Origin of the sequence: Microlunatus sp. GCM10028923 (assembly GCF_042666975.1) — a bacterium.
Classification (GTDB): Bacteria; Actinomycetota; Actinomycetes; order Propionibacteriales; family Propionibacteriaceae; genus Microlunatus.
The window spans coordinates 561,246-618,916 of record NZ_JBHTFF010000003.1 but is presented as its reverse complement, the minus strand read 5'-3'; the positions used below and the strand labels follow the sequence as shown (position 1 = coordinate 618,916).

Genomic DNA, 57,671 nt, shown 5'->3' with positions numbered 1-57,671 from the left:
AGCAACCGCGAACGCGGTGTTTTTGCCGAGGCAGAAGGCGCACCAAACGCCACCAGCCAGGCACTTGTCAATGCAGTCAGCAACGGCTGTGGCGTTGAGCCAGGCCGCCTCGAGCAGAATGCAGTCGGCGAACTCCTGACGCCCCACAGGCTGAGTGACGACCGGTTCGTCACCCCACGAGCCAAGTTGGAACGCCGTGGCAACGGTCGTCGGAGGTGACGATTGGGGAGGTGTCGCCTTGACCGCACGCGGGTTGGTATCGAGGTCGACAAAATCGATCAGGTGCTCGCCTGTATGAAGCGTCAGGCTCACCGTTTTGCCCTGGTCCTTCACAGAGATGGTAGTTCCGACCTCAGGTGCGCTCATCAAGACGACCGAGAACGTCTGGGTACTGTGCTGGATCGCGAAGATGGTCTCTTCCCCGTCGACGATCGTGCCGTACTCCACAGCACCCAACCGGTCGACGATGTCTCGCGCGGCAGGCGAGGCAGCCAACAGGTCAGCTGCCTTCGCAGTGTCGATGGGCCGGTACTGATCCGGTTCGGATCTGGGGTCAGCCGCGGCGAGCTGTGTCGACGAGGCGGCCGTGATGACCCCAGCCAACGCCCCCAGCACGACCGTCCGCCGCGACACACCCTGCCCCACCCGCATATCGCGGGCCCGGTACTCAGCATGCAGCAACCGGAGCCAGTGCTTAGCCCGGCGCACACCAAGCAGTCGGGCCAGGCGTAGCCGCATGCCCCACCCGTACCAGCGGGCCATCGGCACATCGCCTTGGATTTGGACTAGGAACGGCCCAGCCTGGCTCGGCTTGCCGGCCAGATCAGTCCAGCCCAGCGACTTGGCGCGAGCGGTCGAGATCACGTCGAGGTCGGCCAGCCCGGCAACTTCACGCCCCAGCGAGCTACATGGGCCGCATCCGCCGTCGGCCACCAGCACGAACCGGGCAGCATCCGCCACAGAATCCACAGTCATCCCGCAGTACCTCATTCCAGAGAAGGCCCAGGGAATCCTTGCTTGCAATGCCCCCGAGGCACCAACGATTGTGAGGCGAACCTAACAATCCCATGCGGAAACGGGTAGCCCGTCAGCAATGGATTACCTAGGTACGCAAACTTATCGAGTTCCGGTGAGTCGGCGGCACTCGTCAGGTGCCGGCAGTATCGACTGCGACGCCATTCCCGTCGCCGGCCTCGACGAGGAGATCCTCGTCAAAGAGCCCACCCAACCAGCCCCGGGCGTCACGACATCAGCAACGCAGACCACCCGGCAGTGCCCCAAGACCGGCTGACCTGTCACCGATGATGTCCAGCCCGCGGAACTGGCGGCGTTGGCGGAACTGGCTGGAGCATATGGGGGATCGCGAGCCCCGTATGCTCCAGCCGTCAGGCCGGGGGACACACAGGCGGCACACACGGGCGAGTTTGGCGCAGCTCAGTGGCGCTCGTTCACGCTCAGGCGAGGGTGAGGGCGTGCCTCTGAATCAGGATCAGCGAGGAAGGTTCGACTCCTTCCCGGGGAGCAAGAAATTGTTCCTGACTAGGTGGACCATCCACCTCTATAGGTCAACGGCGTCCCGGTGGCACACGGCAATGGCACACAGCGGCCCAGAAACGGTCCCAAATCGCAGTTGCTGACCGCCCGGGCGGGTTGTTCCAGTCCCAACCGAAGCTCGCCAGTCCGAGCGAAGTCCCCGAAACGACCGAGCGCAGGGCTGCCCAGGCCTCGGTCGTCGTCGAGGCCGCGCACCGGAGGAAACTTCTTTACGCTGACGAAACGTAGCCCAGTGTCCAATTTGGCACGGGACGCGGTCGTGCGCACGGCTAGCCCCTCTGGAACCTGCAGATAGTTCGATCAGATATCTACGTATTTGAGCCCCAAGAAAACCCAACAGGAGGCCAACGAATAATGCGGAAATTATTCGCCACCCTTGTCGCGACTGTCGCACTAGCGGCGCCGTTCTCCATCGCGACGGCTACAGTTTCAAGCGCAACTGTCGTCAGTCCAGCAGATTTCGCTCCGACCGACAATGATATCTGCGGTTCTTGCGGTGGTGCGATTGGGCCCGGCGGGCATTGCGGGTGTTCGTAAGTCGAACACAGCGGAGTGAGGCCTGGCGCTCATTGGCGGGCTTGCCGGGCCTCACTTACGTCGAGTTACGCTTATCGGAATGCTCCAACCTGAACTCGCATCATCCCATCTCGCTCAACCGAATACTCGTTACGCTGACTGAGTTGCACCATCCGTTGTACCGATTCTGGTTGAGTAACCTTCTGTGAGAACTCTCCAAAGAACGTGCCGCCTGGGCGCAACGCATTACGGACTAGACACCCGAACCAAGACTCTTCCTCGGCTGATGGCATCCGTACGTAGGACATGGACACGGCATCCCATGCGGAGTTTTCGACGCCCTCCAGCCATCGGATCGAATCTGCACACCTAACAGACAGCAGTCGCCCAAGTGCGTACGCACGAGCCCTCGCGGTTTCGCAGCCAGCAGCCGTCAACTCTACCATCGTGACCACGTGGCGATGCGCGGCCCAAATTGCGTTTCGCCCCTCGCCCTCGCCGAGAAAGAGGATGCGGGACGCGTTAGGCAGTCGCTCAAGTTCTCCTCGCACGAAGTCGTTCGGATCTCTAAGGGGAACGCGCCCTGGAGTCGAGTACCGCTCGTTCCAATGAGTGGCTTCGGAAAGTAACTCCTGATGATCGTGTGTTGACCGGAAATAGAGGCTGTCCGCATCTTCAATATCGCAGTTCTCGAACCGTGCTACGATCGGAGGTGTAGGTGCAATCGGCGGAACGACGGGAAGGTTCCCCAAGGGCCAGACCGTGACGAGTGAACGATTTCTGGCTAAGGGTTCGGCTCCAGACACGCGATACGGAATCGGTGCACGATCTGCTTCGGTGTACAGGAACAGCAGCTCACATCCAAGCAACCGCTTCCATCCGAGCGGCACGCAGAGTGTGTTGCCGTCTCGCCGAGTCCAAGGCCGGGATCGGACGACCGCGCAGCGAATTGGCCTAAATGTGGACATTCTCCAATATTAGTCATCTAGTTGCCGCTTCAGTGAACTGTTTGATGCTACTGCGTTCCAGAATCTCGGTGGTCCCGGATCCGCTCGACACAGAACAGGCCTGCCTCCGACGCGAGATCAAGAAGGAAAGGCCAAACCTTGAGCCGTTCGCTTCCGTGCGCAACTTGCTAGGCGGCATCCGCGAACAGCGGGCGCATCCGTTCCTCGGCCCCTCACGCGTACTCCCTCTCCCGTTGAGGGGTAGCGCTGTAGATGCGTCGCCAGCGAGTGGCCGAGGGCGGACGCCCCTTCGATCGGCTTGAAGTTCGCCTCACGCTTGCATGAAGGCCACCGGATAAGCCCAGGTACCGGCATGGGATCCCATCGGGCGGCCGGGCAGCGTGGCGGCGTGCCAGAGGCGCGCCTAGCCCGACGGCGCCTGCGGAGCCGACGCCCCTTGATCTAAGAGAGGCCAATTCGACAGAGGAAGGTGAGCCCGGATGCTTGGATAAACAGTATGTAAAGGGATTCCTTGACACTGGCGTAACACCGCCGCATATCTAATTGGGCCATTGGTGGAAGCCCGACGCGGATTCCGACGTTAGTTACGTGGAAGGCGGATTTCCTGTGGTTATCGACTACGTACGCAAGGTGGTGCTTGCGCTCGTCCTGACTCTCTCAATTGCGGGCGGCACAGCGAGCCTCGCGAGTGCAGCAGAGCCTTGGCCTTGGCGAGTGGAGCACACGTGGTACAAATCGAAGGTTTCATGCGAGTCCCGTGGAATCGCGCTCGTGCTGACTCGACAGTATGAGGAAACTCGCTGTCGGCAGGATGATACATCAGACCCAGGGCATTACACTCTGTGGGTGCTCCCCAAGGGTGATGGCGGTGGTGGTGGTCGTGGCGGTGGTGGCGGTGGTGGCTGGTAGGAATAGTCCATGAAGATTCCGCAACCACTCGACGAATCCTTGCCCGTAGTCAGTCGCGGATGGATCGTTCACCATGGCAAGCGAGACGTCTTGATCCACACGCCGGGCGAACATCCGGATGGCGCGGGTGTTCCGGTCGTACTGTCGAGCTCGGTCATGCGAAATCTTCGGTACGACCTAGGAGGAAAACTCGCTGATGGCGAACTCCGGGCTAGCTCTGTAATACCGTCACGGCTTCAGCAGCAACCTGATGTGCGCAGGGGACACATGCGGGAACTTAGATGTCAGTCGGGCATTCCTGTTGTGCGATGGCGCGAATTGATAGAGGCCTGGGGTGAGCAATCTCCGATAAGTCGGTTGGCGGTATCTACGTGGACTTGTGTCGAAGATTCCGAGGATTCTCTGTCTTCAGAAATTTTGCTCGTCGGCCAGGTGGTAGTTGTGCGTTGGATGACCGTTGAACTCCGCGACTGGCTCGACACTGTCCCGCCGCCAAACACGATCTACGTCGCACCAATGGTTGCGAACAACTATGAGGATCTTCTGCCCTGGTAGGTAGCCGTTAGCGTTCGTGACACTTTCGCCAGGCATGGGGCTTGCCAACAAGGGCGTGGCGATTCGGGTGACGGCCAATGTCCAATCTGTGTAGCTCACTCACAACAGCCGGAGAGGAGGCGAAGATCAAATGACCATCGAAACTCATCCGCGCTTACTGCGATTCCATTGGCATGGCTCGCTGGTCACGCTTACGTCGAATGGAGATCTAGAGATGTCGCCGCCCCTCGATGACCGGGTCGCACCCTGGTCCGTGATCGCTGACCAATACGACACTATCAACGACTCATTGTTTCCAGCAGACTTGGATCGTCTGGACGAGCTGTTGGCCGACCGGCAGTCCGTGTGTGAGTTGGCTTCCGGAACGGGGCGTGCGGCGCTCCGGCTCGCGCGCCCGGGAAGGCGTGTTGTCGCGGTTGATTTCTCCTCGAAAATGTTGAATCAGCTGAGACAGAAGGACATTCAGGGAAGTGTTCAAACCGTGTGTCAGCCGATGGAAGATTACGTCCTTCAGTCAGCTGACAGGTTCAGTGCCGTAGTGTGCATAAACAATGGAATAACGTATCTAACGTCCGCCGATGAACAGCTAGCGCTCCTGAGATCACTCCCGAATATTCTCTTGCCCGGTGGAATCGTCGTAATCGAGTGTGCCGACCCCTCGACCATTCTCTTCAACTGGGCGCCGTCCCCGAAGACGATGCCGGTGGTGATTCGTCACGACATGTTTCTTTCGATGTCTGTTTCCCTCAATTTCCACGATCAATTGGCCCGTATTAGCTACGCGTACGAAGGCTCTGGAAAACAGACGCGGCGGACCACTACCGTCTCTCGTTACATCTGGCCTAATGAGTTCAGGCTTATGTGTGAGCTATCAGGATTGAGTATTCTCAATTGGTGGGGAACATGGAACGGGGAGGACTACACATCGGGTTCCCCCAAGATGATTGCTGTCTTGTGCAGTATCGAGGATACAGATGAAGGAGGTCCTTTGATCATCTAGTAGCCGTCGAACGCGAACGTTCAACCTTGGTCGCCAGTATGTTCCGGCGCGAGGCCTTGGATCGTCCGGGCCTGCCCCTCCCAGTCCGCCCGGGTTCGGGCCGTCGAAGCCCGGCGTTCTGAGATCGTCCAGGTGGGTCCGGGTCCAGGATCGAGCCGATCCGATCAACTCGCCCAGCGAATCAACATCGGTCGGCGTGGCATCCTGGCGATCCCACTCGGCATACTCATCATCGGTGCTCAATAGGCTTGTGTACGCCGACCAGGCCCGGCCCACGGCGGCGTGGGCGTCGCGATGCGCCCCCCGAGGCTATGCCCGCCCTCGATGACGCTGTAAGCGGATACGCCGAGACATCCGTCTTGTGTTCGAACTGACATCAATCCGTACCCGTCCCGGCTCTACCAGGGGTCTCCCTTCCAACAAGCTAGGGACCCCTTTGCCTAGCAGGCTGTGGTCGGTCGTACGACGTCACCTCAGCACCCGGTTGTTCTCCCCGCCAGCAAGGCAAGCCTTTGCTCAGCTCAGTTCGATTCCCACCCATCGCGCGAAACCGGCAAGTGAATCGGTGGCACGCCTGTCGGCTTCGGCGATCGCGAGTACAGTCTCGCGCACAGCTGGGTGGCGACGGGTGTGGTACGGATCGACCCGGCGGGCTGCGTTGAGATCGGTGACCGCGGCCCGGCGATCGCCGGCCAGGAAGTGGGCACGGGCCATGTCGATGTGGTGATGGCCGACACGCTCGGGACGGTCAGGATCGACCAACTTGACGCTGTTGGCGCGACGAACGGCCTCTGCGCCGTCGCCGATCTCCACGGGTGCGGCGCACCAGTGTGCAAAGAGGTTGATTGGGCTGGCGTCGAGCCCGTGGAACGGTTCGGCCGGCACGCTCCCCGTCGTGATGAGAGCGCGAGCCTCCCGGATCCATCCATCGGCCTCCGGGAGATCACCGGAACGTGCGGCCAGGACCCCAGCCCGCAGTGCCAGCTGAGCGCCTAGACCGCGGCCGATGTCGCTGTCGTCCAAGTTCTGCCGGGCGCGGTCCAACAGACGTAGGCCGGCACGGTAGTCGCCGTTTTGCAGGGCACGGGTCGAGCGGTGGAAGGTCGAGACCGCGACCCGCAACGGATCCCCCGTGTTCGGAGCCAAGATGATGTGGCGTTCCGACGCGATCGCGGCGAGGTCGAGCGCACGAAACTGACCCGCCACGCTCGCTGCCAACCGGTAGGCGTCATGGAGCAGTACCCGCGCTCGGACACCTTCCGCCCCGGGCGCGTCAGCGAGCGCGTGCAGATGATGGAGCAGCCGTGGGAGTTCCCCGACCGCGTCGGCGAAGCGGACCATGCGGGTCCGCCGGCTGAGTTCGGTCAAGCGGGCGTAGATGTACGGCAGCGACAGCGGCTCGTCATCTGGCTGCGGGTCGTCGAACGCGTCAAGGGCCTGGCGCAGTTCAGTGATTCCGGCGATCTCGGCCTGCGGTTGCTCGGCAACGTCACGTTCCTCGGTGCCGTACAGGAACGACATCTTCACCCCGAGGGCGCGAGCGCAGCCGGCCACGAACGCTGCAGACGGCGGGACGGTGCCCTGTTCGACCTTGCGCACGAGCGAGGCCGAGAAATGAGCCCGTGCTGCGAGTGCCTCCTGCGTGAGACCGCGGAGGCGCCGTAGCCGGCGCATCCGGCCACCCACGCTGTCGTCCGCCATACGGCCGCTCCCCTCCTGGGCGAGGGTTGTCATTTCGTTGTCAGTCTAGGTCCGCGCCCGCCACAACGCTGTCTGAGGTGGACAGCAACCAGACGACGCCGAAGAGACGTGTGCGGGTGTGGTTCGGCGAACACCTCGTAGCCAGCTACTGCGCCGACGCCAGGATCGCCGACCGATACGCCGAGGAAGTCGGCCGGCGGTTCGGCGGACTCGAGATCACCGTCGACGACGTGCTCAGTGGCGACGAACGGCCAGTGCCAGCCGAGCAGCTCTGGGAATTCACACCGCACTGACTGCTACGAGTCACCAAGCACTGCCGAGGCGGCGCGGCTCTTCGCCTGACACCTGGCCTTCTGCCTTCGAATCGCCCTGATCAGCGAACTGGGCGCGCCGGAGCAGGACCACGCTGACCGGACCGTTCCACACGAACTTCAAGGCGTTCCACACGCAGGTAACGACGAGAAGATGGACCCAGCCGGGTGCACCGTTGTCGATCATGACCGTGATGAGATACGCCGCGGCCAGGTAGGGCACAGCCAACAACATGGCGGGGATGCCCCATCTCAGGCCGCTGCTGGTGCGCAAGTGGTCAAGCAGGATGTTGGTGGGCATGAAGCGGCGTAGGTAGGAGCGAACAAAACTGGCGAATGCCCAAAGGAAGCTGATCATTGACAGGGTCCTCTCGTCGATCTGAGCGACAAGAAACTCTGAGAGGACCATCCCATGTCGATGGGAGAGGTCGTGCTACCGCTTCCGGCGGTGGCCACGGGTGGAATGTCGCCGCCTTTCAGCGTAGCCGCCTCGCCCGGCAACGGAAAGGTCTCACCCATATCTCCCGCGACGGTTCGGCCGTGATGTGCTTTGCGCACCTGGCCGGTGTCTACCGGAGGGGTTCTGATCATGGATGAGATCGGTCAGTTCGCAAGGGATGAACGGACTGCGCGGATGGTGTTGGCGTTGGTCTCGGCCCCCGCCGATGTGCTGACTGGCCGGCTGGTTGCCGCGGTTGGCGCGGTCGAGACGCTCCGGCTCAGTCGAGAGGATGGTGCTGCCGGGGTTCTTTCGGAGGTTGAGGCGGAGGTGTGGCGGGGTCGGCTCGCTCCCCTGCCTGATCCTGCGGCTGCGCGTTCCATGCTCGATCAGGCCTTGGCGCAGGGGTTCGGCACGGTGATCCCCGGTGATCAGCACTTCCCGGTTGGGCTGCAGGATTTGGGGGATCGGGTTCCGTTGGTGTTGTGGACGCGCGGAGCGCCATCCTTCCTGTCCCGTCCGCTGAGTGAGCTGGTTGTCGTGACGGGTGCTCGGGCTTCGTCTGCCTATGGCAATTATGTCGCTGCCGATTTCGCTGCCGATTTGGGCAACGCCGAGCGCTTGATCGTTGCTGGGGGCGGTTACGGGGTGGAGGCGGCCGCGCACCAGGCTGTGCTCTCCGTCGGCGGCTCCACGATCGCTGTCCTGCCCTGCGGTTTGGATCGGCCTTACCCGGCCGGTCACCGTGACCTCCTCGGCAACATCGGCGATGTCGGGCTGCTGGTCAGCGAGCTGCCGCCGGGGACGCCGCCGTCGCGGCGCTGGTTCCAGGCCCGGAACCGGATCATCGCCGCGCTCGCTGGCGCCACGGTGATCACCGAAGCCAGCTCTCGTTCCTTGGCCATGCTGACTGCGATGTATGCCCATGATCTTGGACGGGGCGTCGGGATCGTTCCTGGTCCGATCACCAGCGGGACCAGCGTTGGCTCGAACGAGTTGATCAAGCGTGGCGTCGGGCGGGTGGTGACCACCGCGGCCGACGTGACCAACCTCCTTGACCACCCCACAACGGCCACCCGACGAAACTTGGACCGGGACCTTCACCAGCGCGCTCGGCCGACCCGAATCCCGCCCGAGATCACTCGCTGACAGCCGACCGGCGGGAGAACAACGTGCACGAGGTCAAGGTCCGGACTGCTCCAGCATGATCATGATCCGCGCTCGTCGCCACGGTACGGTTTGCTGTCTACCTTCGCGCTCGTCCAGTGAAGGTGAACCAATCATAATTCTGGTCCTCGCCGGTCCACTCTTGATGCCGGTGGGCTGAAGTGGTCGGTGGAAGCGAGTGTGCGGGCGGTGTCGTGAGCGATCTTCGCGCGAGCGGCGTCGATCTTTTGCGCCATCGTTTCGGCCGGTGCGCCGAGTGGACTTTGGGTGGCGATCTTGTAGCGGTCCCGGTAGGCGGCCACAACACGCGCGTGCTGCCGCCACGTTCGCCACCGACGCGGGTCGGCCGGTGGGGTGCCAAGATCAACCAGCCACGCTTCCCGGACGGTCAGGGCGGCGTCGATCACGGCGTCGGCGCGTGCCTCGATCAAAGCGCGCCGCTCCTCAAGCGCCTGACGCATGTCCGCTTCCATCGGCCCGACCGCTTCAGGCACGAGCCCGGCAATCAGCCGTGGGGGCATGCCCACGTTCCGGCCGGTCCGGGCTAGGCGAGCGGTCGCGCCGGCCACACGGAGGTGCAGGACCGCGGCAGGGTCCTCGGCATCGGTGAGCGGCCTGGCCCGTACGAGGCGAGGTAGCAGCCGGTCCAGGTTGTGACGGTTGGCCTCGGCGCGCCGCAGCTCGGCGGTCAGGGCACCGAACACGTCGGAATCGATGACCTGTTGGGCTTGATCAGCGCTGAGTCCGCAAGTTCGGATCAGGGTTGTCCAGCGGTCATGCTGGGCCGCGGCAGCGATGGTCTCGTACTCGGCGGCGAGTTGGGCGATCGAACCCCACACTTCCTGCTCCGCGGTGATCGTCTGGTGGGCGGACAGTTCGGCGCCGATGTGTTGAAGCACCCCATACAAGACGCTGCGGGCGGTGACGTCCGGATTGTCGCCCGGGTGTCGCTGGGCGTGGCTGTCGTCGGGCCGGTCTAGGACGACGTAGGCGGTGTTGGACCGGCTGCCGCGCGTCAGCGCGACGTACAGGTTCTCCCGGGTCGTCGTCGGATCCACCAGTACGTGCGCGGTGTCGGTGGTGATGCCCTGGGCCCGGTGCGCGGTCACTGCATAACCAAGGTCGACATGCTCGGCCACGTAGCCCGCGGGCAACAGTACGGTTCCGCCACGTGCAACGCCGGTCCGTCGGACGGTTATGGAGCCGTCGTCGCGGACCGCGGTGATGGTCCAAGTGTCGCCGTTGCGGACCCACCCGCTCCGCTGGCGAAGTCGGCGATCGTTGCGGCGCGTGATGATCAGGTCACCCTGACCGGCGGCGGTCCCGTCGCCCAGGGTGACCTCGCGGCCTGGCTTGATCGTGCCAGCGATGATCAAGTCGGCACGGGCCCGGGCGTTCAGTTGGATGACGTCTTCTCGGGTTTCGGCGATCAGTACCGTCACCAGCCCGGCCTCGCGGTCTGCCTTCCAGCCTCGATAGGCGGCGTCGATCATGCCAGCTGTGGCACCACCGTGGATCCGATCGTGCTGACGGTACGTGTCGATGGCTTCGGGGTGGCCGTGCCGCAACGCCAGTGATGCGGCCTTCTCCCAACCGTGGACGAACCGATGAACCTCGACCAACTCAGCAACGTCACCGCGGTCCTCGACCAACAGTCCGAACACGCCGCCCGCGTCCACCGACTGCAGCTGCGCGTAGTCACCCACCAGCAACACCTTCGCCCCGGCTGCCGCCGCATGGTTGGTGATCCGGTCCAGGGAGAGTGTGCCGGCCAGGGAGGCCTCGTCGATGATCACCAACTGGCCGGCGCCGAACGTGAGACCTTGAGTGAGGTGGGTGTGCCACCACTTCGCGGTGTTCACTGCTGCAATCCCGAGATCATCGGCGAGCACCTGCGCTGCGGCCGCCGACGGCGCCAACCCGACCACCGACCCCGCACCATGCTCGGACTCCCAGGCCCTCCGCAGCGCTGCCATGGCGGTCGTCTTTCCCGCGCCAGCCGGTCCGACCAGTACATCGACGACGCGACCGGAGACGGCGATCTTGATCAACGCGCCGATCTGATCTTGGCTCAACATCTCGCCGTCACCGTCAGGCTGCGCTGTAATCCTGTCGACCGTCTCGATTCGGACTGTCGGCCCCGTCATTGTGGCGGCACGCTCGAGGAGTCGATCCTCCGCGGCGAGCAGTTGCTCCGACGAGAACAGCGTGGTGTGCTTCGGGCGGAACACCGAGCTGCCATCCGGCCGCTGGAACGCGGCTGGGCTCGAAGCCAGTTCCGGTGGTGTCAGTCGCAACGAGCCCCGCTCGGCGGCCTCGACGATCATCCCGACGACTGCTTCGCGGTCCCGCACGGTGGCGAACCGCCAACCCATCGTTTGCCGCGACGCCTCGGCCATCAGATTCCACCGCCGCCACGTCGACCGCTTCTCCCCCACCACCTCCACCACACCCCGCCCAAGGTCATCAATCAGATCGAGAGCGACATCATCGGCCCGCAACGCGTGCTGTGCCGGAGCGCCGGTGATCAGCTGCGCCCACCGGCCGGCGTCCAGGTCGAGCAGTCGTGAGGCACGGGCGCGCCATTCGGTGGTGAGCTCCGCGAGCGAGCGGACCTCCTTTTCCGGCCGCGTTGCCAGGGTCGCCTGCGCCCGCAGCTTGATCACAATCTCCGACGACGGCTGCCGGCCGTGAACTGCCACGTACTCGGCGATCAGACGCTTCTTCTCCGATTCGATCTCCCGAGACCGTGACGAGAACTCCACGATCAGCTCCTCACCGACGCCGGTGATCTCCCAGGCCGGATTCCGGTCCCGACCACGATCCCGCTGCTCCCAGCCGAGGCCCAACGTCCTGGTGAGCTCGTCGGCCAGGACCGCGTTGTAGTGCTCCGATAGCGCGACGGTCGCCGCGTGCATCGGACGCCCTGCCAGCGACCGCCAGTGGCCGTCCAGAACGGTCTTGATCTTGTTCGAAACCACTACGTGCGTGTGCAACTGCGGGTCACCTGCACGCGAGTCATAGTGATCAAACGCCGTCGCGATCAGGCCGGTCACGTCGACATGCGCAACGGCGCCATCCGGGCCTGTTGCGCCGACACGGGTGGCTGCAACCTCGCGCTCCATGAACGCAACCACCTGCGCAACCGCGGCATGGTGCGCTTGCATGATCAACGCCTGCAGTCCCGCATCCGCAACCGCCCACAACACCGACACGCTCTTCGGAACACTGAACGTGTAGTCATACCCCGCGACCGCGCGCCGCGTCCCGCGTACGGTCTCCTCGGCCTCGATCGCGGCAACCGCAGCCCGCAACTCCGCACCGCGAGCTTGACCAAGATCAGCAACCCGCTCGGCAACGCGCTCCGCCACCATCCGGTACACGGGAAACGCGCGGCCCAACGGCTCCGCCGTGACCGGATCACGCCCCATCCCGATCAACAGCTGCAACTGCGCCTCCGCCACCGGAGCACCCGCCCGAATCCGCCCGCCGGCCAGTGCCGCGACACCGTCGCCTAGCCAGAACCCCGGCGGTGTTCCCTTCTCCGCGTAGTACCGCGTCAACGGCGTGGACAGAGACCGATCCCCGTCCCCCGCCGCCACCGACCGCAACAGATACCGGTAGCCGTCGCCGGCCGACATCACCCGCATCGAAACAGTCACGGCCACATCTCCCACGCTCACGAGGGAGGTAGGCCCCTCGATCTGAAAGACGTGTGGCACGTCCGATCGAGATCGGAAAGATCATCAATCGCCCATCGCCGAAGTTCTTGGCATCGACGTGGTGTGTGCACCTTCTCGTCACGCCTGGCAGATCCCCGACGCAGTCTTCCTCGGTCCGCAGGCTGCTGGCGGTTTCGCCGCAACGAAGAAGGAGCCATGAGAAGACACAATCACTCGGATCGACTCGACCGGCTCGAAGTTCAGTTGGGACGCGAAGTTGATCAAGCACAATCCGAACTCGAGGCTGCATCAGCGGACCTGACCGAACCGTCATCGGTCGACACAATCCTCGACAGGTTCGGAATCGACCTGGCCCGGCTCCATGAACGACCTGCCCAGCGCTAGGACTCCGTACCGGGCGATCGTTCTCAGCATCGCGTCTGCGGGTCGCCGCGACGGCTCGTATACGGTCAACCGACTGCTGGAGTCGGCGAGAATCGCAGGCCGGACGAGAGCCCTCCAGATCTGGCCAGCTCGGAGTCGAGACTCCTGGACGATCCAAGCCCTGCGTACCTGCTACGGCGACACCTACGAGACCAACCTGGCCAACGCGATATTCGACGAGACAACCAAACTCGACACAGCGCACACCGAACGACTCACCGCCCAAATCGCCACCCGAACTGGAATCGACGGACGAGGCGCACTGGAAGCTGTAGCGATCGTGCAACGCATGGCGGCGGAAGACGGCGTGACAGCCGTCGCCGGAATGCGTCATCTGGCCCAGTGCTGCGGCATCGGCCGCGCACTGGAGCTGATCAGCGACCACAACGGTGACCCGATTCGCCTGCAACTCATGCGCCACTGGTTCCTCCGGTGCTTCCACGACGCGATCGACCACGCCCTGCTTGGTGACCAACGCGAACCAGAACAAGCAGTCTCCCGAGCAGAAGCACACGAAGTCGCCCGCATGATCGCCACAGGAAAGACCCATCAACTGATCGGACCAGATCAACTCCCCCTCATCACGGCGCACGGAACACAGCGTGATGATCTTGATCGACGACTGCAGAACGGAGAGAACGGCGCCATCGCCCCCTATGCCAGCGAAGACCCACCTCTGTCACCAGAGGCCTACATCTCCCGCGCGGCAGCAGCCTGGGCGCGAGCATCCCGACAAGACCGTCAGACCTGGCTGAACTCGCGCGGACTCCCGGTCACAGCCCAATCCTTAACATGGCCGGCGCTGCAGCCCCCTGTGCAGTCACGATGGATTACAGACCGCGTCCTCGCCCACCATGCCACCCGGATCGTCCGACCGTTCCGCCGAGTCCCCATCGGGACCGCCGATCCAGCCGCCGCGGCTGGACAGGTATTCAACCAACCTCCACTCCCCACCCGGGCCAAACCTCACGACGCACGCATCACCAACCAGATCTTTCACACCCGACGTGCTCTGTCGCCCGCTCAACTCGGACTCGCCGTGCTCGGCCCCGAAGCCCGCCGGATTCACGAGTTGCTCCGGCACTCGGCTGCCGAAACCTACAACCTGCGACGCTACTCCAACGCCAAACGAGTCACGTCTGAACTCGCCGCCCTCACCAGCGGTACGGCCACACCCTCATCGTCACGCAGCCAGCCCATCCATCGAGCTACCAAGATCACCAACCTGAGAACAGAGTCCCTCTAGTAGAGTCAGACATGACCGGCGTCAGCCGAGCCAAGTGGGAAGGAAACGCCCGGGGGCCCAGGCTCACCTGCCTCCCATGGAGCGCGAAACCCACGACGCGACACCGATCAAGCCAGCGATCACGATCGCCGCGGTTTCAGCCGTTGCCTTCTGGTCCCTGAAGCCCGTTCTGATCTCCGTCATCGGTGACCGCGGTGACTACGCCGAGGTCTACGTCGCCGCCGGCCTGATCTCGGTCCTGACCAGCGCCCTCGTCGCATCGTTCTTCTGGAAGAAGACCGTCGCCGTCGCTCGCGGCGGCAGCACCACCGCCAAGGCCATCGGCTGGGCGAGCTTGTCCGGTCTGTTCCTGGCCATGTGGTACTACGGCTTCTACCGAGCGCTGTACGGCACAGCCAAGGCGGATGCGACCGTGATCGCTTTCACCTGGCCGCTCATCGCCGCGATCGCCATCCGGCTGGTGTCGCCCGGGACTGCGGGAAAGCTCAAGCCGAACCAGTGGCTCCTGATCGGCGCATCCTTCCTCGGCGCCGTGGCGATCGCCGTCGCCAACGTCGGAGCCTCGCAGCGCGACGGCATCTCCGGCGAGATCGTCTGGGCGTTCGTCGCCGCGCTCGGCAGTGGCCTCTACCTCCCGTTCGCCTTCAAGGCCACGAGCGCCCTCGAGACGAGGGTTCAATCCAAACCGCTGGCCACCTTCTACTCGATCTCGATCGCCAACGTCATCTCGCTGTGCGCGGTTCTGCTGACACTCTTGATCGTCGGTCATCCGTTGCGGTTCTACGCCTTCGATGCCCAGGTCATCCTGGTCTGCGCGATCATCGGTGTCGGCACGTACCTCGTCGCCGAAGTGACCTGGACCTGGGCCTTCCAGGAATACAAGTCGCTGACGCTGTCCTCGCTGCCGTACTTCTCGCCGGCGGTTTCGGTCATCCTGCTGCACGCCCTCTTCGACGAGCCGGTTCGACCGATCGCGATCGTCGGCCTGGTACTGATCCTCTTCTCCAACCTCACACTGCACGCCAACCAGGCGCGATGCTAGTGAAGCCTGTCGCAGTGTTCGATCGGTGCAATAGGAAGCCGAACTGTGACGCAGAAGCGATCTCGGAACGGTGACGGCCTTCCCTTGCCCTGAGCTCGACGTCTCGACCTAACCGTCCAACTACTTGCGCTGCGGCCCCGAACGTTCTAATGACTCTCACAAGGTGGATCTCCGTAGAGAGTTCGAGAAACCTTGCCCGGCCTTGGAAACGGTGGTTCTCGCAGGTCGCGGGGGCCTACCGACGAGATCGGAGACTGCTAGGGCCGTCCGTGGCTGACTCGCGAGGGCGGATGGTGCGCTGTTGGGATGACCCAAACCCTTCTGAGCCCTGCGCAGGTGGACCGAGCTGGTGGCCCTCTACAAGGCGGGCGCGGCGCTGGTGGAGCTGGGTGAGAGGTTGGGCGTGCACCGTCGCACGGCTGCTGCGCATCTGGTCCGCCGCTCAGTCCCGATCCGCAGGCGCGGCCTCGATAAGTGCAACCTCCACGAAGCCGTCGAGCCGTACGCCGGCAGGTTGAGTCTGATGGAGATCGGCCGGCGGTTCGGGGTCAGTCAACAGGCGGTTCGGCGTGCTCTGGCAAACGTCGATGTGCCCATCCGCACCAGCGGAAGACGCGCACGAGAATCGGTATGACCGGCTGTGGCTGGGGTGTCGGGGCCACTGGCGGAGGGCGTGTCGTTCAGAAGGCTGACGGGGTCGCCGCGTTGTATGCGTTTCGCGCTTCGGTCAGCTCGACCCAGTGGGCTTCGAGTCCGCCGAGTGTAGGGCTGACTCCGAGGCTAGGCAGGGGTTGTGAGTGGCCATCGATGTACCGACATGCTTCCTCGAAGATGCGGTTGACGGTATCGATCGCAGAAGGAAGTGCTTCGGACTTGATCTTGGGCAAGTTGGTCATGCGCACGTTGGGTTGATAGCGCTGAGTGACGCCCTGGAGTAGTTCAGTCTCGGTAAAGACCTCACACCAAGCGCGCACCCAGTCGTAACCCGTACGGACCAGTGCCGCTCGCGCATCGCCGTTTTGTGACTTTGCTGCCTGGATGGTCTCGTTGATGTTCTTCTTGATGTTGTTCAAGCTGTCCCAGCGGGGACCCGTCGCTCGGGTGACCTTCCCTTTGCCCTCTTCGTCCGTGATCTGGAAGTAGGAGCAACGCTTGGTTGTTTCCATGAGCGCAAGCAGCGTGCTGGCGAAAAAGATGTCGTGGGTGAAGACGATGACCTGTGTCGTGTCGGCGAGCGACGCGACGCGCTGTGCGACTTCGTTGATGCGGCGATGGTCGAGGCTTGATACAGGATCATCGAAAATGACCGGTGCGGTGATTCCGGCAAGGCGCGCTTCGGCGAGGAAGTCCGCTATTGCGAGGACCTTCTGCTCTCCTTCGGAGAGCACCTTGGACGGCTTGTGTTTCCCGCTGAGGATCTTGCGGCGTTGCGCGCGCCCCTGACGGCCGACGAACTCCACGTGAAGAGCGGGCGCGCGAAGCGCGGAGCGCTCTTCGTTGAAGAGTGCATCGAAGCTCTCGTTGATCATCTGGTCGCTTGCGGTCTTGGCCAGCCCGGTTACAGCGCGCAGGAGCCCAGGCATGGGCTTGGCGAGCAGCATGAGCCGATCAGCCTGCTTGGCGTCGCGGACGTATGACTCGATTAGCGTCCACGACTTTGTCAGCTCTGCTGCGGCTTCTAGCTCGACAAGCTCCTTCTTCCTCTCGGCCAAGGTGTCAGCCCGTGTACCTGCCTGTGCCTTCAGTTCGCCGAGGGTCTGCTTGGCGGTCTCCGACGCCGAAACGAGCGCTGTCGCATCTGTACCGGCGTGTTCGGTCAGCGCTGTGTTCACAGCGGAAGCGGAGAGAAGATGCTCGGTCAGCTCCGCGATGGTGTTCAGGGTCCGGACGAGTTCAGCGTGGAAGTGGGGCTTGTCCTCGGTGTCTGCGTACTCGTCGGCGAAGGTAGAGACGTAGTTGACCTGGATCGAGGTGACCGGTTCTGTACGTGCGTGGAGCCGCGCCTTTGAAGCGGCGATGTCAGTGGCGATCTTGTCATCGAGGTACTCGGAGTACTTGCCGATCAGCGATCGCGCAGCTTCGTTCAGTGGCAGCCGACAGTACGGACACCGATCGGCGTCGTGTGCTCCGACCGCGATGAGATGTGCTTGATATGCCTCGCCGGCATCGATGAACGTGCTCCAGGTGTCGTCGGGCTCGGCCGGCAAGTCGGCTGCCTCGAACAGGGCGGCTCGGAGGGCGCGGTAGTCCTCTTCAAGTCCGTGAAGGGTGTCACGTTCGCGGCCGTATGCCTCCAAGTTGAAGTCAGCTATCACGGTGGCCGCGTTGGAAACTTGCGTCAAAACGCGTTCGACTCGCTGTTGCTGCTTGATCTCAGCGCTGATGGTGTCCGCCTCCAGCGCAGCGACTGTGCGGCGCAAGTCGCCGATACGCGGGTCGACGTCGGGATCGGAGTCGGCGAGCGACCTCAGGTGTTCCAGATCAGTGGACGCTCCCAGCGTCTCGATGAGCGGGTAAACAACGGCGGTACGTGGGAAGCGAGACAGAAACCCTGTGGACCCAGATCGTAGGCTTTCGACGGCCTGGCCGATGTGGGCTTCTACCGACTTGATGCCTGCGATGACGTAATTGAACAGTGCCAGGGCAGCTGGCACGTAGACGTACTCAAGGTCGTCATCGACGTGGAAGCTGACAGAAGGGCTGTCGAAGATGGACATCCTGGTGAAGGGCGCGACGCCCTGTTGTCCGGTCCAGGTGTAGGTCTTCGACTCAGTGCCGAGCGTGTAGCCGACAAGTGCTGATTGGGGCTGCGGCGATGCCGCTTCGATGTCGCCGAGGATCACATCGGCAGTGCGGCTCGCCGCGAGGGCTTTGAAGATACGGGAGTACCCCGTCTTGCCTGTGCCGTTCTCTCCGAACAGGATCGTCAAGCCGGCATGCGGCTCGATGACTCCGCCCTCTACCAAGGCGTTGACACCAACGACATCGGTGAGCGAGGTAAGGGTCAGCGGCTCGATCGCCTCATCCTCGCGTTCGAGGGTGACGAGCGGCTCCTCCGTGGGGAGTTTGCGGGGATCGAAGGCTTTCTCCTGGCGAAACAGGACGTACGCCCCGGACTGCTCCTCGCTTCCGAGCGGCCCGCCGCCGTTGAGAACGTGCCTCACAATGTAGCGCACCCACTCGTCGGAGGTGTTCGCCCACTCGCTGAGTAGGTCCCGCGGATCGACCCGTTGAGGTGAAGTCACGTCTGTCACCGCCAGCCTCCCTCGCCACGAGTGCGGGGTCGGGAGCGACCGTGCTACTCAGGCTCGATTCTAGAGCGACCGGCAGGCGCGCGAAGGGACAACCAGCGAACCGATAGAGCGTGCTATTCGCGGCCGGCCCCGGCCCTCCGCGAGCGTGTCTACGCACGCCGATCAAGTGAGGCCAAGCTTTGGTTCCGGTCGGTGCGACCCGCTGTGTAGGCGGCGTCGGTCATCGCCTCGGCGTCGCAGTCGTGGAAGCGGTTGTGGTCGAGGTAGGTGTCGATCACCTGCGTGCGACCTTGGCGCAGGGCAGGGAGGCGGTCTTCTCCCACTCGTGGGTGAACCGGTGCACGTCGACCAGCTCGGGCGCATCAGTGCGGTCACCGACGAGGAGCCCGAACGCGCCACCGGCGTCCACAGATTGGAGCTGGCCGTGGTCGCCGACCAGCGGCACCTTCGCCGCCGCTCGGCCAGGGGCGTGATCCGATCCAGGGACCGAATTCCGGCGAGGGAGGCTTCATCGATGATGACGAGCTGACCTTCCCGGAAGTCCTCGCCGTGGAGGAGATGGTTTATGCACCACTTCGCCGTGTTCTCCGTCACGATCCCGAGATCCTCAGCGAGGACCTGCGCGGCCGCTGCGGACGCTGCCAGCCCGTCCACCGACCCGGCGCCGTGCGCTTCTCCCACGCACGCCGCAACGCGTCCATGGCGCCGGCCTTCCCCGCGCCCGGCCGGGCCGACTGAAACCGAAGCTCGGCTGCCAGTCCGACACGATCGCGTTTGCCAGACCTTTCGCAGGCAAGAGCGGCCGAAGGTCGCCAGATTCTACCGATAGGCTCGATTGGATTTGGATAGCTACGCCATCAATGCTATTTATTTGTGCCGAGGACTCGATTGTCGCTCCAACAGAGCGGCCTTCGCAATGTCACACCGAACGGAGGACAGACGTTGATGTGAATAGGTCGAATTAGTGACCGCAAGGCGATACCGTATCCTGTCGAAGACACTGGCGAAAGGAAGATGATGGCACAAAAGGTCTACACCGTGTTCGAGGACGACCTGGATGGCAAGCCGATCAAGGACGGGCAAGGCGGCACGTTCTCCATGTCGCTCGATGGCGTTGAGTACGAAATCGATATATCCAACAAGAACAAGGAAGCACTCGACAAGGCCCTCGCTCCGTACCTTCGGGCGGCACGCCGTGTTGGTGGTCGCCGGCGGCGCTTGGCTGGCGGAACCGGTCCGGCACGTGTGGATCCCAGTCAGACGCGGGCCATTCGTGAGTGGGCGGCCGAGAACGGCTACGAGGTCTCTTCCCGCGGGCGGATCCCGGCAGACGTGATGGAGGCCTACAACGCTGCCGTCTAGCCCATTGATACTACTCGATTCGTCCGAGTTCATCGGCCAACCGTCAGTTTGCGGCAGGAACTATACTGCACCGCGAACTGACGGTTAGACGACACCACAGCAGACAGCAGGGCGCCAACTCGCAACAGCTTCGAGTCGGATGGCGAATCCGACTCCGCTGTCTGAATCACCAAATCGGTTCGTGAGGTCTATACCTGGGACCGGTTCGAGCAGCCTCGTCAATGAGTGTCACTGGTCCCGCGATGATACGTTCGCCCGCTGCATCCGTTCATCACTCGGTAATCAGTGGCATGTAGCCTGACATTCCCCCGCATCAGGCGGGTACAGGCAACCAGCCATGAGTGAATCCGTGCGCGCTCGTACGGGAGGCGACCATCGACCGCTCGCTGGATCCATTGATGTCCAAGCAGCACGTGCCCACTGCGGCGATGCTTGCAATGCTTCGTACACGCGTTCGCAGCTGATCTGTCGTTGCAGTCTCATAGAGTTCCGCTTCCCAGTGTCTGGGCGAGTCTCTCCCCGAGACTCTGTAAATTGTTCGAGGCTGTCGTCGACCCAGTTCGCGCAGTCCTGACCTTGTCCATATGCGACCGGACGAACTTTGCTCGTCCACCCTGAGCAGCAGGGTTCCCAGTCGCGGAGTTGCACGGCCGACGCCCGCGATGAAGGCAGAGCTTGTATCGACGAGTCACTGAACGCCGTGTGACGCTCCAGCGCATCGACGCGGGGAGTCCGGGCACGGGCTCTTGCCTGAACTTGCCGGCCCGGTCGATCTACGCGCGACTGACGTGGTGGCGAGCTGTGTCATCGGCCACACCTTGAACGCGGCGTCTGGCCGACGCAGCAACAAAGGATCGGTTTCCCGAACCAAATGTGCCGGCCTTGCGGCGCTAGCCGACTGTGATCGTGTCGGCGACCAGCTTTCGACGAACGCTCGCACAGACATGCCTAGGGATCCTCTTTTATCCTTCTGCTGCACGTGCGGTAGCGAGTCTCATGCGGACCGACATCGTCGTGCGGTAGCGAGTCTGATGCGGTCCGACATCGTCGCGGAAATGTTCATGCTCAAGGCGGGTCCCTGAGTCCAGTGTCCTCTTCCATCGCCCGGGTCCGGGTCCTGGTCGGGTGTGTGCACCTCTCCCACATGAGCGACTCCAGAGCTGAACCAGCAGCGTCTATGAAGATTGGCTCATTGCTGGTCTCTCTTCGCTACGACGGCGAATTCAGGTCACGCAGTGGCGAGAGAAGGCAGAGATACGCCTATCGGATCGAGGACCTTGAGAATCCCGACTTCGGGATCCATATATCGAGTGATCTTATGTCGGCCGCGCATGCTGATGTGGATCTTGTCGATGCGTTGCGCACTCTTACGTCGTTCCTGGCGGCCGCGGGAGAGGCGTACTCCTACACGCTGCGATTGCCCGGCAGCGAACCGGATAACCTGCATCTCTTTCCGCTCTGGGTCGCCGAGTCCGCCTACCTCAACGCTGACGAGATGGCAATCTTCCACGCAGACGCGGCCGATGCAGTGAACAGGACGGCACGCTGGATCAGCATCGTCTTTCTACAAGGGCCCGAAGTCGAGGAGGCCCTGGAGCTTCTCAACAAGCAGGGTCCGAACGCGCTTGTCGTGTGTCTAGCGAAACAAGACTTCGGCGAGGAGACCACTCGTTCGGCGGTTCGCTGCGGGCATGTTTACGAGAGACTGCCGTCGAGCGACGGCTACCACCTTCACCACCAGGAACCGTACGCACTGATCTACAACCCGGACTTGCGTCACGTCGGCTTGTTGCGACAGATCGAGCACCTGGCGCGCCAGAGTCCTTCACCGGACCGAATCTCACAGCGACCAGGGCGGTCGGCCGCGCTGCCCCGGAGCTTGTAGCCCCAGGCCCGCCATCGCCGCGCGGGTGTCATGCCGGCCCGTCCTTGTAGGCGCGGTTCGATGCCTACCAAGGATCAGCTTCGTGCGGCTGGCCAGGCGAAGCTTGAGGCACTTCAGGAGCGGCTGTCGGTTGCCGTCGCGGAGTTGACCACGAGTGAGGACTGGCGCCGGGCCATGGCGTTCGCCGCCCAGTTCCGAACCCGCTCGTTCAACAACACCCTGCTGATCTGCTTCAGCATGGTGCCGCGTACAAGGCGGGGCTCGTGCCGGAACCGGGCCAACGCTCGTGGCGGGGTCCAGGCAGTGGCAGGCCCATGGCCGGCAGGTGATGAAGGGGCAGCCTGGGTACATGATTCAGGCGCCCGTCACGGCACGCTTCGCAAGCGCGACTAAAGGTGATCGTTCGTCCTGGCGGCATCTGGCCCGCGGCGAGCAGCCTCGACCGGGTGAGGTGACGCGGGTCAGGATGGTTGGTGTCAGGCCGGCGCACGTGTGGGACGTTTCGCAAACTTCCGGCGAGCCGCTGCCTGCTCTGCCACGGCCGATGCTGTTGAAAGGTGCCGCCCCGCCGGGTCTCTGGGATGGCTTGGCACGCCTCGTTCGCGATGCTGGCTTCAGGCTCGGGCTCGTGCCGCACTCTGAACTCGCCGGCGGTGCCAACGGGGTGTCACGATTCGATGATCGCGTCGTAGCGGTGCGCCAAGAAATGGATCCCGCCGCCCAGGTGAAGACGCTGGCGCACGAGTTGGCGCATGTCATGCTGCATGGTCTGATCCGGAGAGAGGACTTCCACATGCTGCCCGCCAACGCTCGCCCCCCCGCATAAGGCAATGGCTCCAGCAGCATTCCAGGATGACATAGGTTTCAGTCCGGTTGATGAACCCGAGCATTACCTAGACACGAGGAAGGATCTAGGCATTGGACTTCGACATAGTTCGAAAAGTGTTGGGGTTCGCCCATTCTAGTATATCGAGGCCGTTGGCAAAAATAGACTGGTTGGACCACACGATTTGCAGTCGATTCTCTGGGCTACAGCCGCGAGTCCAATAGCAGTGCCAAGTTCCCCTACAAGCAATCCGTCCTTACGCTCTGACAGGCCATCTACTTCCATCCGTCTACCCAACTCAAATAGCACATGACTTTGAATGGAATCAAGGTCCATTGTCGATATGAGGCCATGCTGAAAGAGAGCCGCGACGACAAGCAATATGCCCGGAAGGCCGTGACACAATCCGTGGGTGTCTACCATCCATCGATCTGGCGGCACCAGCGAATAGGACCTCAATAGTTCCTTCGCAATGACAAGCGCGTCCTCCCGTCCGAAATGTGCAAGCGCCCACGAAGTGCCAGCGTTCCCGTAACACCATCCCATCCGGTCCCGATTACCAAGGGGCGAATCCTCGACCAACCAGGGCTGAGCAACCAGGGCACCGTCCAAGTACACCATGCCCCTACGAATCTGATCGAACTTGGCAAGTTGGCGCTCGCCCTCTAGGCCCGCCGAGACAAGGAGCACACCTGCGACACCGTGCGCAAGTCCGAGATCAACGTATCCCGCGCCGAGCCGGGGCTCACGCCACTTGATTTCGGGAGTCACATCGGAGGCTTGTACACGGCATATCGACGCAGACCTCTCGATCAAATTGCGCACAACCCCCAAGGCTTCGGTGCGCCCCAAGTGCAGCAATCCGACACACGTGCCTACCGCACCAGAAATTAGGTCTGCATCAGCGGTCGACAGCTCGGGACTGCCGACAGAGAGGTTCCGACAATCCCGCACGAACATGTCGAACGCGTAGTCGCACATTCGGCCAGAGATGCGGTCGGAGACCAGACCCATGTTGGTCAACTGCCGAGCAGCGATTGCGAACATGGTAGCCCCCCCGAACAATGCGTTCCGACGAAACGCACGCTGCTCAAGTCCTGCGCGAAACAGTGTCTGCGCTTGCCTCCTCCATCGATTGTTGCCTGCAATCGTTCCCATTGCTGCAAGTCCCATCGCATATCCCACTGGGCCAAGGTCATCAGGCGCATACAGGTCAACGTCGCCGCTGTCAATCCTCGCACTCACTCGATCCGTTAGGATTGCAGCAAGGTCGAACACACCGCCCTCATTCAAAAGCTTACGTGCCTTCACAATGTCTCACCTCCCTTCTCAAGACCGTCTCAACCGCATATAGCGTTATGTATTCCTGAAACCGAGATAACCCCATGCGATTGCAGAACATGTGCAGCACTGACTGCCGGGAACCATCTGACAACGACAGCGATTCTAGGGGTCGAATGGAGAGTTCGGAAATCAAATCGGCGATCTCATGCACAGGTTCCGATTCAAGGGAGTACGGGTTCGAGTAGCTTGGCAGGGCAAGGCGGTCAATTATGCGGCGAGCTTGTTTCTGTGAAACCTTCGTCAGATGTTCTCCCGCACGACTCTTTCGAATCGTAGCAATTGTGCGCAGCGCCGACTCGGCGCCACCTAGCACGTTTACCTTTTTCAGGTACGACACTACAATTGCGGCAGCCAATTCCACGTTGCGTGAATCAAATTCATCTGATGTCGGCCAGCAGAGCTTCGGCGCAACTGAAGCTAGTACAGCGGATTCCGAACAAAATAGGTGTTCAAGACGCTCGAGCTCAAGTTCTCCTCCGTAGCGATCAATCTCCCGAACGTAATCCCGCAGTTCGTAGGCATGAACTAGTCCAGCTTTCTCCTTTGCGCGCAAAAATCGGGCGACACCGGCTGGCACATCAGCTGCAGATCGCGCCCGCACACGTAGCTGTGAAGTGCCTGGTTCTTCGCGGTACCTAACGAAGAACCACTCAGCCTTTGACAGTAGGGTCGAGAGCTCATATAGAATCGAGTTCTGGAGCAGCGTCGGCAGTGAAACACACCAGTACCACCAACCGTCGCCCGGATGCGAAACGCCCGACCGCCACGGTGCCACGTCCGTCAAGGGCTTGATCTTGAGGTTCTCACAGCGAGTCCGACGGACCATCGAGACTACTATTTCGCTGTGATGTGGGCGCCCATTTGCATCAACGACCACATCTGGCTGTTCGAGGGCTTCATACACAGTCGCCACTTTCGCCCTTGCCAACAGTTCCCTGTGAGGTTCGGCCGCCAGGTCCAAGAGTAGTTGCTTGTCTGCGTGCCCTGCACGTACAAATCGTGGGATCTTCTCGGCGACCCGCCACCCGTAAACCCGGTCAGCAGTGTCTGCTCCTGGAGGCAGGCGGTATTGGGCCGCCGATACACAAGTCCCGCGATAGTGGACACTGGGCAGCGATTTGAGGGAACCGAACTCTCCCCAAGTCCATGTTGGATTTCGGACGCCAGCATCAGATATGTCAAGTAGTAAGCGTCCGTGTGGTGGGTACCACTGTCTATTTAGCGCACTGGTTGCCCTGACGAGGAGCAGTCTTCCGTTGTACCTCAAGTATGGCCTATTCGTGCCCTCGTCGATTCCAATTGATATTTCTGCTGGCCGCACCTGATATTCATCCTCGAGCTGCGGCCACGCGCACATTGTGATTTCGCGATCGAGAACCTGGGCTGAACCGGCAACGTTCCATACGTCAGTTGTCGTACCGAGGGAGTTCAGCTCAGCATGAGTTGCGGCACTCGTGTCATCGTTGCCGTAGCCGACTACCTCCAATGAAAGTTGGCGCAGCGATGCGAACCTCCCGGCGAGTCGCCCACCGTTCGCTAGAATAGTTGTGCATGCCAAGTTGCACGCACCACCAGAGTTCTCTGGTCTCATGATCAAGTCGTATGACGGCGCCCATTCATGATCGAGGAGTTCCGGCAGAGCCGATAAGAGCTCATCGTCAACCTCGACGGGATCATTGCCGTTACCAGATCGTCGGATCAATTCGAGCCGAAAGTTTCGGTGGTCGTCTGCGAGCATGGACGGTGCCATGTGCGCTGCATAGGCACGTTCGATTCTTCCTGCCGGAATGCTCATCAGGTCAATTTCGCGACCACCTGATTCCTCCAGAGCCCGCTCAAGGAATCCCTGAAGCAGGAATGGGGTGGTTGGTGCCATCAGGAGGCACCCGTGAAGCAATTCAGTCATTTCTGTGTTGGACGGGATGCTAATGGTTCCATCTGCGGTACCGGAGACGTCTACATGCATTTGTCGCCCATTAGCGATTTGGTCGACCCCATCTCGGATTTCCTGACGACTTCTGACAGGTTCGTTTATTCGACTCTTTGACGGCACCGTGGAGGGCACAAGGATCCCGTGGGATACCAACGTGTGTACGAACTCCGACAGCCTGTGCGGCCGAGTGGTTCTCGCGGAGAGCCTGGACAATAATTCCTGAACCGGGATTGGTGCACGGGCAATCTCTAGAACCGCCGCAATTGCGGGCGTGGCGCGAATTGCGGTTCGCCGACTGGCGCGCGACTCCGATCCGGCCGCTGTGCGCGCGACGACTTCGATGTGATCGTCGCGTATCAGCAGCATCGAATTGACTACAACTGATACATTTCCTGACGATAGCTTGTCAAGCTCGCCATTGACGGAATACCATTTGCCACCAAGAGCACGGTGGACCTCGGGACTGTGGATCGCGACTAGCTCCTGGCGAGCTAGTCCGTGTCGTATTTCGACGGGCGCTACAATAGCCCACCTCCCGCTCGGTGTCGCGCGCGTCGATCCTCGAATCAAGTATCGCCGTAGCGATTGTTCGACACTTCGATATTCCTTGGGTGGGAGTTCCTTCGTCGCCATAGATGAGAGCACGTTGGCAAGTTCGGGCGCACTGTGCCCGATGGCCTCGGACACTTGATGGTCACCACCCGCCCACATCAAGACATCGGGTGACGCGGTGCGCTCAAATACCTCTTTTGGCAAGGCGGCGACGCGTAGCATCGCAGTCGGCCAGGCGTGGTATGCGCTAGCCTCGACGTCCCGACTCGTGGACGGGTGGTGATCCTGTTGCAAGACGTTGAAGGCTAGCAGCTCACTCCACTTGCCGTGCACACTGCCGACGGGCAAGCAAGTGTGTACAAACATCCTTCGGTGAATCCCGCAGTCAGGTCGAGCGCAGGTTCGTTCGGCTGATCGAAGATCAGATCCAAGTCGAGATCGTCGAGCATCTCGACCGATCCCTCTACGAGCGATGCAGTCACCATGTACTTTCTCCCTATTACTTGGTTGGCCCGCCTGGGTATTCACTGATACCTAGGCGGTTGACGCCGGCGTCCTTTGGTGCGTCACCCGGTCTCGACCGGCACAGTGGCCAGACAACCACCTGCGGCGTTACTAGAGTGTCAAGGCTTTTCTTTACCTTCTGTTTATCCGAAGCCTTGGTTCTGCTGGTGTGACTTGGCGGCGGCTCGGCAGCCGCACCTTCACGATTCGGGGGCGTTGGGTGGCGGTTGATTTCCTGTATTAACATGCGTCAAGTTGGAAACTGCTAGCAGGTACGCGGTTGAATCTGACTGTCAGCAGTTGAGAGGAGTCGTTCGTGGCGATGACGGTGGAGCCGGAGTCTCGAAATTGCGCGGGATCAGTCGAAGCGTCGCGGGCTCGCGTCCCGAAGTCCCCGCACAATAGAGGATCTGGAGCAGATGCTGGGTGGCACCACGGTCGGTCGGGAGTCGATCTGAGTTCCTCCCCTGCCGCGCGGTACGGTGCCGAATATCACGAGCTTTGCGTCGTCTTGTTCGGTCGGGTTCCGACTGTTCGTAGGAACAGCGGGTGAACGCAGATCGAAGAGTCCCGACGCCTGCCGCACGTCCTGCGGTTAGGGCTCCAAACGATTCGCCCAAGAGGTCTGGGGGCGGATCTCGGGTTGCGTCGGAGTCTGTGTTGATGGCGGCTGGGACGGCTGTGTCCCGGATGCTCGGCTTCGGCCGGTTCGCGTTGCTGGTGGCGCTGTTCGGCAACGCCACCCGGCAGGCCGATATGTTCAACTACGCCAACACGGTGCCGAACAGCATGTACATGCTGTTGGCCGGCGGCATCCTGAACACGGTCCTGGTGCCGCAGATCGTCCGGGCGATCAAGCACGACCCGGACGGCGGCGACGCGTACACGAACCGGATCATGACCCTCGGCATCATTGTTCTTGCGCTAGTTACTGTCGTGCTGACTCTCGCGACTCCGGTTGTTGTGTGGATCTATACGCCTGATGCGTGGCATTCTGCTGGGTTGTCGCGCAGTTTCGACTCGACGGTGCGGCTGGCGTACTACTGCATGCCGCAGATCTTCTTCTACGGCATCTACGTGCTGGCCGGTCAGGTGCTCAACGCGCGGGACCGGTTCGGCCCGATGATGTGGTCGCCGATCGCCAACAACATCATCTCGATCGGTGTCCTGGCCGTCTTCTTCGTCGTCTTCGGCAGCGGCGACGGGACCAGCGCGTTCACCAGCCAGCAGGAGATGCTGCTCGGTTTCGGCTCCACGCTGGGCATCGTCGCCCAGGCGATCGTGCTGCTGCCGTACCTGAAGGCGGCCGGGTACCAGTTCCGGCCGCGGTTCGACTTCAAGGGGACCGGGCTCGGCCGGACGGTCCGGCTGGCCAAGTGGACCCTCGGCTTCGTACTGGTCAACCAGGCGGCGCTGGTGGTGATCCAGAAGGTGGCCGGCGGCGCGACCACGAGCGGCACCGGTGGCGGTCTGACCGTCTATTCGTACGCCTACGCCGCCTATCAACTGCCACACTCGCTGATCGCGGTGTCGCTGGCCACCGCGATGCTGCCCTCGGCGTCCCGGCTGGTCGCGGCCGGTGACCTGGCCGGCGTCCGCGACGAGACGCTCGGCACGATGCGGCTGCTGCTCACCGCGATGGTGCCGGCGGCGGTCGCGTTCTTCTCCCTCGGCGTGCCCCTGGCCGAATTCGTGTTCGGCTTCGGCAAGGGCACCACCGACGCCTACCTGACCGGCTGGACCCTGATGGCGTTCGCGTTCGGGCTGGTCCCGTTCAGCCTGCACTACCTCTGCCTGCGGACCTTCTACGCCCTCGAGGACAACAAGACGGCGTTCCTGATCCAGATCGCGATCGGCGCCGCCAACGCCTCGCTCGCGGTGCTGATCGTGCTGCTGCTGAACTCGCCGGCCACCACCGCGGTCGGGTTGGCGGTCGCGCACGTCGTCGCGTACACGATCGGGCTCGCGCTCGCGATCAACGTCCTGACACTACGGCTACCCGGAATGCCAACTCGTCTCCTGGCCTGTCACGGAGTGAAACTCTTGCTCGCAGCCGCACCGGCCGGCGCCGCCGCCTACGGCATCACTCTCGCATTCCAACAATTTTGGTCCCCAGCAAAGTCTCTGCAACTACTCGCGCTGGCCGTCGCCAGCCTCACAGGCATCCTGATCTTCCTCGTGCTAGCACGGGTCCTCAAAATATCCGAAGTTGCCCAGATCCTCGCCTTCCTCCTGCGCCGCCGCCGGCAGCCGGTCCCTGCGTTTATCCAAGATGAAGCCAACATCCAGACCGTGATCATTCCCCTGCACAAACTCCACGAAAGGGATTTCCTCAACACCCAATCTGACCGATCTCGCCAAGCAGCATCCGACCATTCCTCACGACCAAGGAGTCAGCGGGAGCGAGGCTCCAACGGATGACCAGCGGTGTTGAGCCAGGTGCAGTACGAACCGGTGCCGTCGATCCCGACATTCGCAACCTCGCCAAGACCTGCTAGGAACTCCAGCCCTGCGCGGAAACCGGACCTGACCGGCGGCGGCCCGCAGTCCTCAAACTCACGACCCCAACGAATCGATCCCCGCCACATGGACGGTGTCAGCATGGGCATCGATCCCGCCAAAGGTCGTGCCAAGAGCTAGCACTCGGGTCAGGGCTCGCGCAACCTGAACAACTAGCTCCGCTCACTGGCCGCGAGCTGGCCACAGGCTGCGTCGATCGCCTGCCTCGCGTATCGCATACAGTCACCGGCACGCCCCGCTTCTCCAGTCGACGAACGAACTCCGCCTCGTCCTCAAGTCTGGATGCATCCCACCTGCTGGGTGCACCTTTAACCGGGTTGAGTGGCCTAGACACAGTTGGCACCCATCAGGGCATCGGTGAAGTCGAGGCCGAGTCGGTTGCGCTCATGGTTGGTGCTGCGCATGGATTGGACACGTCCAGCTACACGATCCCGTACGTGTCAAGTTGGGCCTCCTCCGTTGACGGGAAGTCGCCGGCCGAGGTCATCCAGGCAGTCGGCGAGCGAGTTCGTGCTACCGCGGTGCGGATCCTGGACTCGCTCTCGACGACTCAGATCGCCTCGGGCGTGCCCCCTGGCACGCGAGGCGATCGGATCCAACCCGGAGACGTCAGTCCGAAGTTCGACCTCGGCAGACACGCGGCGCATCGACCTCTGACGCGCTTAGAGCGCTCGGCACCGGTTGGGCCGCAGTTCACAACTTCGCATGGCAACGGTGACGCACTATGACGCATAATCCCGCGCACTCCGGTCCATTCGATGCGAACTGCCATCACCTAGTTCCGGATCGATAACGGAAGTGTTGTCCGACACTCTCGCATTGTTGTCCGTGAATGCTGAGATGTTGACCCAAACAGAAATAGTCGCCTCAGTTATCCACAGATACTCCCTTTCGCTGTCGCGTTTCGCGTAAGTCTAGAACACACTCGGAGACCGAAGTTGATGGCACAAAGTCAGTCATTCAGTATGTGAGGGATCTGGGGTGTCGAACTATTTCGACAGCGCGCGGGACGTGGGCTTGGCTCAGGTGAGGAGCATTGGAACGGGCCGGTCGGCCGCCCTGCGCCATATCGCCGTATGGTCGGGACCCTCGTCGCACAAGGCCTCCCTTCGCACGATGACGAGCCGTCGACGTCACCTGGCCTTGTGGGGTCAATGGTCCGTACCTCCCGGTCGTAACGCCTCTGTATGTGGCGTCCGGGAGGGAGCTTTCGGTGGACACGAGAACCGCGAACTCTGCGAGGCATGCAACGCATCTTCGCGTCCAACTGTCTGGCGCATTGGCCACGCACCACACCTTGGGCTCGGCGATAGTTCGGGGTCTGTGATGGCTGCCCGTGGTGCGTTCTCATCGAGCTTGATCGAGATCGCTGAAGGGCAGCTGCCTTTGTCGGCCGCAGCGCGGGCGTTCGCGCATGCCGGGGTTCCGGTGTTTCCGTGCGAGCCCTCGGGAAAGCGTCCGATCACGAAGCACGGGTTTCGTGATGCGACCGCGGATGTCGGTCAGGTCGATCGGTGGTGGCGTCGGAGCCCGGAGGCGAATGTGGGGATCCCGACAGGAGCTGCGTCCGGTGCGGTGGTGGTTGACGTCGACGTGCACGGCCAGGTCGACGGGTTCGCCTCGATCAATCGCGTCGCGAGCGCCGGATTGACCGATGGCTGGGAGGTGTTGGTGCGGACTCCGTCGGGCGGGCTGCATGCCGTCTATCCGTCCGTGCCCGGCTGTGCGCAGCGCTCGTGGCAGGCGGCGCGGGCCGGGGTCGATTTCCGCGGCGACGGCGGCTATGTCGTGGTGCCGCCATCGCACGTCCTGATCTCAGGGCGGCGAGCCTCGTATCGGGTCGAATCAGTCAATCCAGGTCCGGCACACCGCGTGGATTCGGATGCGTTGCGGAATCTTCTTGATCCGCGCCCAACCGATCTGGACCGGGTACGAGAGACGCGTGGGGAGCCGGATCTGTCGCGGCTCGCGTCGTGGGTGGCTTCTCGCCCGGTAGGCGAACGCAATCGGGGGTTGTTCTGGGCGGCGTGCCGCCTCGCCGAGAATGATGTGCCGCCACCGGTAGCTCTGGATGTCCTGGCCGTCGCGGCAGGGCGGGCCGGGCTGCAAGCGAGCGAGATCACGGCGACGGTGAAGTCGGCCTATCGGTCCGTGCGTGGATCCGCCTCTCGGTGCGGATCGTCGGCAGGGTCGCGGGACGGTGTCGGACGGTCCGCCTCGGTGTCGAGGTTCCTGGGGCAGCCATGATCACGGAGCAGGCTCGGCGTTGGTCAGTGGCGACAGCGGTCGCGGGGACCGTGTTCATCGCTGCGGGCGCGTTCTGGCTGAGTTTCACAGCGCTCCGTGATCTGGCGAGCCGGTCAGGGATCGATCCCGGCCAGGCGTGGGCCTGGCCGCTCATTGTGGACGGGATCATCGTGACCGCGACCGTTGCGGTGGTCGCCCTCGCCGGACACCGCAGCGTCTGGTACCCATGGACTCTCCTCGCCGGAGGCGCTGCGGTCTCGGTGACGGCCAATGCCCTTCACGCTGTCGTGGCCTCCGATGGCACTGTCCCCCGCGTGCTCGCGGCGGCGGTCGCCTCAGTCCCTCCAGTCGTCCTACTGGCCATCACGCACCTGACGGTGATCCTGACACGAGCAAGCCGCCGTCCCGACGAAGGCCCGGCCACCAGCCGCCGGGCCAGTAGCGCTGTAGAGCCCGCCGTCGAACCGTCGAGGCCGCAGCCCCCATCGAGGATCGGCCATCGTGGCGTAGTCCCATCGGCAGGCGTCAGTTCAGCCGCCCGCCGGAACCAGGCCGCTTCCCTGCGTGATCAAGGTTGGTCAAACAAGGCCATTGCCACCGAACTGTCGGTGCACCCGTCAACCGTCGGTCGCTGGTTCGCCGATTCTGCAGGTTCCACGCCGATCACCCAAACGCATCTCGACAAGGGCGTTGAGGCGCAGCCATGACCCAACCTCACGTACGCACCGACGGCTGGCCAGCGATGCTCAAGTCGCCCCGTGGAGTGCTGTGCGCACCTCCTGGCATGAGACAAGATGACATCGAGTTCCTCAAGCGAGAAGTCGCCGAAGAGCCGGAATCGATCAACGACATTATCGGCCGCGAGCCCCGACGAGCGCAGGCTGCTGACCATGCCGCGGTCAGCGGTCGCACGGTTCAGTGGGTCCGCGCCGGTGATCTCCTCTCCCGGGCGGCGGGCGAAATCGCCAGCCGAGGACTCGACCACGGCACGGAGCTCAGTCGGCGGCTGCAGGCGCTCCCGGTGACGAGGGTTCGTTCGGTCGCCGATCGGGTCCGCCGCCTGCCGCCCTTGTCCGCGTTCGGCCGCCTAGCCCAGGATCGGTCCGGCCTGACTCAGTCCTCCCTCGCGCGGGACTAGGACGGGACGGCGAGCCATGGAAACCCTGACCACAACCGGCCCACGCCACGACGGTGAATCTGCCAGCAAGAAGCGGTCGATCCCGAACGGTCCGTCCGCCACCCGGTCAGTCGGCCCGTGCAGACCCAAGACCTTCACCAGCAGTGAAGGCTTGCGTGCTCTCTTGACGCGGCTCCACGAGGCCGGCCCGAAGGGTTGGAAGCAAGACCCGATCGCCGCCGAGTTGATGGAGTTCGTGGCGAACAAGTATGCGTCGCTGGCACGTAAACACGGGCTGGACCCGTGGGAGGCGGCGAGTGCGGCGTTCGATGTGATGCGGACGAAAGCAGCCCGGTGCGCGAACGACCCCTGGGCCGTGATCACCCACGCCGTTCGGATCACGTGTATCGCCGAGGAACGGGCGCAGGGCCTGTTGTGCTCGACCCATCAGGCTCGCCGCCCTCAAGTGTCGGCCTTCCATGACGCGGAGCGTTTCGGGGACCGGGCCAATCCCTTGATCGATTACCACCCGGCGTTCCGCGTGAACCATGATCACGACGAAGCCGACGAACCCCCGGCCAACACCGACATCGCCATCCCCGCCGAAGCGGCGATCAATGAGGCGATCAGCCTCTTCACGGTCCTGGGCTGGCCAGCCGAAACGGCCCGTGCCGCCGTGGAGCACGTGGCGGTCGCTCTGGCCCGGTCCGGTAACCGCCACTCCGCCTATGAGACGTTGCGGCGGGACAAGCACGCCCGCGCGATCCTCGATCTGTCCGCCGGCTCCTGGGCCGCCGTGCTGAAGACACTGTTGGGGCACCCACACCCGGCGTATGCGTCGACCAGCGCGGGACGTGGTGTGTTGCTGAGGTTGATCATCGGCGAGTCGCTTCCGTTGCTGCTACGTGATGATGATCTTGTCCTCACCGTGTCGCTGTCTGCCCCAGGCCCGAGCGGGAGCCGATCGCTATGACGGGGCGTGCTGGTCACATCGAGCTGGAGCGGGCCCTCGATTCGATCAGGGTCGGGCACAGGCACCGCACCGATATGGGCGATCTGGAGGCGTTGGCCGCCTCGATCGAACGGGACGGTCTCCTGCAGCCGCCGACGATCACACCGGACGGATTGCTCGTGTGCGGGGCCCGGAGGCTCGCAGCGATCCGACAGCTCGGGTGGCGCACCGTGAACGTCTGGGTGCGATCTGGGCTATCGGATCGGCTCGGCCAGCTCATGGCCGAGCAGGACGACAACAACCTGCACAAGCCCCTCACCCAACGCGAAGCCGCCGCCCTCTACCGCGAGCTCAAACAAGTCCTGACAGAGGACGCCGCTCGACGCCAGGCCGCGACCCGGTTCAGCACCCACCACCAGCCGGGAACCGACGGTTCTGCCACCGTGGCATCACCGTCGGAGCCGAAGCCTGGCGCGGTGCGACGTCAAGCCGCACAGCTGGTGACCGGCCGCAACGCCTACACGAGTCTGGAACGCATCAGCGAACTCGAACACCTCGCCGCCGACGCCGCTCAACCTGTTTCGGTCCGCGAGCAGGCCCGGGCCGAACTCAAGGCGATCGATGCTGGCGGATCGATTACCGCGGCCCATCAACGCGTTCGCACCGCGCTCGTTCTCGCCGACCTTGAACGGGTGATCGCCGATCCGACTACCCCGCGAGCAGAGCGTGAGGCGGCGCAGCGGGAGGCCGCGACCATCCGCTCAGCAAGCCCTGAACGAGCCGAAGACTTGCACCGGCTCGCTGCCGAAGCCGTCGCTCGCGTCAAGGCGTCCAAGTCCCCCCGCCGCGGAGTCCGGATCACCCGCAGCGCGGTTGTCAAGGAAGCCGTCCCGACGCGCTACCCGGTCCGGGCGTTCCTCCTGACCTGGACCGAACTCGACGCCTGGTGGAACCACTACGAGCCCGCCGAACTCGCCACCGCCCTGACCGACGACCAACTCGAGGCCTTCCTGAGCACCGTCGAAGGCACCCGACAGTTCGCCGAACAACTCCAAGCCGCCCGCGCTCAGGCCGGCTGAACACAGGCCGGCTGGAGATCGTTCACCTCCGGCGGCACTGCGCTGCGTGCCGCGACGCGTACCTCACGATCATGAACGCCTCACCACAACCTGACGGCCGCGTCCGACGAATCCTCCTGGCCGCCATCGCAGCTGGTGTGGTGTTGATCGTCCTGATCGGAGTCGGTACGTACGGAATCATCGCCGGACCCGCCGATGACCCGGCCTCGGATGACCCCGAGATCGGGCCGAGCCCACTCCGCAGCACGTCCACGTCACCGGAACCACCGCCCGATCCGTCGACGATTTCCGATCCGGAACAGTTCGCGGCACGGGTCGCCCGGCAATTGTTCAGCTGGGACACGACATCGGGCCTTGGCCCGCTCGACTACGCGGCCATGATCTTGACGGTCGCCGATCCGGCCGGCGACGAACAGGCCGGCCTCGCCGCCGATGTCGCGAACTACCTGCCTCCGCAGCCCGCCTGGATCGAGCTCCGCCGGTACGCCACCCGGCAATGGCTCACCATCGACCGACCCTCCATACCTCGCTCCTGGACCGACGCAGTCCAACAGGCCAAGCCCGGATCCTTGAGCGCCGGCACCACAGCGATCACGATCGACGGCTTCCGCCATCGCGCAGGGATCTGGAACACCCAGGACGTGACCAGCACTCGCAAGGTCGCATTCACGATCTTCGTCGTCTGCCCTCCCGCCGACGTGAGCTGCCGACTTCTCCGGCTCTCCAAGCCCGACGCCCCACTCCGCTGAGACCTGTCATGTTCAAGAAGCTTCTCTTCGGTGTGCTGCTCGGCACCATCATGGTCGGACCGATCGTCATCGCGGTCGGGATCGGAGCGCTGCTCAATCCGCCCACGCTCACCGGTTGCCGATCATCCGCTCCCCCAGGCATTGCCGTGGGCGACGTACCCAACGAGCTCACAGTCACCACGGCATCAGGTGGGGCCATAGTCCTCAACCAGCGGCAGATCGCTCACGCGGTCACCATCATCAGGATCGGCAGCCAGACCGCTGGCGTGACCCGGGATGCTGTCCAGATTGCCCTGATGGCAGCGCCGACCGAGTCGAATCTCAAGCAACTCGCCAACACCGCCGCGTATCCAGAGTCCGGCGCCTATGCCCACGACGGCAACGCCCATGATCACGACTCCCTGGGGCTCTTCCAAATGCGACCACAGACCGGGTGGGGTACCGTCGCGCAGCTCATGGACCCCACCTATCAGGCCCGCGCCTTCTACGGCGGGCCCGAAGGCCCCAACCAAGGCTCGCCCAGAGGACTACTCGACATCCCAGACTGGGCGAACCTGAGCAAGGGCGAAGCCGCGCAGGCCGTCGAGGTCTCCGCCTACCCCGACCGTTACGGCAACTTCGAACCGGCCGCCCAAACGCTCCTCGACACCCTGTCCCCCGCCCAGCTGCACACCAAGAGACCGGCGTTGAGCCGCAGCCGCGTGGTCTTTCCACTACCGGAAGGCAGCTGGCTGGTGACCGACACCTTCGGGCCGCGGACCAACCCGGTCACCGGAGCCAAGTCCTTCCACACCGGCCTCGATCTTGGGGCCGAGGAAGGGACCCCGATCCTGGCCGCCGCGGACGGCGTCGTCACTGCCGTCGAGCGATCAAGGATCTACGGCGGACTCGTCATTATCGAGCACCAGATCAACGGCCGGCCGGTCGCGACGGCCTACGCCCACATGTGGAAAGACGGGATCCACGTCCACGTCGGGGACAGGGTGATCGGAGGGCAACACGTTGGTGATGTGGGCAGCGCCGGTCAATCCACCGGACCTCACCTGCACTTCGAAGTCCGACCCGGCGGCGCCCGGGGACGTCCCATCGATCCAGTCACGTGGCTCGGCGACCAAGAGTCGGCGCACCTGCAGGGTCCGATCGTGGGGGCACTGGCCGACTGTCAGGCCAAGTCTGGCGCGGCTCCGGAGCCGGTCTCGGGTGATCCGAACCGGCTCGTCGATGATCCGACCAGCAGCGGACTGATCACCGCACGGACTCTGCATCTCTACGAACAAGCCCGCAAACTGTTCCCTGACACCTCTTGGGCCTGCTATTCACCGCGTCCCGGTAGCAAGTCAGAGCATCCGCTCGGTCGTGCCTGCGACATCACCTTCGGCAACCAGATTGGAACCAGACCCGCACCAGGGCAGCTCGATGCCGGTTGGCAGCTCACGACCTGGCTGAAGGAGAACGCCCAACACCTCGGTGTGGCGTACCTGATCTGGCAAGGCAAAATCTGGTCGCAGGCCCGCAACGCCGAAGGCTGGCGCGACTACAACGGAGGCGGCATGCACGACCCCCACGACATCACGGGCGGCCACTACGACCACCTCCACGTGACCGTCAATCCATGATCCCGCCCACGCCCGAACGCGCGACATCGTCGGGCAACCACTGAACAAGATCAACACGCCGGCGCGATCCTGTCCGCCGAACTCGGGGTGCGGGGGCGGTGCACCTTGTTGGCATGATGGTTGATCATGCAGCGCCTACTCGGGGACGGGTCTGATGGGCGTCTATCCCGACTTCGATGGCTTGGCCGGTATCGGTGAACTCGGCGACGTTGCCGGTGCGCTCCTCACGACCGTCTTGATCATGGCTGTCCTCATGATCATCGTTTCGGCGGTCATCTGGGCACTAGCCGCGGCTCGCGGCAACTCCACTGCGGCCGCCAAGTGGCAAGTCGGCATGTGGGTCGCTGTTGTCGCCGCCGGCCTGGCTGGCGGAGCCGTGGCCTGGATGAACTTCCTGATCAACCTCGGCTCCCACCTCTGACGCCCCTACAGGGCTCGCTCGACCGTCACTAGCCCCGATCACGGACGCGCACCTGGTTGGCGTCCCTCTTCCGATCGCTCCCCTCACGCGGGGAGTGCGTCCTTCAGGAGCCGCACGTGTTCACTCTGATCATCACCTCATTCGTCGCATGGTTCTTGGTGCCACTGGACGTCAATATCAAGCCGAACGACAAAGGTCTGCCCGGCATCGCCCAGCTCAACACCATCGTGGGCGCGGTCATGACAGTCGGGCTGATCCTCAGCGTCTTGGCGTTGATCATCTCCGCAATCGTGTGGGGGCTCGGCGCGAACAGCAGTAACCCCCACATGGCGGGACGAGGCAAGACCGGCGTCCTTGTCTCCTGTGGCGCCGCGGTGATCTGCGGAGCCTCGGTCGCCTTGATCAACTTCTTCTGGAACGTCGGCCAATCCGTCTAACCGGGGCGCTCCCGAAAGGCAAGCTAACCCATGGGTGTCTGCGATATTCCCGTGATCTCGGCGGTCTGCGAGCAGACCGACCACACGGCCTCCGACCTGGCCGCGGCACCGTTCGAGTGGGTCGCGACCGCGATGGGTGAGGCGGCCGCGTGGATGTACGAGTCGGTCTGGTCAGTCTTCGACACGACCACGCTGGTCGACGTGACCAGCCCCGGCTACGTGGCCGTGTACAACCTCCTGTTCGGCGTCGCCGTCTTCATCATGATGATCTTCTTCTGCCTCCAGCTGCTCACCGGGCTCGTCCGCCGCGACCCGACGGCCCTCACCCGCGCAGCGCTCGGGCTGGCCAGAGCGGTCCTGGGCACCTTCGTCGTACTCACCCTCACCGCGCTGTTGTTGGAGACCGTTGATCAACTCTGCATCGGGATTGTCCAGGCCGCCGGAGAGACCATGGAAACCCTGGGTGACAAGATCACGCTCCTCGTGACTGGGCTCGCCGGGCTCAACGCCGCCGCATCCACAGCCGGACCGATCATCACAATCTTCCTGGCCGGTCTGGCCATCGCCGGCGCGGCGATCGTGTGGCTGTCGCTTCTGATCCGGAAGTCCCTGCTCCTGGTCGCGATCGTGTTCGCTCCACTAGCGTTCGCCGGTACGGTCTGGGACGCAACCAAGGGATGGGTCAGCAAATGGGCCATGTTCGTAATCGCCCTGATCGTCAGCAAACTCGTCCTTGTCGTCATGCTCCTGGTCGCCGTCGCCCAGGTCGCGCCCCCGATCGAAGCCGACCTCGCCTCGATCAGCGACCCGCTAGCCGGAATCGTGCTGATGCTGCTCGCCTGCTTCGCCCCCTACCTGACCTACAAGTTCATCTCCTTCATCGGCTTCGACACCTATCACGCGATCAGCTCCGAGCAGGAAGCCAAGACCGCCCTCAACCGCCCCGTCCCCATCCCGCAGAACCAAAGCCCCCAGACGGTCCTCGGCCAAGCCACCCGCAGCCAAGGGCCCAGCGGAGATCCGGGCAGCCGCGCGGGTCAGCCAGGCCCAGGTCCAACCGCAAATCCGGGACAAAGCGGAGCGGGAGGAGGTGCAGGCGGGCCGGCTGGCGGGAACACCGGAACCGGCGCCGCTACCACTGGTGGCACGAGTGGAACTGCCGCGGCCGGTGGCACCGGCGCCACCGCTGCGGCAGGCCCGGCAGCAGCTGCAGCCATTGCCGGGGCGAACCTCGCCAAGCGCGCCGCGACCGCCGGTCCACGCGCCGGCACGGCCATCGGCACGGCAGCGACCGGACACTCAGACGCCACAACTCCAACCCCGGAGTCCCAGCCCAACACAGACTCGAGGACCCCCGATTCGTCTGTTCCAGCTACAGCTTCGCCATCACCCAACCCGTCACCCGCTGATCGCCGAACCGCCTCACCGCCGGACGTTGCAGCGACGGACCACTCGGCGGCCGACCGGTCGGCAACGGGCCGGAGCGAGGAAGCAGTTCGCTCGACGCAGGCTCCATCGCCACCTCCAGCCACGCCACCGGCTCCGCGGGTCGTCGACCCAATCGCGGCCTCGGCCGAATCTCCGCAGCCGAACGACCCGGCGGCTCCCGACAGGACTGATCAACGATGACGACCTCGCAAGATCAACTTCGTGACGCCGTTGGTCCCAGGCCAGTGAAGTTCTCGCGTTTGTCGCGTCGAGGTGTCTTGTTGGGGTTGTCGATCTCGCGCCTATCAGTGCTGAGCCTCGGCGGACTGGCGCTGGTGGGTGCGTTGTACGCAGGTGGCGGCATGCTGATCATCTACACCGCACCGCTCTCGCTCCTGTCAGCCGCCCTAGCCTGCGTACCGATCGCCGGCCGGACCGCCATCGACTGGGTCCCGGTCGCAGCCCAGTGGGTCTCACGGCTCATGCATGATCAACTTCGCTACCGTCGCAAAATCGTTCGCCCACGGCCGGCTGGGACGCTCGCGCTGCCTGGCGAGGTGTCACGGCTGCGTGAGTATACGGATCCCGACACCGGCGCCGTCATGGTGCATGATCCGCACGAAGGCACTCTCACCGTGATCTTGGAGGTGTCGCATCCGGCGTTCGTGCTGCTCGATCCTGGTGATCAGGAGCGCCGGATCGCAGCGTGGGGCCGGGTACTGGCCACGGTCTGTCGATCAGGCCGGATCGCGGCCGTGCAGGTGCTGGAACGGACGCTCCCGGACTCTGGTTCCGGGCTGGCGGAGTGGTGGATCCGGCACGGCGTTCAGGACGGCTCCTGGCCCGCCGAGCTCTACGCGGACCTGATCGAGCGCGCCGGCCCGGCCGGAGAGCGGCACGCCACGACCCTGTCACTGAGCCTGGACCTGCACGCCTGCGCGCGTCAGATCCGTACGGCGGGCCGCGGCCTCCGCGGAGCCTCGGGCGTGCTCCGCCAGGAAATGACCACGCTGGTCGCCGCGCTGCGCGCTGCGGACCTCACTCCCTCGAATTGGTACACGGCCGGACAACTCGCGGTCCTCCTGCGCGGCGCATACGATCCGGCGATCGCGCCCGCATTGGAACGTCACCGCGGGCTCGGCCAAGAACTCGCCACTGCGGGACCGGTAGCCGTCGTCGAGTCCTGGGATCGTCTGCGGACGGACTCGGCCTTCCATGCCGTCCTCTGGATATCGGAGTGGCCACGGTCGTTGGTATATCCGGGGTTCCTGGCACCAATCTTGTTGTCCAGCGGAGTCCAGCGCTCGTTCTCGCTGCTCTGCACTCCGCTGCGAACCGACCAAGCGGCACGAGACATCCGGAAGAAGAAGGTCGAACACCTCTCCGACGCCGCGCAACGAGCCAAGATCGGACAGGTTGACGATGCCGCCCAAACAGCCGAGCTCGGTGATGTCTTGCAGCAGGAAGCCGACCTGACCGCGGGCCACGGCATCCTCCGCTACACCGGACTCATCTCCGTTTCTGCTCCGACCAGTGATCAGCTCGACGTCGCCGTGGCCGCGATCGAGCAAGCCGCCATCCAAGCTTCCTGTGAAACCCGCCGCCTGGTCGGGCAACAGGCCCAAGCGTTCAACGCCGCCGCCCTACCGCTATGCCGCAAGCTCTGACCGCTCCGCGTGCTCAGGACATAGCGGCGCACCTCCTTGACAGCCCGTCCCTCGTAGTTGATCAAGGAAGAGGCTGTCATGCCGACGTTCGACGACCCCGGATCCGACGCCCGCGAAGCACGCGAAGCGCTGCACGCGCTCGCTCACGCCACCCGCAGCCTGGCCGACCCGAGTGGCATGTACACCGTCCTGGGGGACCTGGTTGGCGGATTGCGGGCATTGCGGCAGGTGCTCGATCAGCTCGCTGCAGCGCACCTGTCGCACCAGACACAGGCCGGTGACCATGCCGAACCGCGTACCAAGGCGGCAGCCAACGTCCTGGCCGTGGCAGACAGCCTCCACCAGGCCGGCGGCCTGATCGACCAAAGCCAGGCAGTGCTCGACGAGGTGGTTCAACGGGCAAGCCGGATCGCCGGGCGCCCTGCAGCAGCCGAAGCCGCGCAGACCGATCAAGTGCAGCGGTGGGTGTCGGTGGTGTTCCTCCACGGTGAGGAAGCCGACGAGATCCTGGACCGGATCAACCGGGACGGCGACGCCGCCACCATCGATTACCTGACCGCCTGGGATTACGGCGACGAAACCACCGACGCCGCGTTGGCGAACGGTCACGTCTATGACTATCCCGAAACATTCGGCAGCGATCGCCAAGCCCGCGTCGGTGACTACGCCCTCACCTACAACTATCTCCACGCCCACGTGGCCCTGTACCGCCGCCACACCATCCGATCCGACGACACGCTCGACGAACGCCGACCCCAGAACGAAGTGGCACCGCCAAGCCCAGCAGCCCCGGCAGGACAGCCAAGTTGCCACGCTCAATCACAGGGCCGAGGGATCACGCTGTGAGCGACGACGAACGGCTCCATGCCGCCGTCCTGATCAGCCCGGCCGGCGAGAGACGTCGCCAGCGCTCACAACGACGCCGCGCAGCCGCGCAGCTTCAAGCAGAACGACGCACCAGCGAGTCAGCGGAAGCCAAAGAGCAGGCGAACCTCGAGCGCGCCGAACGACACGCCACCACCTACCTACCCGCCGCCGGCGAACGGGGCCCGGAGGCATTGCGGACGCCCGGACGGTTCCGGCTGCCGCGGCATCAAGACACCAGCGCGACACTCGCCGCCGCCTACCCTTTCCTAGCCGAGGCAGGGCTGGGATCGGCCGGAGTCTTCGTCGGCCAGGACCTCTACTCGGGCGGATCCTTCGTCTACGACCCCTGGGAGCTCTACCGGCAAGGAACGATCACCGCGCCCAACGTGATCTTGGCCGGCATCGTCGGTAGCGGAAAATCGGCACTCGCGAAATCCCTCTACACACGCTCCCTCGCGTTCGGCTACCGCGTCTACATCCCCGGTGATCCGAAGGGCGAGCACACCGCCGTCGCGCGGGCCGTCGGGGGCCGAGCCATCGAACTCGGCCACGGGCTGCAGAACCGGCTCAACCCGCTCGACGCCGGCTACCGACCCGGCCACCTCACCGACGCCCAATGGGTGACGACCGTCGCGGCACGCCGCCGCGACCTCATCGGTGCCCTCGCCGAAACCGTTCTCAACCGCTCCCTGTCGCCCTTGGAACACACCGCGATCGACACCGCACTCGCCGCCACTGTCCGCTCCGCGACGGTCCCGGTCCTGCCCATGATCGTTGATCATCTCCTCAGCCCGACCCGCGATCCGGATGGCCGGCTGGCCGAGGACGGCCGTCAAGTCGGCCATGCCCTGCGTCGGCTCGTCGCGGGTGACCTCGGCGGGCTGTTCGACGGCCCGTCGACGGTCGCGTTCGATCCGACATTGCCCATGATCACGCTCGACCTGTCCAGGGTCACCGAGAACAGCACCTTGATCAGTGTGTTGATGACCTGCGCGTCGGCGTGGATGGAAGCCGCCCTGCTCGACCCGGCCGGCGGGCGACGTTGGGTCATCTACGACGAGGCCTGGCGGCTCATGTCCCAACCAGCCTTGCTGCGCAGAATGGATGCCCACTGGCGCCTCGCCCGCCACTACGGCATCGCCAACATGCTCGTGTTCCACAAGCTCACCGACCTCGACAACGTCGGCGACCAAGGCTCCGTCAGGCGTGCTCTTGCCGCCAGCCTCCTCGCCAATGCCGAGACTCGCATCATCTACCGCCAGGAACAAGATCAACTCGGCGCCACGACCACCGCGCTCGGTCTCACCCGAACCGAACAAACGCTCCTCCCCGGACTTGGCACCGGCCAAGGACTCTGGCGCATCAAAGACCGCAGCTACGTCGTCCAACATCAACTCCATCCCGACGAACTCGCCCTCTTCGACACCACCGCCCGAATGACCACCACCGAGCAGACCACGGACTCGAGCGAAGGTTCCCGCCCATGAAACCGGGGACGGAGCTGTTGCGCAGTTGGGATCTACCCGTCGTACAGGCGATCGCGGCGATCACAGCCCTACCAGGCGTCCCACCCGATCGCCTTCGCTGGAATGGCTTCTGCTTCCGCGGCCGCGGACCCGGCACGCACATGAACTCGGTCACCCTCTGCGCCTATCTGCCCGGCGCCGCCGGCTTCGTACGCTTCGCTGCGACCGCCGAAGCGTTGATGGTCACCGACCCCCACCGGCGGCATCTGTCCCTCACCGCGCTCGCCGCCATGATCAAACTTCCAGTCGGCACCACCACTCAGGTCGTCGACATCCTGCGTCGCGGCCTCGTCCAGGCCCTCTCCGAATACAACTGCAGTCACGGCGAACCAGTGGCGATAGCCGCGCAGCGATCCCCTGGTCCGGGCGTAGACCGTAACCGCCCTCGAGGGCTCACCGACTAGAACGCACGTCCTGGCGCACCTGGACGGCATGACGCGCCCCGACCACAAGGTCCCCTCCCGACAGCCTGACGCGACATCGGCAGAGAAGGCGCCGACGGCGCTGCCGCTCGTCGTGATCACGGTGGCCGAGCCCGGCACGCTCGACGTGACCGTCGACGGACGACCGTTCCCCGCCCGCGACGACTCCGAGCCCTGGACACGCTCCACCTTCGCGGGGCTGATCGACGCTCTCACCCACCACCGCCGCATCCCCATCCGGCTTGAGATCCACGAAACCAACGGCACGACGTTCACCGACATCATCCCCAAGCACCGCACGACGGCCGACACCAAGACAGCCCAGCCGCCCCCGCTAGCAACTGAACCACGATCGGCAACGAAAACTCCGGAACCTGAGCCCGCAAGCCTGATCGATATCGCAGGCTCCGGCTTCGTCGCAGGCGAAGAGATCGCGGTCACCGCCGTAGTCGCCGAGACCGCTGCCGGACCGGACGGCAGCGGTCATCTCCGCATCGAAGCCGAGCTGCTCCGCGGGGCTCCCGAAATCATGATCATCGGCCGCGTCTCTGGCGTCGTCATGACCAGGCGACTTCCGTGAACGGGCAACGGCAGGGCAACACCGCGGGCGAGGAACTCACCAACATCGCCATGATCGGATTCGTCGGCTTCTGCGGATTCGCCCTCATCCTGCGCGGCGCCGGCTCCGTCGCCGCTTTCCTCACCGGAACCACCCAACCCACCGGCGGACCGTCCGCCGGGCTCGCTGCACTCTTCAATCCTGGCGATCCTGGCCAAGCGCTCGGCATCGATGGTCTGAACCCGATCAGCTACTGGGCTACGACAGCCATGTTGCTGATCGGCTTGAGCTTCGTCGCCGCGTGGACCTGGATGCGGTGGCGCCGCCATCTGCGCGACATCGAAACTGATCCCCGGCGCGCCGCCGGCACCGCCACCAAGCAGCAGGTGACCCGTGCGGCCTCCGCCGCGGTCCTGCTCAAACGCGCCAAAACGCTGAGACCGTCGCTCACCGACCCCAAGCCGCACGACGTCGGCTACCCGCTCGGAACCTCCCGCGGACAACAGCTTTGGGCCAGCGTCGAGGACTCGATCCTCCTGATCGGGCCGCCCCGCTCCGGCAAGGGCCTGCACGTCGTCATCCCGGCGATCTTGGATGCGCCCGGCGCCGTTGTCACCACCAGCACCCGCCCCGACAACCTCACCACCACCCTCCGCGCCCGCCAAAGCCAAGGCCCCGTCGCCGTGTTCGACCCACAACACCTCGCCGAGGGGCTGCCCGCCGGCCTGCGCTGGTCACCCATCCGGGGGTGCCACGATCCGCTGACCGCGATGATCCGCGCCACCGGACTCGCCGCCGCCACTGGCCTATCCGCCGGCGGAGTCGATGCCGGCGGCTTCTGGGAAGGGAAAACCCGCACAGCGCTCCAAGCCCTGCTCCACGCCGCCGCCCTCGATCACCGCCCGCCCAGCGAACTCTTCCGGTGGACCCTCGACCCGACCGCCGCCGCCGACGCCGTCGCCATCCTTGCCAACCACGCCGACGCTGCTAACGGTTGGGCTGACTCCCTCGAAGCCATGATCGACGCCGACCCACGCACCCGTGACTCCATCTGGCAAGGCGTCAGCCTCGCCCTCAGCGCCCTCGCCGACCCCCGCGTCCTCGACGCCGTCAGTCCACAACCCGGCAATGATTTTGACCCCGAGCAATTCCTCACCTCCAGCGGCACTCTCTACCTCCTCGCCACCGGCGCCGGAGCCGGCAACAGCGCAGCCCTCGTCTCCGCTTTCATCGAAGACCTCGTCGAAACCGCCCGCCGCCGCGCCGCCCGATCCCCCAGCGCCCGCCTCGACCCACCCCTGCTGCTCGCCCTCGACGAGATCGGCAACCTTGCCCCGCTACCTTCGCTGCCGACGCTGATGGCCGAAGGCGGCGGCACTGGCATCACCTGCCTGCCCGTCCTGCAATCCCTCGCCCAAGCCCGCGACAAATGGAACGAGAACGCCACCAACGCGATCTGGGACGCGAGCATCGTCAAGATCATCCTCGGCGGCGCCTCCAACACCAAAGACCTCCAAGACCTCTCCACCCTGATCGGTGAACGCGACGAACACACCGACTCCATCACCCTCGGCGACCACGGCACCCGCTCTCACCAACGCTCCATCCGCCGCGTCCCGATCTTGCCGCCCAACCAACTCCGCACCCTCCCGTTCGGCACGGCCATCACCCTCTTCCGGGCAGTGCCGCCGATCGTGACCAACCTCCGCGCCTGGCCGAAGCGAGCCGACGCTGCCCAGCTCAACATCGACCGTGAGGCGATCGAGAACCTCCTCCGGCAACCCGAGCCTCCTGACCGGCCAACGGGGCACACGGGCGCACCTCCCCCACAGGGGACGTCCACCAGGTGACCTCCCTCACCGACGACCAGGAGGAACGTGATGGCCATCCACACCCAACAGTCCATCTCCGGCTTCATCGCCACCGAACCACGCCTCACCTACACCGAGAACGGCATCGCCCGCTTCTACGCCCGCTTCGGCCAAGAGCACTACCGCCGCGAACCCGACGACACCTTCACCAAACTCGAACCCACCTTCAGCAACCTCGTCCTCTACAACGCCAGCGCTCAACGCGCCCACGAACGCTTCGCCAAAGGCGACAGCTTCGTCGCCGAAGGCAAGATCAACACCTTCCAATACGAACGCGACGGACAACAGATCGACGGCGAAGAGTTCGTCGCCCGCAAGATCGGCCACGACACCGCCCGCACCCGCTACACCGTCGACCGCACACCCCGCCAAGCCACGGGCCACGACAGCACCGCCATGAACCGTCACACGACGCCGTTCCAGCCCCCGACACCACCCGACCACCAACCCAGCACCCCTGCCATGGGCGTGTGACGACAGCGAATGATCATGCAACTCCTCAACGAACCCGATGATTTCGAACGGCCCCTCGATCTAGAGGCCGGCCCTCCCGAGCCGCCGCGGCCAATCAACTGGGACCTGCTCAGCGCGGATGATCTTGAAGCCGAGTGGCTGGCACTCAACACCTGGGTCGACTGGCTCCGCCACACCTACGGTCTCCCCGCCAGCGTCATCCCTCCCCTGTGGCACCGCCACCCCGAACTCGTCTGGGAACTCAGCGCCCTCCACTCGCACTGGCTCGCCGCCTACGACCCAGACCAACACGCCTCCGCACCCATCGGCTGGCACCGCGACTTCGCCGACGCCCGCCAACGACTCCGCGACTGGACCGCCACCGCCGGCACCCGCCTCGACAAGGACCGACCCACCCGCCAGACCATCTGGCCCGGCGAGTCCCTCACCCCGACCACGGAATCCGTCACCATCACCGACCGCGATGAAGACTTCGTCCAGTTCGTCCTCACCGAAGTCCAGGCCCGACGAGAAGCCGAGGAAGCCTTCCCTGCCACGCTCGACACGCGCGAACCGACAAGCCGGACGGTCCCGTGACGGTCCGCCATCACAAGCACACCGGACGGCCCGCGGCCGACCGGCACATCACCGTTCGATTCGAGCACCGAGATCATGTCGATGCCGCCAAGGTCGCCGAGGTCCTCATCCGCCATGCCCTACACGCCATCGAACCCGGCAAGGCACCATCAGTTGGCGACGAGCTGCGGCAACTCCTTGCACCTGGTCGCTAGCATGAGACCGAACAGCACACCCGGCGCCCGGCACCGACCAACTTCGCCCTGCAGCTGATCTTCAAGGCGAAGTGTTCTCTTCGACCCACACATGACCGCCTTCGGTGCCTCGATACCCGGCCGCGAGCCGGACCTGTCGAAAGGCGGTCACGATCATGAGCACAACGAGTCTTCCCACCGGAATCGACCTCGCCACGCTGCGAGCTCTGGCCCGGGCCACCTCCGAACCACAGGCTGCGGAGCCGGAGTTGGGAGAGCTGGTTCCCGCGATCTCGTATCTCCGTGTCTCCACAAAGGACCAAGCCACCCGCAACGGGCTCGAGGAAGGGCTCTCCATACCCGCCCAACGCGAGGCCAACGCCCGCAAGGCCGCCCAGCTCCGCGCCGTCATCGTCAAGGAATTCATCGAACCCGGCGAATCCGCCAAGACCGCCAAACGCCGTGCCTTGCAAGACATGCTCGCCTACATCGCCGAACACCCCGTCCGCTACTGCATCATCAACAAGATCGACCGGCTCGCACGGAACCGGCTCGACGACGCAACCATCCACGCCGCCATGCGTGACGCAGGCGTCACCCTCGTCTCCGTCACCGAGAACATCGACGAAACCCCGTCCGGCATGCTCATGCACGGCATCATGGCCTCCATCGCCGAGTTCTACTCGCTCAATCTCGGCCAAGAAGTCACCAAAGGCATGGTCCAGAAAGCAGCCATCGGCGGCACCCCCACCAAGGCCCCCATCGGCTACCTCAACGTCCGCACCACCGACCCACACGGCCGCGAGATCCGCACCATCCAACTCGACCCCGACCGCGCCGACGCGATCAGGTACGCCTTCACCACCTACGCCGACGGCACCTGGTCACTCTCCAAGCTCGCCCGTAAACTCACCATCCGCGGACTCACCACCCGGCCCACGCCAACCCAGCCAGCGAAATCAATCACCCCGAAGCAACTGCACAAAATCCTCACCAACCCCTACTACCAAGGCATCGTCACCTTCCGCGGCGTCACCTACCCCGGCAGCCACGACCCGCTCACCGACCCCGAAACCTTCGACCGAGTCCAAACCGCGCTCGCCGCGAACAACGCCGCCGCCGACCGCCCACAGAAGTACGACCACTACCTCAAAGGCAGCCTCTACTGCTCCTGCGGCTCCAAGCTCATGTTCGAACGACCTCGCAACCGACACGGCACCACCTACGAGTACTTCACCTGCACCGGCCGCCGGCTCAAGCGCACCACCTGCAGCCGACCCGCGATCCTCGCCCACCGGATCGAACAACGCGTCGAACATGCCTACACCACCATCAGCCTGTCCGACCAGCAGATCGACAGCATCCGAAGCACACTCCACACGGTCTTCGCATCCCTCGAAGCAACATCTGCCAACGAACGCGCCGCTCTCGCCACACAGAAGACCAAGCTCGAAGCCGAGCAGGTCAAGCTGCTCCAAGCCCACTACGCCGACGCGATTCCGCTCGACCTCCTCAAAACCGAGCAGGAGCGCATCCGTACCACGCTGCAAGCCACCACCAGCCGACTCGAAATGCTCAGCACCGCCCACAACCGCGCCCGCGATGGCCTTGACTCCATCCTCGACCTACTCCGCGACCTCGCAGACCTCTACCGCAAGAGCCGACCCGCCGAACGTCGCATGCTCAACCGAGCACTCTTCACCAGGATCGTCGTCGACGATGAGGAGAACATCACCGTCACGCAGGCCGAACCCATCGCCACGATCCTCAACAGCACGGCAAGCCGCGGTCAAAGCCCAGAGACCGAAAGAACCCTGCCCAGTCATGACTTGGGGCAGGGTTCGAATTTCGATTCTTACGTGGAGCTAAGGGGATTCGAACCCCTGACCTTCTCCATGCCATGGAGACGCGCTACCAACTGCGCCATAGCCCCTAGTTGGGATTGCTCCCCCGGTCCGACCCGCCGGCCCGTGAGAACTCGGAAATACTAGCGTGCCGACCCCGCGGAGGCGAAATCAGATCACGACTTGGGATCCAGCGGGGCGACGGGGTCCGGGACGTCGGTCAGGCCGGTCAGGTTGTAGCCGGTCAGACGCCAGCCGAGGGGCTGCCGGTCGAGGATTGCCCAGGCGCAGTTGTCCATCCCGCGGAGCAGGTTCCAGTGTTCCTCGGGGAGGCCGAGGAAGGCCGCGATGCCGAGGCGGCCGGCCAGGCCGTGCATGGCGCAGACGACGATCGAGCCGTCCGGCTCGGCCTCGCTGATCTCGGTGAACGCCTCGACCACCCGGGTCGCCACCTCGCGGTGGTCCTCGCCGGTCTCCGAGCGCCGTACGTCCTCGCCGGACTTGATCTTGACCACGGCCTCCGGGTCGATCTCGGCCAGTTGATCATGGCTGAGGCCGGCCCAGCTGCCGACGTGGATCTCGCGCAACCGCGGTTCGAAGTTGATCTTCAGGCCGGAGACCTCGACCAGCGCCTCGGCGGTCTGCCGGGTCCGGGAGAGATCGCTGGCGTACAGGGAGGTCGGGTTGTAGGTCGCGACCAGGCGGGCCGCGGTCTTGGCCTGCAGCTGCCCCAGTTCGTCGAGCGGGATGTCCTCCTGCCCTTGCATCACACCGGTGGCGTTCCACTCGGTCCGGCCGTGTCGCCAGATGATCATCCGGCTCGCGGTCATGAATCCCCCTCCGTGTCGCGTACGCTCAGCGCCGCTCGTCGATGTCCAGGTCGATCTCCGGGCAGTCCCGCCAGAGTCGTTCCAGCGCGTAGAACTGGCGCTCCTCGGTGTGCTGGACGTGCACCACGAGGTCGAGGTAGTCGAGCAGGACCCAGCGCTGCTGGCGATCACCTTCCCGGCGGACCGGCTTGGCGTCCAGGTCGCGCAGGGCCTCCTCGACGCCGTCGACGACCGAGCCTACCTGCCGCTCGTTGCCGGCCGTCACGACGAGGAACACGTCGGTGATGGCCAGCTGGTCCGAGACGTCGTACGCGATCAGGTCGGTGCCGAGCTTGTCGACGGCGGCCTGCGCCGCGGCGCGGGTCAGCTCGATCGCTCGGTCGGTTGCAGTCATGATCGCCTCTCCTGCGCGGGCTCACGGTAGAGCCCACGTTTCTGGATGTATTGCACGATGCCGTCCGGCACCAGGTACCAGATCGGCTCGCCGTCGGCCACCCGCGCCCGGCAGTCGGTGGACGAGATCGCCAGCGCCGGGATCGACACCATGCTGACCCGGTCCTTCGGCAGCCCCGCCGTGATCGCCGGATCGATCTCCACGCCGGGCCGGTTACAGGCCACGAAGTGCGCCAGCTCGAACAGTTCGTCCACACCCCGCCAGGTGAGGATCTGGGCCATCGCGTCCGCACCGGTGATGAAGAACAGGTCGACGTCGTCGCCCCGTTCGGCGCGCAGATCCTTCAGCGTGTCCACCGTGTACGTCATCCCGGGCCGCTCGACATCGACCCGGCTGACCGTGAACCGCGGATTCGATGCGGTCGCGATCACCGTCATCAGGTAGCGGTCCTCGGCGCCGGACACGTCCCGGTCGGACTTCTGCCACGGCTGGCCGGTCGGGACGAACACGACCTCGTCCAGGCCGAACCGGCTGGCGACCTCGCTGGCCGCGACCAGGTGACCGTGGTGGATCGGGTCGAACGTTCCGCCCATCACCCCGAGCCGGTAGTGCCGACCGTTCGGCTCGCCGGGATCGCGAGCCAGTCCAGTAGCCGACCGATGGTTCTCCGACACGACAGGTTCAGCTGTGCCTTCGGCCCTTGCCGATGGCCAGCGTGATCAGCAGCAGCACAATGAGGAAGACGAAAGCGAGCACACCGAAGCCCCAGGCCGGGATCGGCAACTCCGTGTGGACCTCGGTCTCCAGCGCGGTCAACCCAAACAGCATGAGCGGAACTCTACCGGTGCCGGCGACGGCTCCGTGCATCGTCACCCGCGGATCTGGCCCGCGCCGCTCACCACGTACTTCGTGGAGGTCATCTCGGGCAGCCCCATCGGGCCCCGCGCGTGCAGCTTCTGGGTGGAGATTCCGATCTCGGCGCCGAACCCGAACTCGCCACCGTCGACGAACCGGCTGGACGCGTTGACCAGCACCGCCGCTGCATCGACCTCGGCCACGAACCGGTTTGCCGCCGTCTGCGAGTCGGTGACGATGGTCTCGCTGTGACCGGAGCTGTAGCGCCGGATGTGGGCCAGTGCGCCGTCCAGCGAGTCGACCACGGCCGCGGCGAGGTCGAGGGACAGGAACTCCTCCGCGAAGTCGGTCTCCGTCACCGGCACCACCTGATCGCCGTAGGACGCGAACCGGTCATCGCCGTGCACCGTGACTCCGGCCTCGGCCAGAGCCTGCAACGCCTTCGGAACAAAGGAATCCGCGGTGTCGGCGTGCACCAGCAGGGTCTCCAGCGCGTTGCACACGCTGGGCCGCTGCACCTTGGCGTTGATCATGATCCGGATCGCCTGATCATGGTCGGCCGACCGGTCGACGTAGAGATGGCAGTTGCCGGTGCCGGTCTCGATCACCGGCACCTGGCTCTGGGTCACCACGGTCTCGATCAGTCCGGCGCCGCCGCGCGGGATCAGCACGTCGACCAGCCCGCGGGCCGCCATCAGCTCGCCGGTCACCTCCCGCGGTCCGGGGACCAGCTGTACGGCATCCTCCGGCAGGTCCGCGTCGGCCAGGCCGGCCCGCAGCGCCGTGACGATCGCGGCGTTGGAGTCGGCGGCGCTGGACGAGCCGCGGAGCAGCACCGCGTTGCCGGACTTCAGGCAGATGCCCGCGGCGTCGGCGGTGACGTTGGGCCGCGCCTCGTAGATGATCCCGACCACACCGAACGGCACCCGGACCTGCCGGACCTGGACGCCGTTGGGGTTGGTCCAGCCGCGGACCACGTCGCCGACCGGGTCGGGCAGGTCGGCCAGCGCCCGCAGTCCTTCGGCCATCCCGGCGATCCGGTCCGGGGTCAGCCGCAGCCGGTCGATCAGGGCCGCGCTGGTGCCGGACTCCTCGGCACGCCGTACGTCGAGCGCGTTGGCGTCGAGGATCGCCGTCTCCGCCTTGGTCAGCGCGTCGGCCATCGCGTGCAGGCCGGCGTCCTTCGCCGACCGGGTCGCCGAACTCAGCACCCGGGCCGCGACCCGAGCCCCTTCGGCCTGTTGGGCTACCGTCATGCCGCCAATCTACCGGGGTCCGCTGTGCCGACGGCGCTTCGATCCCGGGTCAGAGGATCGCCGGGTGCCTGAATCTCTGCGGTCCGAGGAGGCGACGTCCGGCGCCGAGCGACTCACCTTCTTCAGTGATGCGGTGATCGCGATCGCGATCACCCTGTTGGCGTTGGAACTGCCCGTCCCGGAGGAGCTCACCGGCGATTCGGGCGAGCAGATGACGGAGATGATCACCTTCTTCTCCGCCCACGCCGACGAGTACCTGGCGTTCCTGATCAGCTTCCTGGTGATCGCGATCCACTGGTCGACCCATTTCCGGGTGTTCCGCCAGGTCCGCGACGTGAACGCCCGGCTGATCCAGCTCAACCTGCTCTGGCTGCTGTTGATCGTGATCACCCCGTTCACGACCAAGATCATCAGCCTCGGCGAGAACAACCCGCTCCGGTTCGCCGTCTACGCCGGCGCGCAGGCGTTGCAGTTCACCGTGTTCGCGCTGCTGGTGCTGCAGTTGATCAAGCACAAGTTGATGCTGACCAGTCACGATCCGGCCCAGCTGCGGTCCACGCTGCGCCGGGTGGTGCCGATGGCGGCCGCGTTCGCCGTCTCCATTCCGGTCTATGCGCTGGCCGGCCGGTGGGCCTTCGTGCTCTGGGCCCTGGTGCCGATCGTGACCGGCCGGATCGACGACCTCCATCTCCGCCGTATCCGTCGCGGCCGCTGAGTTCCGGCGATTCCGCCGGTCTATCGTGAGGAACGCCGCTCAGCAGAGGAGCCCACGATGAAGTTCCGCGCCGAACTCGAGGCGACCGGCAAGAACACGGCCGGCTTCGAGGTGTCCGAAGAGATCGTCAGCGCGCTCGGCGGCGGCCAGCGGCCCAAGGTCGTGGTCCGGATTCCCGGGTACGAGTTCCGTACCTCGATCGCCCGGATGGGTGGCCGCTTCCTGCTCGGAGTCAGCGCCGAGCGGCGGGCCGAGGCCGGGGTCGCGGCCGGCGACGTGCTGGACGTCGAGGTGGAGCTGGACACCGCCGAGCGGACGGTGGAGGTGCCCGATGAACTTGCCGCCGCGCTGGCCGAGGAGCCGGCCGCGAAGGCGTTCTTCGCCTCGCTGTCGTACAGCAAGCAGAGCTGGCACGTCCTGCAGGTGACCGGGGCCAAGAAGCCGGAGACCCGGGCCAAGCGGGTCGCCGCCTCGGTCGCGATGCTCGCCGAGGGCCGCGCCCGCTGAGGCCCCGACGCGCGCGGAGCCTGTCGAAGCGCCAGGCCAGATCGGGCTTGCCCTTCGACAGGCTCAGGGAGCGTGAGTACCCAGCCGGCCCGTCAGGGACGGCAGGTCCAATACCTGCCCTTCGCTCGCGTAATGGAAGTTCACGGCGAACTCGCGGTCGCCGGCGGCCCAGTCCGGCCGGCCCAGGAAGGGTTGCGCCAGCACCCGGCCGCGGAGCGGCAGGGCCGACCATTGACCGGGTCCGGGTTGCAGGACGACGGCCGCCGTCAGCGTCTGCCGCGGCCGCAGCGCGGTGAAGTCCGGGTAGCGGTCCAGGTCGAAGGCGCCGACCTCGAAGGCCCAGGCGACCTCGCCGGCGACCCGGGCCAGGTAGCCCTCCGCCAGGACCCGCACCAGCACGTCGCCGGGCGTCGCGTCGTCGTCGAACTCCCAGGCGACGACGTGCGGAAGGACGTCGTCACCCATCGCGACCGAGTCCCGGTCGACGTGGACCGTGATCACCGCGGCCGTTCCTCGGCGGGCAGCAGTTCGCGGGCGAGCAGGGTGCCGGCGGCGGTCGCGATCGGGAACACGAAGATCGCGACCAGCGGCAGCGACAGCAGCAGGAAGGTCGGGACGCCCAGGCCGAACACCTTGGCCCGCGCCGTACGCATCGCGGCCCGCCGGCCGGCCAGCGTGATCACGCCGCGCCGTTCACAGGCCGAGCCGATCAGTTCGGTGGCCAGCATCCAGCCGCCGAACAGGGCCGACAGGACGGCGCCGACGACGTTGCCGACCACCGGGACCAGGCCGATCGCGAACAGCACGATCGCGCCGACCAGGGAGATCATGATCAAGGCGACCGCCTGCCGGATCGCCCGCCCGACCTGGGTGCCGAGCGGTTCCTCCCGCGACGGCGGCGCGTCGCCCTCGGACTCGTCGACGGCCTCGGAGATCTGGTCGTAGAGCGGGGCGCCGACGGCCAGCGTGAGCGCGCTGAAGCTGATCACCATCAGCAGGATCGAGCCGGCGATCAGGGCGACCCCGGCCAGGATCCGGATCGTCGTGGCCCAGCCGGTCCCCCACGCGTCCGCGAACGGCGTCAGCCAGGTGACGATCTCGTCGACCCGGAACAGCAGCACGATCAGCACCACCAGGAACAGCACCGACGTGATCACCGCGGGCAGCGCGCCGAGCAGGAACAGCTTCGGCCGCCGCAGGATGATCCGGGCACCCCGGCCCAGCAGGCCGACCCCGGCCAGCGCCTCGGAGATCATCGGCCGCCGCCGACGTCGATCGTCGTTCCGGTGACGTACGAGGCGTCGTCGCTGATCAGCCAGGCGATCGCGGCGGCGATCTCGTCGGCGGTGCCGGCCCGGCCCAGCGGGATCTCGGGCGCCACCCGTTCCAGCCGGCCCGGCGCGTGGATCTCGGTGTCGATCACGCCCGGCCGCACGCCGGCGACCCGGACGCCCTGCCGGGCCAGTTCCAGCCCGAGCCCGACGGTCAGTGCATCCAGCGCGGCCTTGCTGGCGGCGTAATCGACGTACTCGAAGGCGCCGCCGCGCACCGCCGCCCGGGAGGACACGTTGACGATCACCCCGCCGGCGCCGCCATGATCATGGGCCATCCGCCGGGCCGCCGCGGTCGCCATCGCGAACGCGCCGACCACGTTGATCTCCATCACCCGGCGGACCCGCTCGCTGTCGTAGTCGGCGACCGGTCCGCCCGGCGACACCACGCCGGCGTTGTTCACCAGGGCGCCGATCGGGCCGAGCTCGGCATCCAGCCAGCCGAAGAGTTCGTCCACCGCACCGGGCCGGGTCAGCTCGACCTGGCGCGCGTGCGCGGAGACGCCGGCCGCCCGGCAGTCGTTGATCACCTGGTCGGCGTCGGCCGCCCGGCTGGCGTACGTGATCACGACATCGCGACCGTCCGCGGCGAGCCGCCGGGCCGTCGCGGCGCCGATCCCGCGGCTGCCGCCCGTGATCAACACGGGTCCGGTCATGAGGCCTCCGGCCGGTCGGACCTGACCCGCTCCCCCTTCGCCTCGGCGGCGGCCCGGAGCTGGTCCTGGAACGTGATCATCTTCTCGGTCAGTACGGGATCGCCGGCGGCCAGGATCCGGACCGCGAGCAGGCCGGCGTTGCGGGCGTTCCCGATGGACACCGTGGCCACCGGAACCCCGGCCGGCATCTGCACGATCGACAGTAGGGAGTCCATCCCGTCCAGGTATTTCAGCGGCACCGGCACCCCGACCACGGGCAGCGGCGTCAGCGACGCCAGCATGCCGGGCAGGTGGGCCGCCCCGCCGGCCCCGGCGATGATCACCTCGATGCCGCGGGTGTGCGCCGTCCGGCCGTAGTCGATCATCGCGTCGACCATCCGGTGCGCGGACACGACGTCGGCCTCGTACGGCACGTCGAACTCGGCGATCGCCTCCGCGGCGGCGCGCATCACCGGCCAGTCCGAGTCCGACCCCATCAGAATTCCGACTCTGGGCACGACGTCAGGCATCCGGATCTCCCATCAGATAACCGGCGGCGTGCCGGGACCGCTTCCGTACGTCGGCAAGATCATCACCGTAGGTGGCCACATGGCCGACCTTGCGGCCCGGCTTGACCTCCTTGCCGTACAACTGGACCCGGAGCCGGCGATCCCGGGCGAAGCAGTGCAGCAGCGCCGACGGAAGATCTTCGACGGTGCCGCCCAGGACGTTCGTCATCACGGTCCACGGCGACCGCGCCGAGGGGTCGCCAAGCGGCAGGTCGAGCACGGCCCGCAGGTGGTTCTCGAACTGCGACGTGTGCGACCCGTCGATGGTCCAGTGGCCGGTATTGTGCGGCCGCATCGCGAGCTCGTTGACCACGACCGAGCCGTCGTCGCGCTGCATCAGCTCGACCGCGAGCAGCCCGACCACCTCCAGTTCGGCGGCGACGGTCAGCGCGAGCCGCTGGCAGTCGATCGCCTGCTGCTCGGTCAGTCCCGGCGCCGGCGTCACGGTCTCGACACAGATCCCGTCCCGCTGCACCGACTCCGAGATCGGGTACGCGACCGCCTGCCCGGACGGCGAGCGGACCGCGAGCGCGCTCAGCTCCCGGGTGAACGCGACGTACTCCTCGGCGACGATCTGGATCCCGTCGGTCAAGCCCTCGAACGGGATCCCGACCTCGGCGGCGGTGTCGATCTTCCAGACGCCCTTGCCGTCGTAGCCGCCGCGGGAGGTCTTCGCGATCACCGGCCAGCCGTGCTCGTCGCCGAACGTCTGCAGCGCGGCTGGGTCCGCCACCACCTGGTGGACCGGGCACGGGATCCCGGCCGCGGTCAGCCGTTCCCGCATGATCGCCTTGTCCTGCGCGTGGATCAGGGCCGCCGGTCCGGGCCGTACCTGGATCCCGGCCGCCTCGAGCTCGCGG

At 64.8% G+C, this 57,671-nt stretch carries 48 protein-coding genes, 1 tRNA gene and 3 pseudogenes (2 of these 52 cut by a window edge); 31 read left to right on the top strand and 21 right to left on the bottom strand.

The features are described from left to right. On the bottom strand, window positions 1-975 hold the 5' portion of the coding sequence (locus ACFQU4_RS10140; protein ID WP_377490471.1) for a hypothetical protein. It extends 27 nt beyond the left edge of the window; the window shows 975 of its 1,002 coding nt (coding positions 1-975); its start codon is at window positions 973-975; its stop codon lies off the left edge, out of view. A 3,657-nt stretch (window positions 976-4,632) separates the two neighbouring features. Here ACFQU4_RS10140 and ACFQU4_RS10135 point away from each other — a divergent pair. Next, entirely contained in the window at window positions 4,633-5,502 is an 870-nt protein-coding gene (locus ACFQU4_RS10135; RefSeq protein ID WP_377490468.1) for a class I SAM-dependent methyltransferase, read from the top strand. A gap of 516 nt (window positions 5,503-6,018) precedes the next feature. On the opposite strand, the gene ACFQU4_RS10130 is transcribed toward ACFQU4_RS10135, so the two are convergent. After that, entirely contained in the window at window positions 6,019-7,203 is a 1,185-nt protein-coding gene (locus ACFQU4_RS10130) for a multiprotein-bridging factor 1 family protein (RefSeq protein WP_377490465.1), read from the bottom strand. Window positions 7,204-7,280: 77 nt separating this feature from the next. Here ACFQU4_RS10130 and ACFQU4_RS10125 point away from each other — a divergent pair, with 77 nt between their 5' ends. Further along, window positions 7,281-7,496: a hypothetical protein gene (locus ACFQU4_RS10125; protein WP_377490462.1), complete on the top strand. Its 216-nt coding sequence runs from the start codon at window positions 7,281-7,283 to the stop codon at window positions 7,494-7,496. 10 nt (window positions 7,497-7,506) lie between these two features. On the opposite strand, the gene ACFQU4_RS10120 is transcribed toward ACFQU4_RS10125, so the two are convergent. Next, window positions 7,507-7,872, bottom strand: a complete 366-nt coding sequence (locus tag ACFQU4_RS10120) for a sulfate permease (protein WP_377490459.1) — start codon at window positions 7,870-7,872, stop codon at window positions 7,507-7,509. A gap of 231 nt (window positions 7,873-8,103) precedes the next feature. Between ACFQU4_RS10120 and ACFQU4_RS10115 the strand changes: the two genes are divergently transcribed. Next, the gene (locus tag ACFQU4_RS10115; RefSeq protein ID WP_377490456.1) at window positions 8,104-9,102 is read left to right on the top strand and encodes a DNA-processing protein DprA; all 999 of its coding nucleotides are present in this window, start codon (window positions 8,104-8,106) and stop codon (window positions 9,100-9,102) included. 131 nt (window positions 9,103-9,233) lie between these two features. On the opposite strand, the gene mobF is transcribed toward ACFQU4_RS10115, so the two are convergent. Next, window positions 9,234-12,782 carry a MobF family relaxase gene (gene mobF / locus ACFQU4_RS10110; RefSeq protein WP_377490453.1) on the bottom strand — a complete coding sequence of 1,183 codons (3,549 nt, stop codon included), beginning with the start codon at window positions 12,780-12,782 and terminating at the stop codon, window positions 9,234-9,236. Between the two features lie 382 nt (window positions 12,783-13,164). Between mobF and ACFQU4_RS10105 the strand changes: the two genes are divergently transcribed. The 3 genes from ACFQU4_RS10105 (at window position 13,165) to ACFQU4_RS10095 (ending at window position 16,148) form a co-directional block, all read left to right on the top strand. Continuing rightward, entirely contained in the window at window positions 13,165-14,472 is a 1,308-nt protein-coding gene (locus ACFQU4_RS10105; RefSeq protein ID WP_377490450.1) for a hypothetical protein, read from the top strand. A gap of 76 nt (window positions 14,473-14,548) precedes the next feature. Next, complete coding sequence (locus tag ACFQU4_RS10100) at window positions 14,549-15,514, top strand: DMT family transporter (RefSeq protein ID WP_377490447.1); 966 nt, start codon at window positions 14,549-14,551, stop codon at window positions 15,512-15,514. A 349-nt stretch (window positions 15,515-15,863) separates the two neighbouring features. Next, window positions 15,864-16,148: a hypothetical protein gene (locus ACFQU4_RS10095; RefSeq protein ID WP_377490444.1), complete on the top strand. Its 285-nt coding sequence runs from the start codon at window positions 15,864-15,866 to the stop codon at window positions 16,146-16,148. A gap of 46 nt (window positions 16,149-16,194) precedes the next feature. On the opposite strand, the gene ACFQU4_RS10090 is transcribed toward ACFQU4_RS10095, so the two are convergent. The 3 genes and pseudogenes from ACFQU4_RS10090 to ACFQU4_RS10080 all read right to left on the bottom strand — a co-directional run bounded on the left by ACFQU4_RS10090 (window position 16,195) and on the right by ACFQU4_RS10080 (window position 19,560). Continuing rightward, the gene (locus ACFQU4_RS10090) at window positions 16,195-18,768 is read right to left on the bottom strand and encodes an AAA family ATPase (protein WP_377490441.1); all 2,574 of its coding nucleotides are present in this window, start codon (window positions 18,766-18,768) and stop codon (window positions 16,195-16,197) included. 149 nt (window positions 18,769-18,917) lie between these two features. Further along, window positions 18,918-19,046, bottom strand: coding sequence for a hypothetical protein (locus ACFQU4_RS10085; RefSeq protein WP_377490438.1), 129 nt, complete (start codon window positions 19,044-19,046; stop codon window positions 18,918-18,920). Continuing rightward, a pseudogene (locus ACFQU4_RS10080) lies at window positions 19,043-19,560 on the bottom strand (AAA family ATPase). Before ACFQU4_RS10080 ends, ACFQU4_RS10085 begins: the two are co-directional and overlap by 4 nt. A 225-nt stretch (window positions 19,561-19,785) precedes the next feature. Between ACFQU4_RS10080 and ACFQU4_RS10075 the strand changes: the two are divergent. The 3 genes from ACFQU4_RS10075 (at window position 19,786) to ACFQU4_RS10065 (ending at window position 22,841) form a co-directional block, all read left to right on the top strand. Next, on the top strand, window positions 19,786-20,130 hold the full coding sequence (locus ACFQU4_RS10075; protein WP_377490562.1) for an Lsr2 family protein: 345 nt from the start codon (window positions 19,786-19,788) through the stop codon (window positions 20,128-20,130). 1,177 nt (window positions 20,131-21,307) lie between these two features. Beyond that, window positions 21,308-22,015, top strand: a complete 708-nt coding sequence (locus tag ACFQU4_RS10070; RefSeq protein ID WP_377490435.1) for a hypothetical protein — start codon at window positions 21,308-21,310, stop codon at window positions 22,013-22,015. Window positions 22,016-22,364: 349 nt separating this feature from the next. Beyond that, on the top strand, window positions 22,365-22,841 hold the full coding sequence (locus ACFQU4_RS10065; protein ID WP_377490432.1) for an ImmA/IrrE family metallo-endopeptidase: 477 nt from the start codon (window positions 22,365-22,367) through the stop codon (window positions 22,839-22,841). A gap of 135 nt (window positions 22,842-22,976) precedes the next feature. On the opposite strand, the gene ACFQU4_RS10060 is transcribed toward ACFQU4_RS10065, so the two are convergent. The 3 genes and pseudogenes from ACFQU4_RS10060 to ACFQU4_RS10050 all read right to left on the bottom strand — a co-directional run. Next, on the bottom strand, window positions 22,977-24,026 hold the full coding sequence (locus tag ACFQU4_RS10060) for a lanthionine synthetase LanC family protein (RefSeq protein ID WP_377490559.1): 1,050 nt from the start codon (window positions 24,024-24,026) through the stop codon (window positions 22,977-22,979). A 112-nt stretch (window positions 24,027-24,138) separates the two neighbouring features. After that, window positions 24,139-26,061 (bottom strand): thiopeptide-type bacteriocin biosynthesis protein, encoded by a 1,923-nt coding sequence (locus ACFQU4_RS10055; protein WP_377490556.1) that lies wholly within the window; start codon window positions 26,059-26,061, stop codon window positions 24,139-24,141. A gap of 180 nt (window positions 26,062-26,241) precedes the next feature. Beyond that, window positions 26,242-26,829: pseudogene (locus ACFQU4_RS10050) on the bottom strand (lantibiotic dehydratase); the annotation flags it as partial. An 894-nt stretch (window positions 26,830-27,723) separates the two neighbouring features. On the opposite strand from ACFQU4_RS10050, the gene murJ reads away from it, so the two are divergent. The 20 genes and pseudogenes from murJ to ACFQU4_RS09950 form a co-directional block, all read left to right on the top strand. After that, window positions 27,724-29,595 (top strand): murein biosynthesis integral membrane protein MurJ, encoded by a 1,872-nt coding sequence (gene murJ, locus ACFQU4_RS10045; protein WP_377490429.1) that lies wholly within the window; start codon window positions 27,724-27,726, stop codon window positions 29,593-29,595. Between the two features lie 1,455 nt (window positions 29,596-31,050). Further along, window positions 31,051-31,941 (top strand): bifunctional DNA primase/polymerase, encoded by an 891-nt coding sequence (locus tag ACFQU4_RS10040; protein ID WP_377490426.1) that lies wholly within the window; start codon window positions 31,051-31,053, stop codon window positions 31,939-31,941. Further along, window positions 31,938-32,648 carry a DUF2637 domain-containing protein gene (locus ACFQU4_RS10035; RefSeq protein ID WP_377490423.1) on the top strand — a complete coding sequence of 237 codons (711 nt, stop codon included), beginning with the start codon at window positions 31,938-31,940 and terminating at the stop codon, window positions 32,646-32,648. Before ACFQU4_RS10040 ends, ACFQU4_RS10035 begins: the two co-directional genes overlap by 4 nt. Before the next feature lie 77 nt (window positions 32,649-32,725). Continuing rightward, window positions 32,726-33,079: a hypothetical protein gene (locus ACFQU4_RS10030; RefSeq protein WP_377490420.1), complete on the top strand. Its 354-nt coding sequence runs from the start codon at window positions 32,726-32,728 to the stop codon at window positions 33,077-33,079. A 16-nt stretch (window positions 33,080-33,095) separates the two neighbouring features. Continuing rightward, window positions 33,096-34,031 carry a hypothetical protein gene (locus ACFQU4_RS10025; protein ID WP_377490417.1) on the top strand — a complete coding sequence of 312 codons (936 nt, stop codon included), beginning with the start codon at window positions 33,096-33,098 and terminating at the stop codon, window positions 34,029-34,031. Further along, the gene (locus tag ACFQU4_RS10020; RefSeq protein WP_377490414.1) at window positions 34,028-35,089 is read left to right on the top strand and encodes a ParB N-terminal domain-containing protein; all 1,062 of its coding nucleotides are present in this window, start codon (window positions 34,028-34,030) and stop codon (window positions 35,087-35,089) included. The genes ACFQU4_RS10025 and ACFQU4_RS10020 overlap by 4 nt, the downstream gene beginning before the upstream one ends. A gap of 140 nt (window positions 35,090-35,229) precedes the next feature. Further along, on the top strand, window positions 35,230-35,838 hold the full coding sequence (locus tag ACFQU4_RS10015) for a hypothetical protein (protein ID WP_377490411.1): 609 nt from the start codon (window positions 35,230-35,232) through the stop codon (window positions 35,836-35,838). Between the two features lie 8 nt (window positions 35,839-35,846). Further along, complete coding sequence (locus ACFQU4_RS10010) at window positions 35,847-37,454, top strand: M23 family metallopeptidase (RefSeq protein ID WP_377490408.1); 1,608 nt, start codon at window positions 35,847-35,849, stop codon at window positions 37,452-37,454. 154 nt (window positions 37,455-37,608) lie between these two features. Beyond that, entirely contained in the window at window positions 37,609-37,875 is a 267-nt protein-coding gene (locus tag ACFQU4_RS10005) for a DUF6112 family protein (RefSeq protein ID WP_377490405.1), read from the top strand. A gap of 125 nt (window positions 37,876-38,000) precedes the next feature. Next, window positions 38,001-38,312: a DUF6112 family protein gene (locus tag ACFQU4_RS10000; protein ID WP_377490554.1), complete on the top strand. Its 312-nt coding sequence runs from the start codon at window positions 38,001-38,003 to the stop codon at window positions 38,310-38,312. Window positions 38,313-38,363: 51 nt separating this feature from the next. Then, on the top strand, window positions 38,364-39,941 hold the full coding sequence (locus tag ACFQU4_RS09995) for a conjugal transfer protein TrbL (protein ID WP_377490402.1): 1,578 nt from the start codon (window positions 38,364-38,366) through the stop codon (window positions 39,939-39,941). Continuing rightward, window positions 39,938-41,407 carry an SCO6880 family protein gene (locus tag ACFQU4_RS09990; protein ID WP_377490399.1) on the top strand — a complete coding sequence of 490 codons (1,470 nt, stop codon included), beginning with the start codon at window positions 39,938-39,940 and terminating at the stop codon, window positions 41,405-41,407. The genes ACFQU4_RS09995 and ACFQU4_RS09990 overlap by 4 nt, the downstream gene beginning before the upstream one ends. A gap of 78 nt (window positions 41,408-41,485) precedes the next feature. After that, entirely contained in the window at window positions 41,486-42,253 is a 768-nt protein-coding gene (locus ACFQU4_RS09985) for a hypothetical protein (protein ID WP_377490396.1), read from the top strand. Beyond that, window positions 42,250-43,761 (top strand): ATP-binding protein, encoded by a 1,512-nt coding sequence (locus ACFQU4_RS09980; protein ID WP_377490393.1) that lies wholly within the window; start codon window positions 42,250-42,252, stop codon window positions 43,759-43,761. The genes ACFQU4_RS09985 and ACFQU4_RS09980 overlap by 4 nt, the downstream gene beginning before the upstream one ends. Then, complete coding sequence (locus ACFQU4_RS09975; RefSeq protein WP_377490390.1) at window positions 43,758-44,204, top strand: hypothetical protein; 447 nt, start codon at window positions 43,758-43,760, stop codon at window positions 44,202-44,204. Before ACFQU4_RS09980 ends, ACFQU4_RS09975 begins: the two co-directional genes overlap by 4 nt. A 28-nt stretch (window positions 44,205-44,232) precedes the next feature. Further along, window positions 44,233-44,802 carry a hypothetical protein gene (locus ACFQU4_RS09970; protein ID WP_377490387.1) on the top strand — a complete coding sequence of 190 codons (570 nt, stop codon included), beginning with the start codon at window positions 44,233-44,235 and terminating at the stop codon, window positions 44,800-44,802. A gap of 50 nt (window positions 44,803-44,852) precedes the next feature. After that, window positions 44,853-46,631: a type IV secretory system conjugative DNA transfer family protein gene (locus ACFQU4_RS09965; RefSeq protein ID WP_377490551.1), complete on the top strand. Its 1,779-nt coding sequence runs from the start codon at window positions 44,853-44,855 to the stop codon at window positions 46,629-46,631. 30 nt (window positions 46,632-46,661) lie between these two features. Continuing rightward, window positions 46,662-47,126, top strand: a complete 465-nt coding sequence (locus ACFQU4_RS09960; RefSeq protein WP_377490384.1) for a single-stranded DNA-binding protein — start codon at window positions 46,662-46,664, stop codon at window positions 47,124-47,126. Window positions 47,127-47,141: 15 nt separating this feature from the next. Then, the gene (locus tag ACFQU4_RS09955; RefSeq protein WP_377490548.1) at window positions 47,142-47,702 is read left to right on the top strand and encodes a hypothetical protein; all 561 of its coding nucleotides are present in this window, start codon (window positions 47,142-47,144) and stop codon (window positions 47,700-47,702) included. A gap of 349 nt (window positions 47,703-48,051) precedes the next feature. After that, window positions 48,052-49,137: pseudogene (locus ACFQU4_RS09950) on the top strand (recombinase family protein); the annotation flags it as partial. Window positions 49,138-49,735: 598 nt separating this feature from the next. Here the strand turns inward: ACFQU4_RS09950 and ACFQU4_RS09945 are convergent. From ACFQU4_RS09945 to ACFQU4_RS09920, 6 genes are all read right to left on the bottom strand, one after another. After that, window positions 49,736-49,808: transfer RNA gene (locus ACFQU4_RS09945), tRNA-Ala, on the bottom strand. Window positions 49,809-49,895: 87 nt separating this feature from the next. Further along, window positions 49,896-50,549, bottom strand: coding sequence for a histidine phosphatase family protein (locus ACFQU4_RS09940; RefSeq protein WP_377490381.1), 654 nt, complete (start codon window positions 50,547-50,549; stop codon window positions 49,896-49,898). A gap of 25 nt (window positions 50,550-50,574) precedes the next feature. After that, the gene (gene rsfS, locus ACFQU4_RS09935; RefSeq protein ID WP_377490378.1) at window positions 50,575-50,943 is read right to left on the bottom strand and encodes a ribosome silencing factor; all 369 of its coding nucleotides are present in this window, start codon (window positions 50,941-50,943) and stop codon (window positions 50,575-50,577) included. Continuing rightward, complete coding sequence (gene nadD, locus ACFQU4_RS09930; protein ID WP_377490376.1) at window positions 50,940-51,617, bottom strand: nicotinate-nucleotide adenylyltransferase; 678 nt, start codon at window positions 51,615-51,617, stop codon at window positions 50,940-50,942. The genes rsfS and nadD overlap by 4 nt, the downstream gene beginning before the upstream one ends. A 7-nt stretch (window positions 51,618-51,624) precedes the next feature. Continuing rightward, window positions 51,625-51,771, bottom strand: a complete 147-nt coding sequence (locus ACFQU4_RS09925) for a hypothetical protein (RefSeq protein ID WP_377490373.1) — start codon at window positions 51,769-51,771, stop codon at window positions 51,625-51,627. A gap of 41 nt (window positions 51,772-51,812) precedes the next feature. Then, window positions 51,813-53,054: a glutamate-5-semialdehyde dehydrogenase gene (locus tag ACFQU4_RS09920; RefSeq protein WP_377490371.1), complete on the bottom strand. Its 1,242-nt coding sequence runs from the start codon at window positions 53,052-53,054 to the stop codon at window positions 51,813-51,815. Window positions 53,055-53,118: 64 nt separating this feature from the next. Here ACFQU4_RS09920 and ACFQU4_RS09915 point away from each other — a divergent pair, with 64 nt between their 5' ends. Then, entirely contained in the window at window positions 53,119-53,769 is a 651-nt protein-coding gene (locus ACFQU4_RS09915) for a TMEM175 family protein (protein WP_377490368.1), read from the top strand. Window positions 53,770-53,826: 57 nt separating this feature from the next. After that, on the top strand, window positions 53,827-54,276 hold the full coding sequence (locus tag ACFQU4_RS09910) for a YdeI/OmpD-associated family protein (RefSeq protein ID WP_377490365.1): 450 nt from the start codon (window positions 53,827-53,829) through the stop codon (window positions 54,274-54,276). 63 nt (window positions 54,277-54,339) lie between these two features. Here the strand turns inward: ACFQU4_RS09910 and ACFQU4_RS09905 are convergent, their stop codons facing one another. The 5 genes in view from ACFQU4_RS09905 to ACFQU4_RS09885 are tightly spaced (each overlapping or abutting the next) and all read right to left on the bottom strand, a layout consistent with a single transcriptional unit that may run on beyond the window. Further along, a complete protein-coding gene (locus tag ACFQU4_RS09905) occupies window positions 54,340-54,777 on the bottom strand; it encodes a hypothetical protein (protein ID WP_377490362.1) in 438 nt (145 codons plus the stop codon). After that, window positions 54,774-55,532, bottom strand: coding sequence for an EI24 domain-containing protein (locus tag ACFQU4_RS09900; RefSeq protein WP_377490359.1), 759 nt, complete (start codon window positions 55,530-55,532; stop codon window positions 54,774-54,776). Before ACFQU4_RS09900 ends, ACFQU4_RS09905 begins: the two co-directional genes overlap by 4 nt. Beyond that, window positions 55,529-56,263 carry an SDR family oxidoreductase gene (locus ACFQU4_RS09895; RefSeq protein ID WP_377490356.1) on the bottom strand — a complete coding sequence of 245 codons (735 nt, stop codon included), beginning with the start codon at window positions 56,261-56,263 and terminating at the stop codon, window positions 55,529-55,531. The genes ACFQU4_RS09900 and ACFQU4_RS09895 overlap by 4 nt, the downstream gene beginning before the upstream one ends. Then, a complete protein-coding gene (purE, locus tag ACFQU4_RS09890; RefSeq protein WP_377490353.1) occupies window positions 56,260-56,772 on the bottom strand; it encodes a 5-(carboxyamino)imidazole ribonucleotide mutase in 513 nt (170 codons plus the stop codon). Before purE ends, ACFQU4_RS09895 begins: the two co-directional genes overlap by 4 nt. Then, window positions 56,765-57,671, bottom strand: partial view of a 5-(carboxyamino)imidazole ribonucleotide synthase gene (locus ACFQU4_RS09885; RefSeq protein WP_377490350.1) — the 3' portion only. 260 nt of this gene lie beyond the right edge of the window; only the last 907 of its 1,167 coding nucleotides appear in the window; the start codon falls outside the window, past its right edge; it ends in the stop codon at window positions 56,765-56,767. Before ACFQU4_RS09885 ends, purE begins: the two co-directional genes overlap by 8 nt.

What these genes read in the sequence shown, in the direction of transcription:
- ACFQU4_RS10115 (WP_377490456.1), top strand. Translation starts at nt 8,104, where the DNA reads ATGGATGAGATCGGTCAGTTCGCAAGGGATGAACGGACTGCGCGGATG.
- ACFQU4_RS09895 (WP_377490356.1), bottom strand. Translation starts at nt 56,263, where the DNA reads ATGACCGGACCCGTGTTGATCACGGGCGGCAGCCGCGGGATCGGCGCC.
- ACFQU4_RS09900 (WP_377490359.1), bottom strand. Translation starts at nt 55,532, where the DNA reads ATGATCTCCGAGGCGCTGGCCGGGGTCGGCCTGCTGGGCCGGGGTGCC.
- ACFQU4_RS10035 (WP_377490423.1), top strand. Translation starts at nt 31,938, where the DNA reads ATGATCACGGAGCAGGCTCGGCGTTGGTCAGTGGCGACAGCGGTCGCG.
- ACFQU4_RS10065 (WP_377490432.1), top strand. Translation starts at nt 22,365, where the DNA reads ATGATTCAGGCGCCCGTCACGGCACGCTTCGCAAGCGCGACTAAAGGT.
- ACFQU4_RS09955 (WP_377490548.1), top strand. Translation starts at nt 47,142, where the DNA reads ATGCAACTCCTCAACGAACCCGATGATTTCGAACGGCCCCTCGATCTA.
- ACFQU4_RS10075 (WP_377490562.1), top strand. Translation starts at nt 19,786, where the DNA reads ATGGCACAAAAGGTCTACACCGTGTTCGAGGACGACCTGGATGGCAAG.
- ACFQU4_RS10105 (WP_377490450.1), top strand. Translation starts at nt 13,165, where the DNA reads ATGAACGACCTGCCCAGCGCTAGGACTCCGTACCGGGCGATCGTTCTC.
- ACFQU4_RS09910 (WP_377490365.1), top strand. Translation starts at nt 53,827, where the DNA reads ATGAAGTTCCGCGCCGAACTCGAGGCGACCGGCAAGAACACGGCCGGC.
- ACFQU4_RS10070 (WP_377490435.1), top strand. Translation starts at nt 21,308, where the DNA reads ATGAAGATTGGCTCATTGCTGGTCTCTCTTCGCTACGACGGCGAATTC.
- ACFQU4_RS10055 (WP_377490556.1), bottom strand. Translation starts at nt 26,061, where the DNA reads ATGGCACCAACCACCCCATTCCTGCTTCAGGGATTCCTTGAGCGGGCT.
- ACFQU4_RS09970 (WP_377490387.1), top strand. Translation starts at nt 44,233, where the DNA reads ATGACGCGCCCCGACCACAAGGTCCCCTCCCGACAGCCTGACGCGACA.
- ACFQU4_RS10030 (WP_377490420.1), top strand. Translation starts at nt 32,726, where the DNA reads ATGAGACAAGATGACATCGAGTTCCTCAAGCGAGAAGTCGCCGAAGAG.
- ACFQU4_RS09960 (WP_377490384.1), top strand. Translation starts at nt 46,662, where the DNA reads ATGGCCATCCACACCCAACAGTCCATCTCCGGCTTCATCGCCACCGAA.
- rsfS (WP_377490378.1), bottom strand. Translation starts at nt 50,943, where the DNA reads ATGACTGCAACCGACCGAGCGATCGAGCTGACCCGCGCCGCGGCGCAG.
- ACFQU4_RS09925 (WP_377490373.1), bottom strand. Translation starts at nt 51,771, where the DNA reads ATGCTGTTTGGGTTGACCGCGCTGGAGACCGAGGTCCACACGGAGTTG.
- ACFQU4_RS10025 (WP_377490417.1), top strand. Translation starts at nt 33,096, where the DNA reads ATGGAAACCCTGACCACAACCGGCCCACGCCACGACGGTGAATCTGCC.
- ACFQU4_RS09940 (WP_377490381.1), bottom strand. Translation starts at nt 50,549, where the DNA reads ATGACCGCGAGCCGGATGATCATCTGGCGACACGGCCGGACCGAGTGG.
- ACFQU4_RS09985 (WP_377490396.1), top strand. Translation starts at nt 41,486, where the DNA reads ATGCCGACGTTCGACGACCCCGGATCCGACGCCCGCGAAGCACGCGAA.
- ACFQU4_RS10005 (WP_377490405.1), top strand. Translation starts at nt 37,609, where the DNA reads ATGGGCGTCTATCCCGACTTCGATGGCTTGGCCGGTATCGGTGAACTC.
- ACFQU4_RS09920 (WP_377490371.1), bottom strand. Translation starts at nt 53,054, where the DNA reads ATGACGGTAGCCCAACAGGCCGAAGGGGCTCGGGTCGCGGCCCGGGTG.
- ACFQU4_RS10010 (WP_377490408.1), top strand. Translation starts at nt 35,847, where the DNA reads ATGTTCAAGAAGCTTCTCTTCGGTGTGCTGCTCGGCACCATCATGGTC.
- ACFQU4_RS09965 (WP_377490551.1), top strand. Translation starts at nt 44,853, where the DNA reads ATGATCGGATTCGTCGGCTTCTGCGGATTCGCCCTCATCCTGCGCGGC.
- ACFQU4_RS10020 (WP_377490414.1), top strand. Translation starts at nt 34,028, where the DNA reads ATGACGGGGCGTGCTGGTCACATCGAGCTGGAGCGGGCCCTCGATTCG.
- purE (WP_377490353.1), bottom strand. Translation starts at nt 56,772, where the DNA reads ATGCCTGACGTCGTGCCCAGAGTCGGAATTCTGATGGGGTCGGACTCG.
- ACFQU4_RS09975 (WP_377490390.1), top strand. Translation starts at nt 43,758, where the DNA reads ATGAAACCGGGGACGGAGCTGTTGCGCAGTTGGGATCTACCCGTCGTA.
- ACFQU4_RS10130 (WP_377490465.1), bottom strand. Translation starts at nt 7,203, where the DNA reads ATGGCGGACGACAGCGTGGGTGGCCGGATGCGCCGGCTACGGCGCCTC.
- ACFQU4_RS10100 (WP_377490447.1), top strand. Translation starts at nt 14,549, where the DNA reads ATGGAGCGCGAAACCCACGACGCGACACCGATCAAGCCAGCGATCACG.
- ACFQU4_RS10135 (WP_377490468.1), top strand. Translation starts at nt 4,633, where the DNA reads ATGACCATCGAAACTCATCCGCGCTTACTGCGATTCCATTGGCATGGC.
- ACFQU4_RS09990 (WP_377490399.1), top strand. Translation starts at nt 39,938, where the DNA reads ATGACGACCTCGCAAGATCAACTTCGTGACGCCGTTGGTCCCAGGCCA.
- ACFQU4_RS10120 (WP_377490459.1), bottom strand. Translation starts at nt 7,872, where the DNA reads ATGATCAGCTTCCTTTGGGCATTCGCCAGTTTTGTTCGCTCCTACCTA.